Source organism: Oceanobacillus sp. E9, assembly GCF_001741975.1.
In the GTDB taxonomy this organism is placed as follows: Bacteria; Bacillota; Bacilli; order Bacillales; family Amphibacillaceae; genus Oceanobacillus; species Oceanobacillus kimchii.
Genome location: NZ_LSNA01000008.1, coordinates 403,005 through 460,675, shown reverse-complemented (window position 1 = coordinate 460,675; position 57,671 = coordinate 403,005). Strand labels below are relative to the sequence as shown.

58 protein-coding genes and 2 pseudogenes (1 of these 60 only partly in view) are annotated in these 57,671 nt (G+C 34.4%); 40 read left to right on the top strand and 20 right to left on the bottom strand.

What is annotated here, in order from left to right:
- The 6 genes from rsiW to glmS all read left to right on the top strand — a co-directional run.
- Positions 1-46, top strand: partial view of an anti-sigma-W factor RsiW gene (gene rsiW, locus AQ616_RS16025; protein WP_069686253.1) — the end only. It extends 596 nt beyond the left edge of the window; the window shows 46 of its 642 coding nt (coding positions 597-642); the start codon falls outside the window, past its left edge; its stop codon occupies positions 44-46.
- A gap of 421 nt (positions 47-467) precedes the next feature.
- Positions 468-1,289 carry a diadenylate cyclase CdaA gene (gene cdaA / locus AQ616_RS16020; RefSeq protein ID WP_017795260.1) on the top strand — a complete coding sequence of 274 codons (822 nt, stop codon included), beginning with the start codon at positions 468-470 and terminating at the stop codon, positions 1,287-1,289.
- Positions 1,282-2,598 carry a CdaR family protein gene (locus AQ616_RS16015; RefSeq protein ID WP_069686252.1) on the top strand — a complete coding sequence of 439 codons (1,317 nt, stop codon included), beginning with the start codon at positions 1,282-1,284 and terminating at the stop codon, positions 2,596-2,598. Before cdaA ends, AQ616_RS16015 begins: the two co-directional genes overlap by 8 nt.
- 37 nt (positions 2,599-2,635) lie before the next feature.
- Complete coding sequence (gene glmM / locus AQ616_RS16010; protein WP_017795262.1) at positions 2,636-3,976, top strand: phosphoglucosamine mutase; 1,341 nt, start codon at positions 2,636-2,638, stop codon at positions 3,974-3,976.
- Positions 3,977-4,134: 158 nt separating this feature from the next.
- On the top strand, positions 4,135-5,931 hold the full coding sequence (locus AQ616_RS16005) for a S9 family peptidase (protein ID WP_069686251.1): 1,797 nt from the start codon (positions 4,135-4,137) through the stop codon (positions 5,929-5,931).
- Positions 5,932-6,850: 919 nt separating this feature from the next.
- Positions 6,851-8,653: a glutamine--fructose-6-phosphate transaminase (isomerizing) gene (glmS, locus tag AQ616_RS16000; RefSeq protein ID WP_069686250.1), complete on the top strand. Its 1,803-nt coding sequence runs from the start codon at positions 6,851-6,853 to the stop codon at positions 8,651-8,653.
- 1,496 nt (positions 8,654-10,149) lie between these two features.
- Here the strand turns inward: glmS and AQ616_RS15995 are convergent.
- Positions 10,150-11,367 carry an MFS transporter gene (locus AQ616_RS15995; protein ID WP_069686249.1) on the bottom strand — a complete coding sequence of 406 codons (1,218 nt, stop codon included), beginning with the start codon at positions 11,365-11,367 and terminating at the stop codon, positions 10,150-10,152.
- Between the two features lie 379 nt (positions 11,368-11,746).
- On the opposite strand from AQ616_RS15995, the gene AQ616_RS15990 reads away from it, so the two are divergent.
- Complete coding sequence (locus AQ616_RS15990) at positions 11,747-12,505, top strand: MerR family transcriptional regulator (RefSeq protein WP_069686248.1); 759 nt, start codon at positions 11,747-11,749, stop codon at positions 12,503-12,505.
- A 530-nt stretch (positions 12,506-13,035) separates the two neighbouring features.
- Here the strand turns inward: AQ616_RS15990 and AQ616_RS15985 are convergent.
- The 3 genes from AQ616_RS15985 to AQ616_RS15975 are packed head-to-tail and all read right to left on the bottom strand — an operon-like array spanning position 13,036 to position 15,262.
- Positions 13,036-14,286 carry an FtsW/RodA/SpoVE family cell cycle protein gene (locus tag AQ616_RS15985; protein ID WP_069686247.1) on the bottom strand — a complete coding sequence of 417 codons (1,251 nt, stop codon included), beginning with the start codon at positions 14,284-14,286 and terminating at the stop codon, positions 13,036-13,038.
- Positions 14,283-14,714 carry a PadR family transcriptional regulator gene (locus AQ616_RS15980; RefSeq protein WP_069686246.1) on the bottom strand — a complete coding sequence of 144 codons (432 nt, stop codon included), beginning with the start codon at positions 14,712-14,714 and terminating at the stop codon, positions 14,283-14,285. The genes AQ616_RS15985 and AQ616_RS15980 overlap by 4 nt, the downstream gene beginning before the upstream one ends.
- Positions 14,715-14,716: 2 nt before the next feature.
- A complete protein-coding gene (locus tag AQ616_RS15975; RefSeq protein ID WP_069686245.1) occupies positions 14,717-15,262 on the bottom strand; it encodes a sigma-70 family RNA polymerase sigma factor in 546 nt (181 codons plus the stop codon).
- 429 nt (positions 15,263-15,691) lie between these two features.
- Between AQ616_RS15975 and AQ616_RS19310 the strand changes: the two genes are divergently transcribed.
- Both AQ616_RS19310 and AQ616_RS19800 read left to right on the top strand, forming a co-directional pair.
- Entirely contained in the window at positions 15,692-15,868 is a 177-nt protein-coding gene (locus AQ616_RS19310) for a carbon storage regulator (RefSeq protein WP_084822496.1), read from the top strand.
- Positions 15,869-15,937: 69 nt separating this feature from the next.
- Positions 15,938-16,693 (top strand): annotated as a pseudogene (locus tag AQ616_RS19800) (flagellin N-terminal helical domain-containing protein); the annotation flags it as partial.
- 88 nt (positions 16,694-16,781) lie between these two features.
- Here AQ616_RS19800 and AQ616_RS15965 read toward each other — a convergent pair.
- The 5 genes from AQ616_RS15965 to AQ616_RS15945 all read right to left on the bottom strand — a co-directional run bounded on the left by AQ616_RS15965 (position 16,782) and on the right by AQ616_RS15945 (position 20,110).
- Positions 16,782-17,282, bottom strand: coding sequence for a hypothetical protein (locus tag AQ616_RS15965; RefSeq protein ID WP_069686244.1), 501 nt, complete (start codon positions 17,280-17,282; stop codon positions 16,782-16,784).
- Positions 17,283-17,355: 73 nt separating this feature from the next.
- Positions 17,356-18,609 carry an RES family NAD+ phosphorylase gene (locus AQ616_RS15960; RefSeq protein ID WP_139136381.1) on the bottom strand — a complete coding sequence of 418 codons (1,254 nt, stop codon included), beginning with the start codon at positions 18,607-18,609 and terminating at the stop codon, positions 17,356-17,358.
- Between the two features lie 142 nt (positions 18,610-18,751).
- Positions 18,752-19,195: a protein kinase family protein gene (locus AQ616_RS15955; RefSeq protein ID WP_139136380.1), complete on the bottom strand. Its 444-nt coding sequence runs from the start codon at positions 19,193-19,195 to the stop codon at positions 18,752-18,754.
- 67 nt (positions 19,196-19,262) lie between these two features.
- Positions 19,263-19,778, bottom strand: a complete 516-nt coding sequence (locus AQ616_RS15950) for a hypothetical protein (RefSeq protein WP_069686241.1) — start codon at positions 19,776-19,778, stop codon at positions 19,263-19,265.
- Positions 19,779-19,927: 149 nt separating this feature from the next.
- Complete coding sequence (locus AQ616_RS15945) at positions 19,928-20,110, bottom strand: hypothetical protein (protein WP_139136379.1); 183 nt, start codon at positions 20,108-20,110, stop codon at positions 19,928-19,930.
- A gap of 868 nt (positions 20,111-20,978) precedes the next feature.
- Between AQ616_RS15945 and AQ616_RS15935 the strand changes: the two genes are divergently transcribed.
- The 4 genes from AQ616_RS15935 (at position 20,979) to AQ616_RS15915 (ending at position 24,586) form a co-directional block, all read left to right on the top strand.
- Positions 20,979-21,782, top strand: coding sequence for an N-acyl homoserine lactonase family protein (locus tag AQ616_RS15935; RefSeq protein ID WP_069686238.1), 804 nt, complete (start codon positions 20,979-20,981; stop codon positions 21,780-21,782).
- 10 nt (positions 21,783-21,792) lie between these two features.
- Positions 21,793-22,266 (top strand): MarR family winged helix-turn-helix transcriptional regulator, encoded by a 474-nt coding sequence (locus AQ616_RS15930; RefSeq protein ID WP_069686237.1) that lies wholly within the window; start codon positions 21,793-21,795, stop codon positions 22,264-22,266.
- A 52-nt stretch (positions 22,267-22,318) separates the two neighbouring features.
- The gene (locus AQ616_RS15925) at positions 22,319-22,765 is read left to right on the top strand and encodes an SRPBCC family protein (protein WP_069686236.1); all 447 of its coding nucleotides are present in this window, start codon (positions 22,319-22,321) and stop codon (positions 22,763-22,765) included.
- Positions 22,766-23,731: 966 nt separating this feature from the next.
- Entirely contained in the window at positions 23,732-24,586 is an 855-nt protein-coding gene (locus AQ616_RS15915; protein ID WP_069686234.1) for an aldo/keto reductase, read from the top strand.
- Between the two features lie 679 nt (positions 24,587-25,265).
- Here the strand turns inward: AQ616_RS15915 and AQ616_RS15910 are convergent.
- Genes AQ616_RS15910 through AQ616_RS15900 form a run of 3 tightly spaced genes read right to left on the bottom strand, consistent with a single transcriptional unit; the run spans position 25,266 to position 27,665 of the window.
- Complete coding sequence (locus tag AQ616_RS15910; protein ID WP_069686233.1) at positions 25,266-25,997, bottom strand: ABC transporter permease; 732 nt, start codon at positions 25,995-25,997, stop codon at positions 25,266-25,268.
- Positions 25,975-26,931 carry an ABC transporter ATP-binding protein gene (locus tag AQ616_RS15905; protein WP_069686232.1) on the bottom strand — a complete coding sequence of 319 codons (957 nt, stop codon included), beginning with the start codon at positions 26,929-26,931 and terminating at the stop codon, positions 25,975-25,977. Before AQ616_RS15905 ends, AQ616_RS15910 begins: the two co-directional genes overlap by 23 nt.
- Positions 26,928-27,665, bottom strand: coding sequence for a MerR family transcriptional regulator (locus AQ616_RS15900; RefSeq protein WP_017795268.1), 738 nt, complete (start codon positions 27,663-27,665; stop codon positions 26,928-26,930). The genes AQ616_RS15905 and AQ616_RS15900 overlap by 4 nt, the downstream gene beginning before the upstream one ends.
- Before the next feature lie 492 nt (positions 27,666-28,157).
- Between AQ616_RS15900 and AQ616_RS15895 the strand changes: the two genes are divergently transcribed.
- The 7 genes from AQ616_RS15895 (at position 28,158) to AQ616_RS15870 (ending at position 34,737) form a co-directional block, all read left to right on the top strand.
- A complete protein-coding gene (locus AQ616_RS15895; RefSeq protein WP_069686231.1) occupies positions 28,158-28,757 on the top strand; it encodes a TetR/AcrR family transcriptional regulator in 600 nt (199 codons plus the stop codon).
- 30 nt (positions 28,758-28,787) lie between these two features.
- A complete protein-coding gene (locus AQ616_RS15890; protein ID WP_069686230.1) occupies positions 28,788-29,453 on the top strand; it encodes a hypothetical protein in 666 nt (221 codons plus the stop codon).
- Between the two features lie 71 nt (positions 29,454-29,524).
- Positions 29,525-30,487: a TraB/GumN family protein gene (locus AQ616_RS15885; RefSeq protein ID WP_240490513.1), complete on the top strand. Its 963-nt coding sequence runs from the start codon at positions 29,525-29,527 to the stop codon at positions 30,485-30,487.
- A gap of 731 nt (positions 30,488-31,218) precedes the next feature.
- Complete coding sequence (locus AQ616_RS15880) at positions 31,219-33,123, top strand: endonuclease MutS2 (protein ID WP_069686228.1); 1,905 nt, start codon at positions 31,219-31,221, stop codon at positions 33,121-33,123.
- Positions 33,124-33,236: 113 nt separating this feature from the next.
- A complete protein-coding gene (locus AQ616_RS20220; RefSeq protein ID WP_139136384.1) occupies positions 33,237-33,296 on the top strand; it encodes an erythromycin resistance leader peptide in 60 nt (19 codons plus the stop codon).
- A gap of 57 nt (positions 33,297-33,353) precedes the next feature.
- Positions 33,354-34,085, top strand: a complete 732-nt coding sequence (gene erm / locus AQ616_RS15875) for a 23S ribosomal RNA methyltransferase Erm (RefSeq protein ID WP_069686227.1) — start codon at positions 33,354-33,356, stop codon at positions 34,083-34,085.
- 205 nt (positions 34,086-34,290) lie between these two features.
- Positions 34,291-34,737 (top strand): GNAT family N-acetyltransferase, encoded by a 447-nt coding sequence (locus AQ616_RS15870; protein WP_017795274.1) that lies wholly within the window; start codon positions 34,291-34,293, stop codon positions 34,735-34,737.
- Positions 34,738-34,919: 182 nt separating this feature from the next.
- Here the strand turns inward: AQ616_RS15870 and AQ616_RS15865 are convergent, their stop codons facing one another.
- From AQ616_RS15865 to AQ616_RS15855, 3 genes are all read right to left on the bottom strand, one after another.
- On the bottom strand, positions 34,920-36,182 hold the full coding sequence (locus AQ616_RS15865; RefSeq protein WP_069686226.1) for a TRAP transporter large permease: 1,263 nt from the start codon (positions 36,180-36,182) through the stop codon (positions 34,920-34,922).
- Positions 36,179-36,700: a TRAP transporter small permease gene (locus AQ616_RS15860; protein WP_017795276.1), complete on the bottom strand. Its 522-nt coding sequence runs from the start codon at positions 36,698-36,700 to the stop codon at positions 36,179-36,181. Before AQ616_RS15860 ends, AQ616_RS15865 begins: the two co-directional genes overlap by 4 nt.
- 69 nt (positions 36,701-36,769) lie before the next feature.
- Positions 36,770-37,783: a TRAP transporter substrate-binding protein gene (locus AQ616_RS15855; protein ID WP_069686225.1), complete on the bottom strand. Its 1,014-nt coding sequence runs from the start codon at positions 37,781-37,783 to the stop codon at positions 36,770-36,772.
- A 542-nt stretch (positions 37,784-38,325) separates the two neighbouring features.
- Here AQ616_RS15855 and AQ616_RS19300 point away from each other — a divergent pair.
- Positions 38,326-38,745, top strand: a complete 420-nt coding sequence (locus AQ616_RS19300; protein ID WP_139136378.1) for a hypothetical protein — start codon at positions 38,326-38,328, stop codon at positions 38,743-38,745.
- 51 nt (positions 38,746-38,796) lie between these two features.
- Positions 38,797-39,102, top strand: coding sequence for a hypothetical protein (locus AQ616_RS19295; protein WP_084822494.1), 306 nt, complete (start codon positions 38,797-38,799; stop codon positions 39,100-39,102).
- Positions 39,103-39,313: 211 nt separating this feature from the next.
- On the opposite strand, the gene AQ616_RS15845 is transcribed toward AQ616_RS19295, so the two are convergent.
- Positions 39,314-40,030 (bottom strand): ferredoxin reductase domain-containing protein, encoded by a 717-nt coding sequence (locus AQ616_RS15845; protein ID WP_017795280.1) that lies wholly within the window; start codon positions 40,028-40,030, stop codon positions 39,314-39,316.
- Positions 40,031-40,210: 180 nt separating this feature from the next.
- On the opposite strand from AQ616_RS15845, the gene AQ616_RS15840 reads away from it, so the two are divergent.
- The 5 genes from AQ616_RS15840 (at position 40,211) to AQ616_RS15820 (ending at position 44,164) form a co-directional block, all read left to right on the top strand.
- A complete protein-coding gene (locus AQ616_RS15840) occupies positions 40,211-41,209 on the top strand; it encodes a LytTR family transcriptional regulator DNA-binding domain-containing protein (RefSeq protein WP_069686224.1) in 999 nt (332 codons plus the stop codon).
- 197 nt (positions 41,210-41,406) lie between these two features.
- The gene (locus tag AQ616_RS15835) at positions 41,407-42,261 is read left to right on the top strand and encodes an ABC transporter ATP-binding protein (RefSeq protein ID WP_017795282.1); all 855 of its coding nucleotides are present in this window, start codon (positions 41,407-41,409) and stop codon (positions 42,259-42,261) included.
- Positions 42,258-43,004 (top strand): ABC transporter permease, encoded by a 747-nt coding sequence (locus tag AQ616_RS15830; RefSeq protein WP_069686223.1) that lies wholly within the window; start codon positions 42,258-42,260, stop codon positions 43,002-43,004. Before AQ616_RS15835 ends, AQ616_RS15830 begins: the two co-directional genes overlap by 4 nt.
- 112 nt (positions 43,005-43,116) lie before the next feature.
- Positions 43,117-43,590, top strand: a complete 474-nt coding sequence (locus tag AQ616_RS15825; protein ID WP_069686222.1) for a GNAT family N-acetyltransferase — start codon at positions 43,117-43,119, stop codon at positions 43,588-43,590.
- Positions 43,591-43,759: 169 nt separating this feature from the next.
- Positions 43,760-44,164: a DinB family protein gene (locus tag AQ616_RS15820; RefSeq protein WP_346421889.1), complete on the top strand. Its 405-nt coding sequence runs from the start codon at positions 43,760-43,762 to the stop codon at positions 44,162-44,164.
- 40 nt (positions 44,165-44,204) lie between these two features.
- Here the strand turns inward: AQ616_RS15820 and AQ616_RS15815 are convergent, their stop codons facing one another.
- The 3 genes from AQ616_RS15815 to AQ616_RS15805 all read right to left on the bottom strand — a co-directional run bounded on the left by AQ616_RS15815 (position 44,205) and on the right by AQ616_RS15805 (position 46,459).
- Positions 44,205-44,414 carry a hypothetical protein gene (locus AQ616_RS15815; protein WP_069686221.1) on the bottom strand — a complete coding sequence of 70 codons (210 nt, stop codon included), beginning with the start codon at positions 44,412-44,414 and terminating at the stop codon, positions 44,205-44,207.
- Positions 44,415-44,537: 123 nt separating this feature from the next.
- Positions 44,538-45,197: a DUF6320 domain-containing protein gene (locus tag AQ616_RS15810; RefSeq protein WP_017795287.1), complete on the bottom strand. Its 660-nt coding sequence runs from the start codon at positions 45,195-45,197 to the stop codon at positions 44,538-44,540.
- A gap of 5 nt (positions 45,198-45,202) precedes the next feature.
- Positions 45,203-46,459 carry a condensation domain-containing protein gene (locus tag AQ616_RS15805; RefSeq protein WP_069686220.1) on the bottom strand — a complete coding sequence of 419 codons (1,257 nt, stop codon included), beginning with the start codon at positions 46,457-46,459 and terminating at the stop codon, positions 45,203-45,205.
- Positions 46,460-46,654: 195 nt separating this feature from the next.
- Between AQ616_RS15805 and AQ616_RS15800 the strand changes: the two genes are divergently transcribed.
- The 3 genes from AQ616_RS15800 to AQ616_RS19665 all read left to right on the top strand — a co-directional run bounded on the left by AQ616_RS15800 (position 46,655) and on the right by AQ616_RS19665 (position 47,420).
- Positions 46,655-46,921: a hypothetical protein gene (locus tag AQ616_RS15800; protein WP_017795288.1), complete on the top strand. Its 267-nt coding sequence runs from the start codon at positions 46,655-46,657 to the stop codon at positions 46,919-46,921.
- 144 nt (positions 46,922-47,065) lie between these two features.
- Complete coding sequence (locus AQ616_RS20110; protein ID WP_017795289.1) at positions 47,066-47,188, top strand: hypothetical protein; 123 nt, start codon at positions 47,066-47,068, stop codon at positions 47,186-47,188.
- A gap of 94 nt (positions 47,189-47,282) precedes the next feature.
- The gene (locus AQ616_RS19665; RefSeq protein ID WP_168156655.1) at positions 47,283-47,420 is read left to right on the top strand and encodes a hypothetical protein; all 138 of its coding nucleotides are present in this window, start codon (positions 47,283-47,285) and stop codon (positions 47,418-47,420) included.
- 535 nt (positions 47,421-47,955) lie between these two features.
- Here AQ616_RS19665 and AQ616_RS15785 read toward each other — a convergent pair.
- Positions 47,956-48,627 carry a hypothetical protein gene (locus tag AQ616_RS15785; protein WP_069686218.1) on the bottom strand — a complete coding sequence of 224 codons (672 nt, stop codon included), beginning with the start codon at positions 48,625-48,627 and terminating at the stop codon, positions 47,956-47,958.
- 283 nt (positions 48,628-48,910) lie between these two features.
- Here AQ616_RS15785 and AQ616_RS15780 point away from each other — a divergent pair, with 283 nt between their 5' ends.
- From AQ616_RS15780 to AQ616_RS19660, 10 genes and pseudogenes are all read left to right on the top strand, one after another.
- A complete protein-coding gene (locus AQ616_RS15780) occupies positions 48,911-49,384 on the top strand; it encodes a DJ-1/PfpI family protein (RefSeq protein ID WP_168156654.1) in 474 nt (157 codons plus the stop codon).
- A 331-nt stretch (positions 49,385-49,715) separates the two neighbouring features.
- Positions 49,716-50,375, top strand: a complete 660-nt coding sequence (locus tag AQ616_RS15775) for a lysozyme inhibitor LprI family protein (RefSeq protein WP_017795292.1) — start codon at positions 49,716-49,718, stop codon at positions 50,373-50,375.
- A gap of 61 nt (positions 50,376-50,436) precedes the next feature.
- Positions 50,437-51,030, top strand: coding sequence for a DJ-1/PfpI family protein (locus AQ616_RS15770; protein WP_017795293.1), 594 nt, complete (start codon positions 50,437-50,439; stop codon positions 51,028-51,030).
- A 333-nt stretch (positions 51,031-51,363) separates the two neighbouring features.
- Positions 51,364-52,374: an aminoglycoside phosphotransferase family protein gene (locus AQ616_RS15765; protein WP_069686217.1), complete on the top strand. Its 1,011-nt coding sequence runs from the start codon at positions 51,364-51,366 to the stop codon at positions 52,372-52,374.
- A gap of 263 nt (positions 52,375-52,637) precedes the next feature.
- Positions 52,638-53,693, top strand: a complete 1,056-nt coding sequence (locus tag AQ616_RS15760) for an iron-siderophore ABC transporter substrate-binding protein (RefSeq protein ID WP_069686216.1) — start codon at positions 52,638-52,640, stop codon at positions 53,691-53,693.
- A 1-nt stretch (position 53,694) separates the two neighbouring features.
- On the top strand, positions 53,695-54,729 hold the full coding sequence (locus tag AQ616_RS15755; protein ID WP_069686215.1) for a FecCD family ABC transporter permease: 1,035 nt from the start codon (positions 53,695-53,697) through the stop codon (positions 54,727-54,729).
- Positions 54,726-55,757 carry a FecCD family ABC transporter permease gene (locus AQ616_RS15750; RefSeq protein WP_069686214.1) on the top strand — a complete coding sequence of 344 codons (1,032 nt, stop codon included), beginning with the start codon at positions 54,726-54,728 and terminating at the stop codon, positions 55,755-55,757. The genes AQ616_RS15755 and AQ616_RS15750 overlap by 4 nt, the downstream gene beginning before the upstream one ends.
- Positions 55,757-56,560, top strand: a complete 804-nt coding sequence (locus tag AQ616_RS15745; RefSeq protein ID WP_069686213.1) for an ABC transporter ATP-binding protein — start codon at positions 55,757-55,759, stop codon at positions 56,558-56,560. The genes AQ616_RS15750 and AQ616_RS15745 overlap by 1 nt, the downstream gene beginning before the upstream one ends.
- Before the next feature lie 122 nt (positions 56,561-56,682).
- Positions 56,683-57,156 carry a glutathione peroxidase gene (locus tag AQ616_RS15740; RefSeq protein WP_069686212.1) on the top strand — a complete coding sequence of 158 codons (474 nt, stop codon included), beginning with the start codon at positions 56,683-56,685 and terminating at the stop codon, positions 57,154-57,156.
- A 282-nt stretch (positions 57,157-57,438) separates the two neighbouring features.
- Positions 57,439-57,645: pseudogene (locus AQ616_RS19660) on the top strand (P-loop NTPase family protein); the annotation flags it as partial.
- Positions 57,646-57,671 lie beyond the last annotated feature (26 nt).

Here is a 57,671-nt window from a genome sequence, read left to right as displayed (position 1 = left end):
TTGGTATAATATTAAAAACTTCTTCAAAGGCGTATTCTCTTTTTAATTATATAATTAGAGTAAATAGTATCTGAGTATCAATATGGTATTTGGATACTATTTATTTGATTATGTATATTGAAGTTTAAATCTTTAATAGGATAGTTTGTGTGAAATCCGAATGTTGTATTGTTAGATTTTCATTGCAGTCGGTCGCTTTTTAGAGGCATCAGCATTAAACTTTTGAGGAAAAGAAATAAAACTTGGGGATTGTTAGGTCGACTCTTATGTAAATAAAATATTAGATAAATCTATTACTACCCCCATTAATAAAAAAGCAAGCTCGAAATCACTTACGCAAGGGTCTAAATCATCTGTTTTATGTTATAATTATTAACGTTCGATACATGAAATTTGTAAATAAGGAAAAGAATGTAAAGTAGGCTTTTTTGACATAGATAAATTAAACTGGCAAAGGATGTGTGGGCATGCTTGATGGGGGATTTGACATATTAAATCTGTTACGTATTGGCGTAGATATAGCTCTCGTCTGGTATGTATTATATAAATTAATAATGCTAATCAGAGGCACAAAAGCAATTCAATTATTGAAAGGGATTGCCGTAGTGATTATTGTATGGGGAGTAAGTATACTTCTTAATCTCCAAACAATCCAGTTTTTCACAAATCAAATTATTAGTTGGGGACTTATCGTAATTATAATACTTTTCCAGCCAGAATTAAGGCGAGCGCTCGAGCAACTTGGCAGAGGAAATTTATTTGTTCGAAGTGCTAAGTCACAAGAAGAAATAATTCAAAATGATATAAATGCCATTTTACAATCCTGTAACTATATGGCAAAACGAAGAATAGGGGCGCTTATATCGATCGAGAAAGAAACTGGAATTGGTGATTATGCTGAGACAGGAATCCCTATAAATGGTAAGCTTTCTCATCAATTACTTACAAATATTTTTACTCCAAATACGCCATTACATGACGGAGCAGTAATTATAAAAGAAGGAGAAATTTCCGCCGCGGCTTGCTACTTGCCATTATCGGAAAGCCCTTTTATTTCAAAGGAGCTAGGAACAAGACACCGTGCAGCAATGGGGATTAGTGAAGTAACCGATGCATTAACGATTGTTGTTTCAGAGGAAACAGGGGCAATTTCGTTCACGAAGAACGGGGAGCTACATCGAGAAGTTGATCAAGAAAAGTTAGGAGATATGTTGGCTACACATATGTCGATAGCTCCTAAATCCTCTGAGAAGAAATCGTGGAAACGGAGGACCGATAAAGATGGATAATTGGTTTCGTAGTAAATGGTTTGTCCGCTTGTTTTCATTAGCTTTTGCGATATTCTTATACGCATTTGTAAATGTTTCTGATAATAATGATCCAGGAAATACAGATTCAACATACTCTGGTCTTGGGGAACAATCGGAATTATTAAGTGATGTGCCGGTAGAAATCGAAATTGACCGAGAACAGTATGTAGTTAGTGGTGTTCCTGAGAGTGTTCAAGTTAGTTTGCAAGGTACTTCCGGCAGCGTTACGCCGTTAGTTCTTCAGCGTAACTTTGAGGTGTTTGTAGACCTTGAAGGATTAGGGGAAGGAACCCATGTTGTTGAACTAGAGCATACCATTAATAAAAATGATGTGAAAGTGTATATTGAACCGAAAACGATTGAGGTCACGATAGAAGAACGAGCCTCAGAAGAATTTACGGTAGTTGCAGATTTTATTAATGAAGATAAAATGGCGAATGGTTTTGAAATGACCGATGCGAGGATAGAACCTTCTACTGTTACAATTACGAGTTCTCGAAGTGTGATTGATGCGATTGGTACTGTCAAAGTTTATGTTAATCTCGAAGGTGTGGATGGTTCCATTAATAGTCGAGAGCTTCCGGTAAATGTATATGATTTACAAGGAAACGAGCTTGATGTCCGTCTAGATCCAGAGAATGTTCAAGTCTCCGTAGATGTTAATAATCCGAGTAAGTCGGTACCATTATCTGTTGCGACAACTGGAGAATTACCAGAAGGATATTCATTAAATTCAATTTCTGCTAATGTAGAAGAAGTCGAAATTTATTCAACAAGTAATCGTCTAGAAGAAATTTCTGAAATAACTACGGAAGAAGTCGACTTATCAGAAATAAACGAATCCGGTACCATAGAAGTACCATTACAATTACCAGAAGGAGTTTATGCTCCAGAGATGGAAATGGTGGAAGTAACTGTCGATGTTGAAACGTCGAGAGTATTTGAAAATATACCGATAGAGGATGAAGGTCTCAGCAGTGGATTGGCTTTTAATTTCCTCGATCCTTCCTCAGGGGAATTAAATATAACTACATCTGGTGATGCGGCAATTATAAATGAGTTATCAATAGAGGATTTTCGGGCATTTATTGAATTGACAGATCTAAATCCAGGTGCACATCAATTGCCTATAACGATTGAGGCTCCTAATGATGGAATTAATGTCTCCACTGAAGTTGAAGAGGTAAGTGTAGAGATTAGTGGCCCTGAACAAGCTAATCAATCTGAACAACCTGAGCAAGACGAAGAACAAGCTCAAGATCAAGCTCAAGCTCAAGATCAAGACTAACTAATGTATGTATTGGTAACTAAAGGAGAGGTATTTAATGGGTAAATTTTTTGGAACAGATGGCGTGAGAGGAGTAGCAAACGAAGGTCTCACACCTGAACTTGCATTCAAGCTTGGACGTTTTGGTGGATACGTACTTACCAAAAATAGTGAAAGACCCCGTATATTAATTGGACGAGACACACGTGTTTCTGGACATATGCTAGAAGGCGCTCTTTTAGCTGGTCTGTTATCCATTGGTGCGGAGGTAATGCGATTAGGAGTTATTTCTACTCCAGGTGTTGCGTATTTGACGAAGGCAACTAGTGCTCAAGCGGGTGTAATGATTTCTGCTTCTCATAATCCAGTAGAAGATAATGGGATTAAATTCTTTGGTCCAGATGGCTTTAAATTAACAGACGCACAAGAAAATGAAATTGAGTCGCTAATGGAAGGTGAGGACAATTTACCTCGACCTACAGGAGCAGATATCGGGGTTGTCAATGATTACTTTGAAGGTGGTCAGAAGTATTTATCTTATCTGAAAGATACGATTGATAATGACTTCGAGGGAATTCATATTGCGATTGATTGTGCTCATGGAGCAACGTCTAGTCTGGCAACGCATCTTTTTGCTGACCTAGAAGCAGATATTTACTCGATTGGTTCATCTCCAGATGGATTAAATATAAATGATGGTTATGGATCTACGCATCCAGAGAAACTACAAGAATTCGTTTTAGAAAAAAATGCAGATATTGGTCTTGCTTTTGATGGAGATGGAGATCGTCTTATCGCAGTTGATGAAAAGGGTAATTTAGTTGATGGCGATAAAATTATGTATATCTGTGCTAAGTATATGCATGAGATAGGGATGCTACGTAAGGATACAGTTGTATCTACAGTAATGAGTAACCTTGGTTTTTACAAAGCATTAGAAAATGTCGGTCTAAATAGTAATAAAACTTCTGTCGGTGACAGATACGTAATGGAAGAAATGCGCCAAAACGGATATAACTTGGGCGGTGAACAATCTGGTCATATAATTTTCCTAGACTATATTACTACTGGCGACGGTATGTTATCGGCCATTCAGCTTGTCAATGTGATGCGCGAAACAGGAAAGCCTTTATCCGAACTTGCTGACGAAATGGTTGTTTTCCCTCAAGTATTAAAGAATGTTCGTGTAATGGATAAAAATCAAGCCTTAAGTAGCTCGGTTTTATTAGATGAAGTAGACGCAGTAGAAAAAGAACTTGGTGAAGATGGTCGCGTGTTAGTAAGACCTTCTGGTACAGAACCATTAGTAAGAGTAATGGTTGAAGCCAAAACAAAAGAAGAATGTGAACAATATGCTGACCGTATTGTTTCGGTAATTGAACAGCACTTAGGAGCATAGAGGAAAAAGACAGCGGAATGGTTCGCTGTCTTTTTGTATGCGAAAAAGTCTCCTACTGTAGACGGAGTAGAAAAGCACCTTTAGACTGTTACGAAGAACACCCTTCGTGATAAAATTAGAAGTATAAAAATAATCAGATAAAAAAGGGGTGTCGTGAGATGATTGAATTTCCAAAACCAACGGTAGAACAGTTTTTTCGCACATATACCATTAGCCATTTTAATGTAAGTAAAGACGAAAATAAGTTAGTCTTTGGAACAAACATAAACGGAACAATGAATTTATGGGCAATGGATTTAAAGGAAGGGAGTAAATTCCCTTATCAGTTCGCACAAAAAGGAGAGTCTTCTAATTTTACAGCTTTTGACCCAGAGAGCAGATTTGTTTTAACAGATTTTGATAGTGATGGTGATGAAAATTATCAAATTTATGCACTTCCCTATGAAGGTGGGATTCCAAAGCCATTGATTACAGGAAAGCCGGACGATAAATATTTGTTTAATCACCTAAGTGAAGATGGAAAACGCATTTATTATAATACATCTGTGGAGAATCCGTCTTTTTTTAATACACGTGTGAAAGATTTAGAAAATGATTCAGATACATTGATTTATGAAGGCGAGAAAGGCTTAACTAATTTAGTTGCTGTTTCAGAGAATGAAGAGGCATTTGTCTATATTCGTATGTTTGCGAATACGTATAACAATGTGTTTGTTCAAATAGGAGAGGAAACGGTATTTTTAACTCCAGATCCAGAAAAAGTTCATGTTTCCTTCGATCCGGTATTTACTGATGATCATACGGTGTATTTTCTTACGGACTACGATAGTAATTATCAATATGTAGCTAAATTTGATTTGAAATCGAAGAAGTTTGAAAAAGTATTGGCGTTAGAAGAAGAATCCTTAAGTACATTGAAATACCATAAAGAATCGAAAAAATTGTATATTGTTTCTGAAAAAGGTGTTGTAGATAAGTTATACCATTATGGCTTGGATGATAGGCAATTAGTTGAAATAAACACGCCTTTTGATATCGTGGAGCAATTGAAAGTAATGAAATCCGGTAATGTGTATGTCTTAGGGCGTACAGCAACACTGCCGTTGAATATCTTTGTCTCAAGTAATGGAGAAGAATGGGAGCAACTTACAACGAATCGAGTGCTTGGGATGGATGAAGCGGAATTAGTAGATCCTGAAGTAATTACTTATTCTTCATTTGATGGAATGGAAATAGAAGCATTATTTTTTAAAGCGAAATCAGAAAATGCTAATGGTTACACAGTATTTTGGCCACATGGTGGACCTCAAGCATCTGAACGTAAATTTTTCCGTGCGATGTTCCAAAGTATTCTCTACCGCGGATATAACATCTTCGCACCAAACTTCCGTGGAAGCACGGGATATGGTTCAGAGTTTGTAAAAATGGTAGAACGAGATTGGGGCTATGGACCACGATTAGACAATGTAGAAGGTATCAAATGGCTATTCGATCAAGGTATTAGTGATCCGGATCATCTATTCTTAGTAGGTGGTAGTTATGGCGGTTACATGGCTTTACTTTTACATGGTAGACATCCAGAATATTTTAAAGCAGTTATTGATATCTTTGGACCAAGTAACTTATTCTCATTTGTAGAATCTGTACCAGAGGAATGGAAACCGATTATGGACCGATGGGTAGGAGACCCTGAGCGTGATAAAGAACGATTTATTCGAGATTCTCCAGATACGTATTTAGATACAATGACGAAACCAATGTTAGTAATTCAAGGTGCGAAAGACCCGCGTGTGGTCAAAGCGGAATCTGATCAAATCGTAGAGAAGTTGAAAGCCAAAGGTAGAGATGTAGAATATTATGTATTAGAAGATGAAGGGCATGGATTTTCGAAAAAGGAAAATGAAATAAAAGTGTACACCTGGATGCTCGACTTTCTCGATAAGCATCAAGGATAAAATTAGAAGAATAAGTTGTAGCTAGAAATGTGAGATGTTTTATGACTTGTACTACAGTAATCGTGGAATAGCTCACATTTTAATAGCTGCAACTTTTAATTTATACAATGGTATATACTTAGAGTCGTTTGAAGCGGAACGATGTGGCTGTATGATGTTAATTAGAAGTGTATTGTTAATGAGGAAATTCTAAAACCCAAAAAGTCGAAGAAACGTGGACTTTTTGGTTAATAGAGCGCTTCTAAAACCCAAAATGACCTTTGAAATCAAACAAAATAGGTAATAGAACATTTTTTTAAAAGCTAAATTGATGAATACTTGATTCTTCATCCTATCTATTCACAAAAAATATCTTGAATCCAGATATCCTCATTACTTCCTTTTGGGAGATTTCTTCATTTAAACCATTTCAAGATACGTGTCGTAACCTTTCCGACATAAATTCATAAACTGGTTGCAGGAAAACAAGAAAATAGTTGACCAATTTTCTATCTTTCCGTTAGAATATAGAGAGTTCTTGTTTTTCCTAAGTAATGAAAGTCCGAAAGCAAGGACAACTAGTACAGGAAAGGAGCTTATAGAGCGTAATTTTAGGAATTATAATCACAAGCGCCAGGACTATTCTTCGGACGGATAGGAAGGATAGTTGACGAGGTGGAGGTTATCGAATTTTCGGCGGGTGCCTCCCGGCTGTCATCACAGTCGAAGCTTTATCTTTAAAACAGTAGGGTGACCTATTGCACAAAAGGATAAAGAAAGATGTCTTATCAAATATTAAAATATACGGGAAAGGGGCGGCAAGAGGCCCCTTCGCTTGAAGAGGATGTTCATAGAAGGATCTTAAAAAATCCCTCCTTTTTGAACACTCGCTTAAAGTCGGTCTTTTTGTCTGCCCCTTTAATTCAAGGAGGACATCGACATGTGCGGAATCGTCGGTTATATTGGACAAAATGATACAAAAGAAATTTTACTAACAGGATTAGAAAAGCTAGAATATCGCGGATATGACTCTGCAGGAATTGCAACGCTAAATGATAATGGCGTTCATGTAACAAAAGTAAAAGGTCGTATTGCCACATTGCGTGAGGATGTAGATGTGACAGTAGACTCTACAATGGGAATCGGGCATACACGTTGGGCAACACATGGCGTACCAAGCGTAATGAACGCTCATCCACATCAAAGTGCTTCTGAAAGATTTACTATTGTTCATAACGGTGTTATTGAAAATTATATCGATATTAAAAATGAGTACCTTACAGATGTATCTTTTGTAAGTGAAACAGATACAGAAGTAATCGTACAGCTAATCGAAAAACTTCATGAAAAACATCAAGATACAAAGAAAGCTTTTAGCGAAGCTATGAGCCTGCTTAAAGGTTCTTACGCAATTGGATTAATTGATGCGGAAGATAATGAGACGCTATACGTTTCTAAAAACAAAAGCCCATTATTGGTTGGTTTAGGAGAAGGGTTCAACCTTGTAGCAAGTGATGCAATGGCTACATTAAAAGAAACAGACCAATACTTGGAGATTTTTGATAAAGAAATCGTACTTGTAAGCCGCAACTATGTAGAAGTACAAACACTTGATGGCCAAGTGGTAGAGCGTAAGCCTTTTACTGCTGAAATAGATGCAAGTGATACAGAAAAAGGAACTTACCCCCACTTTATGCTGAAAGAAATCGATGAGCAACCAATTGTAATGCGTAAAATCATCCAAGAGTATCAAGATGACAACGGTCAGTTGAAACTTGATCAAGATATTCGTACAGCTATGAAAGATGCAGATCGAATTTATATCATTGCAGCAGGAACAAGTTACCATGCTGGATTAGTTGGTAAAGAATTTATTGAAAAACTAGCGAATATTCCTGTAGAAGTTCATGTAGCAAGTGAATTCTCATATAACATGCCGTTACTATCTGAAAAACCATTATTTGTATTTATTTCACAAAGTGGAGAAACAGCAGATAGTCGTGCCGTATTAGTAAAAATCAAGGAATTAGGACACCCAGCACTCACACTAACAAATGTGCCAGGTTCTACCCTTTCTCGTGAAGCAAATTATACTATGCATTTACATGCAGGACCTGAAATTGCTGTTGCTTCAACAAAAGCATATACAGCGCAAATCGCAGTACTCGCTATATTAGCAGTAGATACAGCAAGAGTGAAAGGTCTTGAATTAGATTTTGACCCACTTCAAGAGCTTGCAATCGTTGCAAATGCGATGGAAGTATTAACCGATCAAAAAGAAGAATTAGAACAATTAGCAAGAGATTATTTCGGAACAACACGCAATGCTTTCTTTATCGGACGTAGCACAGACTACCATGTGGCTCAAGAAGCGGCATTAAAGCTAAAAGAGATCTCTTATATCCAAGCAGAAGGTTTTGCTGGAGGGGAATTAAAACATGGTACGATCGCGCTAATTGAAGAAGGAACACCAGTTATTGCGTTAACGACACAAGAAAATGTAAATTATTCTATTCGCGGAAACGTGCAAGAAGTGGTTGCCCGTGGAGCAAACGCAATGGTCGTAAGCATGAAAGGCTTAGAGCAAGATGAGGATGCATTTGTAATCCCGCACGTGCATGAGCTACTAACACCATTAGCAAGTGTTATCCCAATGCAATTACTTGCATACTACGCTGCACTTCACCGTGACTGTGACGTTGATAAGCCAAGAAACTTGGCGAAATCGGTGACAGTTGAGTAATTGAGGTTTTATTTGTCAAATTGTTATCGCCCTGCTAAAATCCATTTGCCTATGCTAAAAAGTCGGTATCCACTGTTAAATAGTTGGTATATTAGAGGGAAGAGTGTGGAGGAAAAAAGAGCAGGCGAATATGTACTCAATCATTTTTCAATCGTAAAATTAATTATATTTCAGGCTGGATCCAATACGGGTCCAGTCTTTTTCTTTGCTCAATACCTCCTCAATCCCTTGTCCAATAAGGATTTCAATCGCTCTTCCAATACCTAAATCCGTAGGAATTCCAATCTCTATTTAGTTTGTTTCCTAAATGTAACACCATCCTACAATTGCTACATTTCCTTTCTTTTCTCTTCATTCTTCTCTCTGTTCGGTACGAACTCTTTAACATTGTCCGAATATTCGATACAAGCCAGAACTTAAAAAAGAGGGCGAAAATGGGGTTTTTGGGGAAGAACTTAATAACATAATAGAGGGAAGATAAAATCGAGAAAAGAGGGTGGAAGCCTTGGGGGATAAGGGTTGAAGGGGTGTTTGGAAAAATCCAACTATTTAACAGGGAGATATTGTTGTCTAGTCACAAAAAAGTGAGTAACTAACAATAAAAGATAGAGACTAACTAAAAAAGTTAGAAACTTCTTTTGGATGAATAAAAGTAGCTGTATTGGTAATAATTAAAATACTCCTTGTAGAATTATCATTACTATATTTCTACAAGGAGTAATAAAACTAGTTAGTGTATCCAGCACTAATTATCTATTAGCTTAAGAAGGATGTTTGTTATAAATTTGAGCTTTAGTTAAAAAAACTAAACTCTCTTTTTAATGGACTTTTTTTATTAGGTTTTTAAGATAATTAGTGTTTTTTAATACAAATTTTTAGGAGGATTAGAATGGCGAAAAGAAACAAGGGGACAACGAAGAAAAAAATAGAAAAGTGGACTTTGGAAGGTAGAGGGCAAGGCGAAATTCTATAGTTTATTTCAAGAAATTGCCGTTTCGTAAGCCTTCATATAAATTTAAAAAAATGTATGGCTTGTCATGAGTTATTACTACGCAGTACAACCATACTTGTAATAACATAAACATCTAGAAGACGATCACTTTTTGGTTGGTCGTTAGAGTGATACTGTGCAACAAGTCTTTACTTTATTTAATAGATAAGAAAAAATAAAAATTTGGCGGTATATTGTCCTTGGACAGCAACAGCCACATCCATCTCCAGCGCCCAGAAACTAGGCAGCTTCGTGCATCGCCCTACGATAAGTCATCATCGGTTGTAAATAAAGGAATCATCCCCCCTAATGTAAGGGCATGATTCCTTTATCTCAGTTGATTCGCTCCACTCGCTACGTGTGCCCTGAGGATTAGGGTCATGCCGACGTTGCCTTAGGACGAGGAGAACTTAGTCGGCGTTCCCTATAACGGGCTCCTCGAGCTTTTGTTCTAAAGCTTAAAAGAGACCACTTCTACAAAAAGTGGTCTTTTCCTGTAAGTAAATTAATGGTTAGACTTGTAATTTCTGAACGTCTGTCCTCGCCATAAAATGAAAATAGCAATAATTAATCCCACAATAGAAAAGGATAAAATGATTAATTGAATATCAAATCCTCTAGAAACGAGTAAAGTTACACTTGCATAGGCGAGCGGGTCAAACCCGTTCATGGCTAAAAAGACGATACTCATGACTCTTCCCATAATGCGGGGATCAGTATCTTCTTGTGCTGAAGCGAAAAATGGAATGGAAACAAATGTCATGGTAAATCCAATTAAGAATGCTAATGCTGTCAATATATACAAATTAGGAATTTGACTAAAAGCTATAGCTACTATTAATGTTGCAATTAAGCCTGCAATCGATGTTAATCCCCTACGGCGTATTTTGATCAAACCGATTATTGCTGTACTTACTAGCATCCCAGTTCCTAAAGCAGCATCAATGTAACTAAGATTAATGGGGGTTCCTCCATACGTTTCCACTAAAATGGGGATTGCAATGGATATCGCTCCGAAGGCAAAAAAGTTTAACGTTATTAGAATTAGGATGCCTGTAATTAAAAATCTACTTGCTTTTATATAGGAAATCCCCTCTACGAAATCTTTAAATGGTGTTTGTTTTATTGTATGGACTACAGGACTTTCTTTTATGAAAGGTGGGAACATAAAAAAGGCGGACAATAGAACAATAATAGCTGAGACTAAATAACCTGCTGCTACGCCACCGATTTCCATGACACTCCCAGAGATAATAGGTCCAATAACAAAGCCAATCTGACCCAATCCTTGAATAATAGCATTTGCTTGTTTTATTTGGTTTTTCTGAACTATTTTCGGAATTAATGATGTTCCGGCTGGTCCAGAAAATGCATCTAATGTTCCAAAAATGGAGCCCAAAAAGATCAGATACAGAAATGTTAATTGATTTGCATTGTGCAATAAAAATATGATTATTAGCAGAATTCCTTGGATTGAACTCGTACTGAACATAATAGTCGTTTTCTTGAATTTATCAGCAAGAACTCCTCCAAATGCCATCATGAGAATCCGTGGTACAGTAATGGCAATAAGAATAATACCCAATGAACTTGCAGAATTTAAATCAGAGATGACAAACCAAGTTGTTGTCATAAAAAACATACTAAATCCTATTAGCGCAAAAAAGCTACCGATAAACAGAAATATAAAAGTGCGATTCCGAAATAATGATTGTTGTTCCATATATAACATTCCTCTCAAACTTATTATAGAACCAATCATAAATTGTGACGTAATGTCGTAAGCAAGCACTTTTTTTTAAAAAAAACAGCCTATTTTTAATAGATAAGTCAGCATAAAAAAATGGTGGTATATTGTCCTTGGACAGCAACAGCCACGTCCAGCTCCAGCGCCCAGAAACTAGGCGACTTCACGCTACGATAAGTCATCATCGGTTCGTAACCTCACCGTGATTTCTTTATCTCAGTTGATTCGTTCCACACGCTACGTCTCTAAACGAGCGCCCTGTGCTTTTGTTCAATTCGTTAATTTATAGTAGTGAAATGCGTGTATTGATTGTGACGTTACGTAACAGTTTATAATTTAGTTAGGTGGTGTTTACATGGAAATGACAATTGGTCAGTTTGCGAAATTAGTAGGCTCAACGGTAAGAACACTTAGATACTACGATAAAATTGAATTACTAACCCCAAAAAAGGTAAATAAAAATGGAAGAAAAGTATATACACGATTAGATTGGGAGCTTTTTCAACAAATCATGATTTTAAAGCATTTTGGTTTATCATTAAGTGAAATAAAAGACCAGATGATTAACCAGAAATTTAAAAATCGAGAGTTGTTGAAAGTGCAGAAGCAGTTAATTAAACAGAAGCAAGCGGAATTACATGATAAGTTAGAAGTAATAACGAGAATGGAAAGACTGTACAACATTGAAGGTATTTCTGAGGAAGAATTGAATGAATTTGCTTTTATTATGCTTGATTTATTTAGGAGGGAAAAAACACAAATTCAAATATGGGAAGAATATTTTAGACACGACAAGGAAATCTTGGAAGTAATACAGTTGCTTCAAGATCCTGAATACCAGGAAAAAATGGATAGGAAAACATGGTATTTAATTCAAGCGATTAGAAATGCTATTTATTATGATGATTCTACGAGTAGAAAAAAAGTACACGATATTTTAAACGAAATGCATATCTTTTTCCCTGCGAGTAGGAAATTTTTAGATCTTGTAGATGATGATAACTTTTTAGCTAAGTACAATCATGCGTTTACTAATTATTTTCCTGAAAACATAGCTAGATATATTTATAAAGAACTGAAAACATATTATGATGAGAACGATAATAATGAGTAGCATAAGACAGTTGACTGAAAAGCAAAAGATTCTTAAAAGCCCTTGTTCCATATACTAGAGCTTACCTTTTATTAGATATGATGAATGATGTTTATAAGTTTCAAAAAATCTGTTCCAGATAATCGTTCCTTATCAACGTTAATTGTACCCTCATCGGGATCAGTTCATAAATGCGAAATTCATATTCAAGGATTATTAACAAATTTGGTTTTTAATAGTGGAAGTTGGAGTAATTCATTCTTAAAAAATCAGGTACATAATAAGATCAGACATTATCATGAGACCGTGAAGAATTGGGCTCAAAGGATAATATACTATCTATAGTTGTTGGTTAAAATGAATATTGACCTAAGAAGTTAACTTGTTCCCATCCCAAAGGAGATATTTGAGATACGATGATAGTTGTGTTTTGTGGAAAAGTGAATAGGTTTAAATAGAAATCAGCCTGTATCAAAGGTTATTTTTAATCTAAGATACAGGCTTTCGATTATGTGTTTTAATAGAGTACTTGTTAACGGTTATACACTAAATTAATTTACCATTGTAGGTTCTACAATATCTTTTCTTCGATAAACGTTCAGAATAAGGCCTAGTAGTGCAGAGTAAACTAGCAACATACTTCCTCCATAACTAATAAACGGCAGGGGTACTACTATGATTGGGACTATTCCAAGACCCATTAGAATGTTCCAACAAGCGGGAACAATAAATAATGCAGTGCCTCCGATTGCTAATAATCTGCCGAATAAATCCTTTGTTTTAAAAGCATTTAATGAAATCCGCAAAATAAATACAAAGAGGAGTAGACAAAGGATAATTCCGAATGTCCAGCCAAGAGAATAGACGAGAAATGGGAATACAAAATCTGTATGTGCTTCAGGGAGCTTTAGATCATTGTAAAGTCCCTTGCCGAACCAACCAGCCTCTGAAAGGATATCTTTCGATGGTATGAGTGTATTAGAGAGATAGCTATTAGGGAAAATAAGGATCATCGTACTAATGAAAATGATACCTATAAGCAAATTACCCACGGCTACTTTAATAGCAAATTGTTTATGAACATAAGAAAAAACATACATCGCTAATACGCAAAAAAGGTATATAATACTAAACATAAATTGTGGGACCATGATGTAGAGAAGGACTGGAGTCCAAAACAGGAATAATAGCATTCCTTGTTTTTTCCACCCCTTAAACTCATTGATTTTGGCAAAAATGCTGGCCCACGCTAAGAAAAATAAAAATAAGGATATAGCTGGACCATCAATCGTAATACCCCCGAAAGAAATCCATCTTTTTGCTCCGTTAAGCTCAATGCCAACTAAAAAAGTTGTGAAAAATAGGATTAAGCCACCTCCATAAAAATACATCCACAAATTTTTCAGTTTCCTGTAATCAAAGAATAGAAATCCTATGAGAGCAAGAATAGCAAGAACGAGCCAGACTACTTGTTTTTTCATAAAAGAAATGCTAGGTACTGAAAAACCACCAATCAGTGGAAGAAAACTAATGCCTACAAGAATGACAAATAAAACAATAAGGAGCCAATCCATTCTCGGTTTATGAAGATGATTCATGTTTTTACCAACGGTAGAGGGATCTCCCATTTCCTGCATTGCCTTTTTATCCGCATCCTTTATAGATAATCCTCTCTCTTGAAAGGATTGGCTTAGCTGTTCCATATGATCATTAAGCTCCTTTTTGATCATACTGTGAGCTTCCTTTGATTTTACTTTAGAGATAACTTTACTTAAATATTCCTCAAATTTAGAAGAACTCATAAAGAAGCCTCCTCAATTAAATATTTAAGTGATGAGCGTTGTTTAGAACTTCTATGTTCCCAATCAGCTACATATTTTTTTCCTTTCGTAGTTAGGGAATAGTATTTCCTGTTTTCAATCCATTTTGAAGTAATGATTTTCTTATTTTCAAGTAGATGTAAAAGGATATAAAGCTGGCCTTCATTGCTTTTGAAGCTAAGCTCATTTTTTCGAAATAGTTGGGTGGAAATATCGTACCCATGCTTTGATCCATCTTGCAGTGATTCTAATATATTTTTAAGGGTTTCTACTTTCCAATAGTGAAGTTCTAGGTGAGATTGTTTCCTACGGATCGTTTCTTTCACCGCATTTTTTCTCTCCTCGGAAAAAGAAAGACCTGCAAAATCTTTTTTTATAGAATTCTTTAAGTTATAGAATGGATCGCCCATGGTTAAACCTCCTTTTTCATCTTGTTCTTTAATAATTCTCTGGCATGTTTTAATCTAGTTTTTAATGTATTACTATTTATACCCGTAATCTTGCTGATATTTGCTAAAGAAAGCTCCTCGTAGTAATGTAAAAAAACAACTTCCCTGTATTTTACTGGTAAATCCATAACAGCACTCGTTAAACTGTTTGCTATGTTTTTTGAGATTATTTCCTCTTCAACATGTTTTGACTTGGATGGGATATAGTCCCAAATTTTATCGCTAAATTTTATTTTGCGATAATGCCAACTACGCAAGTAATCCTTACAATGATTAATGGCAATTCGATAAAGCCACGTTTTTATTGATGACTTATTATTAAACTGACCTAATTTTTCATAGCACTTAATAAATATCTCTTGCGTTAAATCCTCAGCTATCGTTCGATTCTTTACATATGAAAAAACAAGATGCAGTACATCATCGCTGTAGTTATCCATTAATTGGCCGATAATTTGTTCAGTATTTTCTATGCTATTAACATTTATTGCTATTTCTTCATCACCCATCTAAGTTTCACCTCTTTCTCCATTTTAGACGAAGCAAGCATCATTTTGGTTTGGAAAAGTTTAAGGGAAAGTAAAGGAAATAATTATGTTTATATTGGAATTGAAATTTTAAAGATAATGTTTTCTATATAAGGAACTACAGCTAAATCATCGTAGGTGTTATGTCTTTCATATTATTATTAGTTCCATTCTTTTTTCAGTAAAGTAACTAAAGTATCCCTATCATTAGGAGTTTTTTTCTAATTACAATTATTGTAACCTTTTTCGGGAATTTCCTATACCAATCATGGGATACGGAACTCACCAGGTATCGGTTATTTAATTGCTATCACTCTGGTTAATAAAATGAATAGATGGGATGTTTTAAATACTCTTTAATAAAACTTGAAATCATTTATAAACAGCTAGTCAGAAAACGCTTAAAATAAGATGAACAGCAGCTATTCAGGAGAAAAAATATTTTTAACAGATGAAAATGGGTTGAAGATAGAAATTGAAGTAGTAAAAAGAGAAGAGAAGCTAAGCAATTTCACTCAACTCCGAATCAATGCTCCAAGACATATTAATATCGTCAGAGGAGAAATCATGGATAGTCACTCTGAATAAGAGTTTCTATATATATAGTGAGGAAAAAGGATGTTCCTTACTTAAAAAAACACACGGAGGTAGATAATTATGATTATCAATCACAACATTTCAGCTCTTAATGCGCACCGTCAATTAGGAGCAAACCAAAGCGGAGTTCAAGGATCTTTAGAAAAGCTTTCTTCTGGACTTCAAATCAACAAAGCTGGAGATGACGCTGCAGGTTTAGCAATCTCTGAAAAAATGCGTGGACAAATTCGTGGTCTAGAAATGGCTACTAAAAACGCTCAAGATGGTATTTCATTAATCCAAACTGCTGAAGGAGCATTGAATGAAACTCATTCTATCCTTCAACGTATGCGAGAACTATCTGTACAAAGTTCAAGTGATACTAACACTAAAGAAGACCGTGCAGAACTTCAAAAAGAAGTAGATCAATTAGCAGAAGAAATCACTCGTATTTCATCTGATACTGAATTTAACACTCAGACTCTATTAGATGGTGATTTCTCAGCTACATTCCAAATTGGAGCTAACTCAGGACAAAACATTAGCATTTCAGTTGGCAAGATGTCTTCAGATGCTCTTAAAGTAGGCACACAATTTACATCTACTAATAATGGAACTGATCCCGCAACAATTTCTGATGGGACAACTACTGCTACATGGGAAGCTGCAATAAATGTTGGGGATACATTAGATAACGGCGATACAGCAACTGAAGATGATGTACAAGCTGCTGGTTACTATGCTGCTGGAGAATTAGTTTTAGCTGCTGATGAAGCTACAGTGACAAAAGGTATTGATATCTCTTCTCGTGATGAAGCAGACAAAGCTATTACTACATACCACAAAAGTTACCGATTAACACACGAAATTAATCTCATTTGGCGTTAAATAAAGTTTTAAGCATGGGTTCTTTCTTAAATTTATTTCACCTGTAGGAGTCTTTCATAACTCTTATTTTTTCTTTGTGATTTTCTTTTGCTTTTTTTATAGTGTACTCAATTGCATAAGGTGAATCATTCAATAAATTTGGATATTTTCTATTTAAGTAAGACTTGATCGTTACTATTTCTTCTTCTGAAGGTATTATTGGCGCTTTTGGTATAGGTAGAGGGCTTAATTCAGATTTTTTATGGTGACTTAAAGCTTCAGTAATATCTCTAAAAGCATATTCTAACTGAACCCTATTTTGTTCAGTTAGAGAATCAGAACCAAAGTCATAAATACCATTACTATTAAAAGTGACTCGATTAAATAAGATTCTAAGAAACTTTTTTGGTTTTCTATCTTCGATACTATAAATTATTTCCATTTCTAATACTGTTTTACCTGTTAATTTCTTTTCGATTTTCTTTCCATCTTTAATTCTACTTCTAGGAATTTCATAAACATTGTTATTGTATACATATAAACACTTTACAGAAGGCATTTTGAATTCAACTCCTATTATTTTATTAATTAATATCTAATCTTCCAATAAGCTATTCTATAAATAAGCCAGATTAGAATAGATCAGTTAAATCAAACGGTTCTTCTTTCTTTTCAATAAAAACTGTAGTCCTTTTTAGGCCAAATCCCAAATTGGATAGAAAATCATTATTATCTACATTCGCATTTTCATGAATCTTAATCATACTAATCTCTTCATCCTTAATAACATTGAATAAACATAAGTTCAAACCAGATGTATCTTTAACACTTTTATAAAGTATACCCTTGAAGTTGTTGTATGCTAAACATTGAGCTAAGAAATTCGGGAAAATATATTCATATGAAGAGCTAAATCCATTATCCTCATTCTCCATTGCAGCGAAAATATCAATATCAGTTTGGGTTGAATTAAACACCTTTAAACTTTCTGTCACTTCAAATTCAGCAATGTCTACTATATCATTATTAGAAGGTGAAATTTCCGATAAAATAGTAGATTCCTTATCACCTAAGTATAAATTTGATACACCATGAGGATTAAAACGTCCTTGATTAGGCACTCCTACAGGTGGATTCCATAACTCTTCTTCTACAAAAGGGACAACTCTTTGTAATCTATTTCTTGTTCTGCCTCGATAGTAAATATCTCCAGGGTTAATTGTTACAACACCAGGAATAGTATTATTTTTTATTTGTTCAAATATTTCCTTTCCAACATTATGTAATAAGCCTAACATTGGATATTCTTCAAGGAAATCAATAAAATCAATTGTATCTTCCCCCGATATATTAAAGGTATTAATAATAAATTTCTTTTTTTCACCATACCATTCATCTAATTCTTCCTTTGATACATAGGGGTCGTCAGGAGAAGGACTGTTACCACAATTGCAGCTTATATATTCATAAATTTTTGGGATTAAATGTGTTGGAATGCAATAACTATCTACTAATTCATTAACTGTACTTAGACTTTGTGCATCCCCATATCCTTGTTCATAAGGAATGATAGTAGAGTTACAGTACTGGCATTCACAAATTTGAAGATTAATCTTTTGTGCTAGAAACTTTAGTGAATCCTCAATGAAACTTACTTCATCATCTACAACATAATCATTCTCTGAAAGACTTTCTTCACAAACAGGACATATTTTAAGTTCTTCGTCATACTCGATTGCAGGAGTTGCACCCGGAATATAATCTTCTTCTAGATAACTAAAAGTCCTGAAAAGTTCTGCCTCACAACAATTTTGACAACCGCCCATTTTACAACATCCTTTTATATATATTAAATACTTAACAGAGGTGAGACTTTTATGTCTCAAATACTTTTTATCTTCTTTTACTATCTTACATTTTTTGCTTTCTTAACATGAAAGAGTTATACCATAATCATAAAGTAAATCTATAAAGTGTTCTTCACAATCTTTTAACACACTTTGGTCTCCGTTTGATAAGTGATATATATCATATAAATCCAAAATCAATTAACATTAAGTGTTTCTTTTCTTTATCCCAATAAAAATGATCCAACTTCATGTCCCAATCATATCTATTTCTATGCAATGCCTGATTAACAGCATCTAGATATTGACATTTAATTAAACAGAGATCTTTATTAGATATATTTTTATGCTCTAGTAATTTAGATAATCTTTCTCCACTTACCTTATCCATTACTAGGTAGTCCTCTTCTTTATAACAATACAACCTTGGAAAATAGTTAATCCCATCTAAGTCTAATAGAGCACCGATATCTGAGTCTCTTCTACTTTTATCAGTGAGTTGCTTGAAAATCAAATTAAAATTATATAGTTCATAAACTATAGAACGATTTCCCGTAGTATCTATCTTGGGGTTTAATTCGGTAATATACCCATTATTAAATATAGATTGCACAGATGTTGGCAAATTAAAGAAGTGCTTTGTTTTTATCAATAAAATAACTCCCTTTAAATTTAGAAACAAAAAGTTATTTCTAACTAACTAATGTTTTAAAGAATATTTCAATATTACCTAATAATTCATAATTGAAATCATACGTAATTTCATCTCTATTTGAATATGATTCATTTAAGAACTTTGTTAAATTCTCCATTAAAGGGTTATCATCAACATAGACAATACCTTTATGTCCATCAAAACTTTTGATAAAGAAGTGTCCATCTTCACATCTGAATAAAATGTGAAGATTACCTTGAGAACGAAACTTATATTCATTTTTTGATACTATGCGATATTCATTATTTACTAAAATCTCCGATGTCTCATATTGATCATTGTCTATTACACTTAGTGTTGCAATTAAATGACTGTATTCAAAATTACAAATTGGACATTCTAAAAAATTACCATCTTCCACCTTGTTCCTTAAATTGTATAAGTAATCTTTTAAACTAGTTTCTAAATTAGGGTTTGGGCCATCTTTTACGAACAAATAAGCACGTTCTAGTAATAATAATAATTCATCAAGTTCTCTCTCATTTAAATGCATTTATAATATCCTCCTTTTTGTATCACTTTGCAGTTTATTTATACAATATGTATTAGTAATCATACATTTTATAGGTAAATTATACCAGTATACACATTGTCTGTCTATTTAAGCTAAAAATTACAATCTTAATGTCTCTATTATATAAATCAATAAAAAAAAGTATAATTACTTGTTATACTTTTTTTGAAAGCCCCGGTTTTAGCTTCTTTCTTTACCACTTCCCACTCTCTCTTTAAGTAGATACTTCCCATATCACTAAATTCTTCTATTAAATTTAATAATTCTATTTGTCCATCAAGACCATACTTTTCAAAATATATTTCATCCATTAGGTTCATAATTCTCATTTGATCTTCCTCTGGTGATTGAGATGAAGTTTTATCATTTTTATACTTTTTTTCAAGATAATCCTGATGAGGAGGATTTTAGCATATTTGAAGAATCCTATGGAAGTATATTTGTTCCAGTAGTCATTTGCACTTTTTCTCAGCTCTAAAGGGGACAACGCCTATTTACACGGAAGAAGATAGTTTAATTGAAAAAATACAAAATGATGAAAGGAAAATATCTGGAATTTATAAAACGGATGGTCCGTTTTTATTTACTAACCCTAATTATAGCTTTATTTTCTAACATGATAGAATGGTTTCCAACGTTCATTGAGGAGATATGTTTAGTTGTTGGAACAATATCGTTTATAGTACTTCTTTTTGCTTTAAAACCATAACTTTCATATAGAAAAAAATATAAAGATGCAATTAAAAATCATTACGATGTGTATTAAAAAATCAATTATTGTCTCATGATTTACCAATATTGGACTAAGTTGGCATTTCAATGGTTGAATTGAGATATAGTAGTGAGTGGTAATATTCTAATTACTCTTAAATAGGATATTAATCAATATACGACCAGGCTGGATTCAACAGTAATTCAGTCTTTTTTATTTATCCAATACTCCTTGATTTTTTTGTTCGTCATTAGTTTCAATAATCTTTCTCTAGCCCCTTTATTCTATTCTGTTGTTTTCCTCATCACATAAAGTCTGCAGTCTTTTCTGCATTTATGAAGAAAGTATTTTACCAGTGATCCTCCTTAATAATGTGGAAACACTTATCACTTGAAATTAAATGATGTGTCATCTAATATTAAGTTTAATAGATGACATGTCATTTAATTTACTAGGAGGTTCATTAAGTGAAAGTACATATATTGCATACGGGTAAAGTTCTTATTGACCGTGCTTTAGCTTATAAAGAGCGAAGTCCTCATCCAGCTCCATATACAGGATGGTTGAGGGGAAAAAAGAATAAAATGTGGGTGCCTGTGTCCTCTTATTTGATTGAGCATCCAAAAGGTTTAATCTTGGTGGATACTGGCTGGCACGAAGAAATGAGACTGAATCAAAAAAAACATCTTGGTAATTTTGCTTATTCTATGTATAAAGGAGAACTCTTGGAAGGCGATTCAATAGCTGAACAGCTTCATAGTTTAGGAGTTAAAAGTAAGGATTTAGACTTTGTTATTCTATCGCATATGCATTCCGACCATGTTAGTGGTTTAAAACATGTACAGAATGCCAAGAAAATTCTTACCAGTGAAATTGAATGGAATTCTGCTCAAAAAAAGTTAGGTTACATAAAATCTATGTGGGATAATATTTCAATTGATACTTTTAAACTAACGGATATACCATATGGACCTTATAAAAAAGGATACGATTTATTTGGAGACAGAACGTTATATTTAGTTTATACACCTGGTCATAGTGACGGGATGATTTCTATATTAGTTAAAATGAAAAATGGGTGGTTGTTGTTAGCAAGCGATGTGGGTTATTCAGAAAGGTCCTGGAAGGAAATGATATTACCAGGAATAACAACGAATAGAAAGGCAGCCTACCATTCTTTGAAATGGTTGAAAGGGTTTTCGGAAAAAAAAGACTGCGTTGGCATAGTTACAAATCATGATCCAGAAATAAAATCCACAATTATAGAGTAAGGAGAAAAAAATGGAAGAAAATTTAAAGGAAGCCGAAAAATTTAGATATATCATCTTAGCAGTACAGAGACGAGGGAACAAACTTTTGAAGGAGTATCTCAAAGAAATAGGAGTTACACCTTCTCAGTCGGAAGTAATAAGTATCTTAAAAAATGAAGAATATATTACCTTAAAGGATCTAGGTCGATTGTTAATATGTGAGGAAGGAAGCCCTTCAAGATTAGTTGAAAGAATGGTCAAAGATCAACTTATAGAACGAGTTAGAGATAAAAATGATTCTCGATTTGTAAGACTAGTACTTACATCTTTAGGGCATGAAAAATATTCGTTGATAATTAGGGCAGAAGCTAAAATGTATACTTTGCTTGAACAGATTTATACGATAGATGAATTACAGGTATTGAACCAAATTTTAGGTAAACTATTAATAGATACCTCATTCGAACGGACACTTGAAGAACGAGGCTATAGTATGAATGAATGATTGATTGATATCTTCTATACTCATGCCTTAATTCAAAGAAGGAGGAAGTTTAATGGTTAGATTTAGTAATACATTGACGATTGCATCCGATGCAAAAGAGATATTTCAATATCTTGCAAACATAGAAAATTACACTGTGTGGAATTATGCAGTTAAGGAAATATCAAAAGTAGACTTCAAAGAAGGTAAAGTTGGTTCCAAATATCAGTTATTAAGAAATATGGGGTTACAATCATTTGAAGAAATAGAAATTATTGAGTGTCTACCGAATGAAAACTTGACATTTGAAGCATCTGGAAATATCTTTTCTTATACGATGATGTATGAATTAGAACAGCAAAGCCAAGGAACATTGTTAATCAATAAGGTAGAAATGAAGTCATCAGCCAAGAATAGAATAATGATTAAAATGATGCAAAACAACATAAAGAAATCCGTTAATAAGAACTTACATGTATTGAAAAATATTCTTGAAAAGAGGGGAGTTGTATTAGTCTAAATTACGTATGCCTTTTTTTATTGTACTCTTGGTACAAAGATTATCTAAAGGGAGAGAAAGGAAATAAGTTAACATACACATGTAACCCATTGATTTTAAACATTATTTAATCTGACTTTTATTAACTTCAATATATATTCATATCGGATTTAATAACGTTCCAGTATCCCAATCATATTCAATATATATCTGTAGGACTTCCCCTAACTTCAGCCGCCTTGCTAAAAAGTAGGGTTCCGTGCTAAACAATTCTTCTCTCACTTTTAAATAGTGTGTATCCAAACTTCCAAGGAAGCGGGAAGAGCAGGGGAAAGTCTATTATGTAATCAATTATCTTCCTGTAACTCTCTCGGTCCCCACGTAACTTTGTTCTTCCCTGATGGAACTAAGTTGGGATCCGGAGTAGAAAAAAGAGGGCGGAGAGAAGAACAGAAAAACGTAATGTTCCGATGGTTTTTCAATAACAAATCAATCGGTTTTGACAATAAAAAATCAATATCAATTCGGGCTGGATCCAATAGTGATTCAGCCTTTTTGTTTTCGCCAAAATTGGTGAAATGTCCTCCAATCCTTTGCCAATACGTGTTTCGGGCGGTGTCCAATATCTTTCCAATTGTTATCCTAACTGTATCTATCCAACAGAATTTCTTCATCTTTATTCGCCTTTTTATTCCGTCCATTATGTCCCAAAACTGCTACACTTCCATTCTTTTCTCTTTATTCTTTCGTCTATTACGGGGAAGAACTTAGTTCCATTGCCTTGTGGCATAGAAGAGCGGGTGAGACCGTTGGGGGATAAGGGATTGAGGAGGATTTGGTGAGAAACCAAGAAATTAACAAAGGCATAGCAATCAACTCCGGTTGGTGTAGGATTTTTATAATTCGGGTATTGTAATTAAGGACATCATGGAAATATCTATTTCCATTCTTAACTTACATTGCAAAATTTTTAAAGGAGATGAGATTTTGACTTTAAATAATAACGGTTTTACTCTAAATGATGGTGCAAAGCTTCCTTTTGTGGGATTAGGCACGATCGGTATTAATGGAGATCAGGGCACATTTGAAATTTTAAACGCTTTAAATATAGGATATCGCTTAATCGATACCTCAACAAACTATGATAATGAAGGGATTGTCGGTGAAGCTGTGCGCCGGTCCGCACTGCCCAGAGAAGAAATTTTAATTAGTACGAAATTGCCCGGTTCTTACCATGAATATGACAAGGCATTTATCTTTATTCAAGAATCTCTACGTCGCACTGGATTAAGATATTTTGACAAGTATTTAATTCATTGGCCGAATCCTAAGGACGGCAAGTATGTAGAAGCTTGGAAGGCTTTAGTGGATGCTCAAAAACAAGGGTTAATCAGAACCATTGGCGTTTCAAACTTTGAACCAGAACATCTGGACGACATTATCGAAGCAACAGGTGTGACCCCTGCTACAAACCAGGTGGAGCGTCATCCGTATTTTAATAATAACCGTATGGTGGAAGAAAATAAAAAACGGGGCATTCTTACTGAATCCTGGAGCCCTTTTGGTCGAGGTTATCTGAATGACGTGCTGAATAATGCCACAATTAAAGAAATTGCGGATAAGTACGATAAAACCCCGGCACAGATTATTTTAAATTGGAATTATCAAGCCGACGTATTTTCTATACCAAAATCAAGTAATCCAGTGCATCAAAAAGATAATTTCAATAGTACCAACTTTGAATTAGCACCTGAGGATATTGAAACAATTGATTCATTGGATAAAGGAGAAGCCGGCCGTGTAGAAGGGCAGGACCCAAACGAATATCACGAATATGTATAGACAGGACACTATATAAACATCGTATAGTATTCGTTTCATAAAACCAATGTCGTTTTTTTGATACGATATTCGGTTGGAAACTCTGAATTAGATATTTTTGAACAATAGATAAAAGGAGGGTCTGTTTATAGCAGATCCTCTTTTTATTTTTTAAATAATTCCCTGCCTTTTTCTTCTACCCCACGCTAAAAATTCGGTACCTACTGCTAAATAGTTGGTACATTGGAAGAAAGAGCAGGGAAACAAGAATAGGCAGACAATTATTTAAGGTTAATCAAAATCAAAATCTCAATACGAATCCAGGCTGGAACCAATACGGGTCCAGTCTTTTTCTTTTGCTCAATATCTGTCCAGTTCATTGTCTGATAAGGGTTCTGCGTGTTCCGTTGTTTGTCATATTGTTTCTATACAGTTCGTAAGAAAACGGGATAGAAGAATGAGAGTGCTGAGGAAAGATATTTTTTAGTCTCATTTCTCATGTTTTTTCTTATTTCTGTTCCAGTTCAGGGAACATCTATTTAACATTGTCCGAATATTCAGAGGTGGACCGTTGGAGGAGAAAGGATGGAGGGGGATTTGGTGAGAAACCAAGAAAGTAACAGAGACATACTAATACACAGAAATAGAAAAAGGAGAAAGGACTTCTCTACAAGTCCCTTTCCCCCTTATTTTCATACCGTTACTTCCGATTCAAAATAAATATAGCTCCACCGAACCCTAAAATGCACCATACTATTAAATTAATATAATTTCCCATCGTTGCATCAAAGGTAGAAGCAGCCAGTGAAGCGCGCATCACTTCTGCCATCGAATAAATTGGTAACACTTCATGAAGTGACTGAAGCCAGTTAGGTAGCCGTTCCATTGGAAAATTTACCGGTGAAAACATAAGTGCTCCAAATACAACAATTTGGGAAATACCCATCGATGCTGTAGGTGACAACAGATAGGAAAATCCATATCCAACACCAATTGAAGTTAATGCAATCATTAGTAATGCCGGGACTACCGTCCAGGAGATATCATATCCCGGAGTGAACATGAGTTGTGCAACAATAGAAGAAACGATTATTCCCGGCAAGGTAATCAATAACCATATGGTTGTATCTGCCCCAAGGATAACAGAGCGACTAACAGGCCAGGTACGCATGTACTCCATATATCCGTCTGTCTTTGCAGTACCAATTTGTTGAGGCAGGATAACCATTCCTGCAATAATCAAAACAATCGTCGGGGCTCCTGTTGCTAAAAATAGAATCGTTTCCGTATCCGGGTTTGGTATAAGATAGGAAAACCCTATAACAATTCCAGTGGATATCAGTATTTGTAATAAAGTCATAAATATAAAAAAACCGGCATTTCTAAGAAGCTGCATTTGAAAAACATACTTATAATGGCTGACCGTATTCATTACGAAACTGCCCCCTTTTAGAAGTTAATTCGATATAAACATCCTCAATTGTAGTTGGAGACAGGGAATAGTCTATAACAAGGCCTTTATCTGTCAGATTCTTTGCCCAATCAATCGTAGATGATACTTTTGATAGGTCTAAAGAGAAAATAAGACGGGATCCGTTCTGATGCGGGGAAAGTGACCAGTCAGGAACCTCAATATTTATAAATTCGTTTTCCAGACTAAGTTCAATTCGCATCCGGTCTTCTACTAAACTTTTTACTTCTGAAGGATTCCCTTGTGTCAATATTTTTCCTTTATCCATAATAGCCACCCGATCCACTGCCTTTTCCGCTTCCAGAACATTGTGCGTTACTAAAATAACGGCGCTCCCGTTTTTCGTCAATTCACGTATTACCTGCCAAAGGTAACTTCTGCGAACCGGATCAACATCATTAGTTGGCTCATCAAGAATAACTAACTCACCTGGGGCGATCACCGCCATACAAAACGCTGTCAGCCTTCGCACTCCACCCGACAGTTTTTCGCCTTCTGTATTCGCCCAAGCCCCCATATCCAATGCTTCAAAGAGCGCTTCGACCCGCTTTGGTTCAAACTTTTTCCCCATCCGCATTTTCCCTATCAGCGTCACTGCCTGCTTTGGAGTAAGTAAGCCCAGTGACACTTGGGATTGCGGCTGTATGGAACAAAGGGATCTGGCATGAGCAGATGATTGTGTTACTGATTTCCCCAGTAAATGAATGTCCCCATGATCAGGTGTTAACAGTCCTAATATTTGATTAACCAGCGTTGTTTTTCCCGCACCATTATGTCCAAGAAGCCCAAATATTTCTCCTTTATTAATCGTAAATGTGATATTGTCATTAGCAACATTTTTGGATTCTCCTTTACCATGAAAAACCTTCGTAACACCTTTTATATCGAGAATCATTCTTTTAATTCCTCCTTTGCAATAAAAACACTTTCAATGAATTGAATAACTTTTTTGTTCATTGGGTAAAAAACAATGCCTTCCTTTAAATTTTGCAGTGCTTCCCACATATCTCCAAGTAATTTTTCATCATTTCCATAAAATTCCTTTGCTTGATTTAACCAGCTTTCCACCATCTGTTGTGCTTTTTCTGAAGCTGGGTCAATGTTAAGATTATTTTTGATATCATGAATGACCTTCATCCATTTCCTTATGTCTTCCTCACTTATATTTTGCACATTCATATCCATGATTTTTTTCATTTCATCGTCATTCAAGTAATCTTTATATTGCTGTAAGGCTTCTTCTGGATCCTGTTGATACAACTGAATAATACTAAAAATAATTTTCCAGTTAATTTCTCCCTCGATCTCAATGGAATACGAAACACCGAGCAGTGCTTGCTCCAGGACCTGCAGTCGTTCCTGTTCTCGTTTAACCAATTCCAGCTGCTGCTGGATCGACTCTTGCCAGGTCGAAGTGGAATTTTCCAGGATATCTTTAATTTGCTCCAGAGAAAATCCCATATATTTTAAAGCTAAAACTCGTTCCAGTCGCATAACGTCATCTTCACTGTATAAGCGGTGCCCTCCCTCCGTTTTTGATGAAGGTTTAATCAAACCAATTTCATCATAATAATCCAATGTCCTCACAGTAACTCCTGTATTTTTCGAGAGTTTTCCAATCGTGTACATCACTTCACCTCATCTTTATTTTCTTTAGTATAAATCAGCACGTTACGTGTTGTTCAATAGGTGAATGAAAAAATTTTAAAAGAAATTTACGTTTACCTGTAAGGTGAAGAAAACTCTTCAGTTAATGGGATTTAAATTTTAGTCACTGGAATACTAAATAAAATTCCCTCTTCTTAAATCAGGCGCTTGTTGAAGATCAACATTAGAAAGTGATCAAACTTTTAAAAATTGAACAAAAAAAGAATAATTTTTATCAATCTTTATTTCTAAACTACATTTAGATTTATAGAAAAAAAGCCCCTTATGTTCCTTTACTGAATTTAATTTTATTGTCAACAAACAAATGTCCAGCACCTTTTGATCACACAAATGTGGATTAGATATAAGTTGAAGATTCTAGGAAACATTAAAATACTATTAGGTGAATTTTCAATAATTTTGATTGACCGTTCAATTTTTTAATTGTATAATCAACATTAAGGAGGGTGTAATATGGATACGAAACAATATTTAATTGCCGATGCAAGAAAAGAACAAATTATAAAGGCTGCCATAGAAGTTTTAACAGAGATAGGCTACATCAAAACAAGCCTTTCTAAAATTGCTAAAAAAGCACAAATCAGTACAGGATTAATTTCTTACCACTTCTCAGGTAAAGATGATTTAATGAATAATACTTTAGCTTTTCTGGTTCAAGAAGAACGAGCTTTTATTAAAGATAAAGTAGACAATAAGCAAACTTATATGGAGAAGTTACTCGCTTTTATTGAAGCAAGTTTAGTACATCAAGTCATTTATAAGGCAAATACAACAGCTTTACTCGAGATTGTTTTCAATGCACGTACACCAGATAATATTCCTTACTATTTAGTAAAAACGGACGCTGATGATGAATTGCATGAATTGTTGAAAGAAATTCTTCATAAAGGACAGGAATTGAAAGAGTTTGGCGATTTTGACTCTCAGGTCATGGCAACAATGATTCGGGGATCTATATCAGGGTCGGTATCGTTGCCACAATATGAAATTGAGCTCGATCTTGAAGATTATAGTGAAAAGGTGATGGAGAATATTCTCAAGATGGTGAAATAATGGTCCTAAGGAAAGGAGAATAAATGTCACATGTTCCAATCCGTTCGTCAGCGTAAACGTCGTAGAGGTATGAAGAAAGTAAAAGCAGGGGATGGACATCTTTTAAAAAATTATCGATTATGGCACATATTTACTCATTCATTATTTCATATAACGATCACGAGTGAAAATAATGAGAAAACCTACTACGCACTCAAATCAAGGTATTTTGCAGAAGACTCTAGTGTTGATTTATACCTCAATAGAAAACATATTGCCTACTCTACACTTCCAGCAACTATTCCAATAAAAGATGGAATTATTGAGGTGAAAAGCGGAGGAAGCGGGATTAATAGTATTCAGTATATAACTGATAAAAAAGCAACATTTTCTGTTTCCCCGGATAAACGATCGATTCGAGGGGTAAGAATGTGGTTGCATAAAAGCTACCCGATGGTTAGTTCTCTTATGGCAGGGGTAGCAATCGTCATTCTATTAATGTCAATCGCTCTAAGTTTACCTCAACTTATCGAGTCCATTTCTAAAATTCCATGGGTTGCTGAAAATATTGGTACGTTTCAGTCTCCATTTACATTATCTATTTGGATGAATGTAGCAATTGGTATCGCAGGGGCCATAGCTGCGACAGAAAGAGCACTTATGCTCCGTAGTCATTGGCTAATTGACATGGAGACAGCCGGCTGGGGTGAAAACTGAACTCGTAGTACAAAAAGAATAGTTTGAAGAGGAACTTAATATAAAAAGGAAGGGTTTATACTATGCCTAAAATGAAATTCTTACTATATTCTGTATTTCTTATGATCGTGCTAACGGGGTGTGTTACTAATGACGAATCCCCTAATGAACATGAAAAAATGAACGAAGAAACAGAAGAATACACAAGTGATACTACCTATAACTATGATGGAGATGGAGGTTTTTTATGGAAAATTGATCATGAAGAAACCACTGCATACATCCATGGTAGCATCCATTTAGGTCACGTAGATTACTACCCACTTTCTAATGAAATTGAAGAAGCCTATGCAAGTTCTGATATCATTCTTCCGGAAATTAATATGTTTGAAGTAGATATAACAGAAGAAGAATTAAATGAAATGGCTATATTTGACGATGGTAAAACGCTTGATGAAGTATTGTCAGAAGATGTATATAATCATCTTTCAGATATTTTTAAGAAAAATGGCGTAGAATTGGAGTCGTTAAATAAGTACGAACCTTGGTATATAGAGACCTTACTCTCTGGATTTGTTCAGGAAGAAAGTGATTTGTCTGCAGAGTATGGAGTTGATTTATACTTTCTACAACGGGCCATAGAAGATAATAAAGAAATCATTGAGTTAGAGACGGTTGAAAGTCAATATGATATGCTAACTGGTTTTAGTCTCGATACGCAAACAGATAGACTTGAAATATTTATTGAGACGTACGAAGAACAAGCGGAAGGATTAAACAACTTAGGATATCATTGGATTAACAGCAACACGGAAGAAGGTAAAGAAGGCGTTAAAGAGTCGCTTTCAACCGGATTCGAGAGTTCTGATGATGAATTTCAACAAGAGATGAATGACAATCGTAATATAGATATGGCAAATAAGATTGATGATTTATTACAAAGTAATAGTGGTCAAACCTATTTCGCAATTATTGGTGCTGCGCACACTGTAATTGAACCAAGTGTGCCGAGCATTCTTAAAGAGAAAGGGTACGATATAGAGCGAATATATTAGGAAATAATTCTTAGGTATCATTCGTCATTAAATGATGGATAAATAAAATTGCAGCTTTCCTTAAGTAAAGGGAAGTTCTTTTTTTGGTTCATAATTCTAGGAAAAGAATTGACAAAGTAAAATCTTTTCCAATTTTTGATGAGAGTGAGCACTTAACAAACTTGACCTAATTCTTTACATTTGAAGTTCTTGGTTGAGGGGAATTACTAATTAGATTACGGATTATGTAAATAACAAATATATTTTATAATTAGAGTGTAAATTACACATCAACTAAGTTAGAGATTTTATTTTCACTTTACTTTTTTATTAAGACATAGTATGATTAGAAACACAAAATTAGATTTCAATGAAAATGACTATATATTAAGAAGAGGTGCTTTTTGTGAGTGCGGTAGGTATTAAATAGGTAAAATTTAATGGAATAAACACGATAGCAGAAGGGAATTATTTTCATAATGTCCTTATATTTTGTTATGTCTTTATTCCAAATCCTATGAAGATACCTACAGTACCACTTTATAAAGCATGTAATGGTTAGGGATGAAACTATATTATTATAGTTTATTTCATTATGTAGATTACACATGCCTTATAAACGTTATAAAAACTGCGGTATCCCCGCAGTTTTTTTGTGTTTATTTAAGTGAATAACCTATAGTTGCAATATCATTGAAATCTAAGCGTAGGTATCTTCATTCATAGTCTAAAAAGAATGAGGAGATTACAAAATGAATAATGCAACTTTTGAGAAGTTACAATACAATGAATTAAAACAAATAATTAAATCTTACTGTGTAAGTGGATTAGGTAAACAATTACTAGATAAATTAGAACCAAGTTCAAATCTAAAAGTTGTTAAAAATCGTTTGAATGAAACAACAGAAGCGCGAAAAATCATAGATGCAAAAGGGCATATCCCATTTTTAGGAGTATCTAACATTGATAGCACCATACAAAATATTGAAAAAGATATAATTCTTGATCCAAGTGAATTGATAAGTGTCTCAGACTTTTTAAGAGGATGTAGAAAAATTAAAACGTTTATGATGGAAAAAGAATTTTTTGCACCAGTACTAGCATCTTATGCTAATTCAATGACTGGATTCCAGCATATCGAAGAAGAAATTAATTTCTCAATCAAAGGGAACAGTGTTAATTCAGCTGCAAGCAGAGAATTAAAAAGAATTCGAAGCAAAATTGAAATAGCGGAGGAAAAGATAAAAGACCGCTTAAATAAATTTTTAAATAATGATACAAACAAGAAGTATATTCAAGAGGCCTTTATTAGTAAAAAAGATGATCGTTATACGATTCCTATTAAGGCATCTTATAAAAATCAAGTTTCAGGTACCATAATTGATGTTTCTTCTAAAGGTTCCACCGTGTTTATAGAACCAAATACAGTTACAAAGTTAGGTGAAGAACTTGCGAGTTTAAAAGCGGAAGAGGCGATAGAAGAATATCAAATACTAGCTACCTTATCTGGAATGATTTTAGAAAATATTTATGAAATCAAGATAAACATGGAGCTTATTAGTCAATATGATATGGTATTTGCAAAAGCCAAGTTCAGTAAGGAGATTGACGGTTTAGAACCGAAACTAAACGATTATGGCTATATAAAATTAGTTGATTGTAAGCATCCGCTCTTAGTAGGAGAAGCTGTGCCACTTAATTTTGAAATAGGGCAGAATTACCGTAGTTTAATTATTACTGGCCCTAATGCTGGCGGGAAAACTATTGTGTTAAAGACAATTGGATTGCTCACTTTAGCAACCATGTCAGGCTTTCATATTGCCGCAAATAAGGATTCGGAAATAGCAGTATTTGAAAACATCTTTGCAGATATTGGAGACAATCAAAGTATAGAAAATGCGCTAAGTACATTTTCATCTCATATGAAAAACCTTTCAGAGATAATGCGGTTATCAAATAATAATACCCTTTTATTATTTGATGAAATAGGAAGTGGAACAGAACCGAATGAAGGATCAGCACTTGCAATTTCGATTTTAGAGGAATTTTATTACATGGGATGCATTACCGTAGCGACAACTCATTACGGAGAAATTAAGCGATTTTCAGAAATACACGAGGACTTTATGAACGCAGCAATGCGATTTAATAATGATACGTTGGAACCTATGTATCAATTAGTGATAGGAAAATCAGGAGAGAGTAACGCTCTTTGGATTTCTAGAAAAATGAATGTTTCAGAGAATATTTTACGAAGAGCGAGTAATTATATGCAGAACAAAGGTTATCAATTAGAACATGTCGATGAAAGTAAAATTCGGAAACCTAAAATTATAAAAGAGAAAAGTATTAAGTACAAGTATGATTACAGAAAAGGTGACCGTGTGAAGTTATTAGAACATGATGATTTTGGAATTGTATATAAAGAAATGGATAATTTCTATAATGTTGTTGTGTTTTATAAAGGAGAATTTATTGATGTAAATGTGAAGCGAATTTCTTTAGATATAACAGCGAAGGAATTATATCCAGAAGGCTATGATTTAGAGACATTGTTTGTTGATCATAAGACTCGAAAAATAGAACATGATTTAGAACGTGGTTCCAAAAAAGCACTTCGAAAAGTACAAAAAGAAATTAAAAAAAGTAGAGAATGATATAATTAACTTGTTTAAACAAGATATGGAGGGTTAAATATGTGTGCTAGCGTAGCAGTAGTAGAGTTTACTTTATCTCTTTCATAATGAAAAGAATGGAAAGGAGATAAAGTATGGGAATATTTTCTATATGTGTCTTTAAAAGAGTTCGTTATCAACCAGATCAAAAATAATTGGTTATAATGAACTCTTAAGATCAGTTTGTTATAACCAGCAAGGAGAAGGTTATAATGAATAGAAAAAATCCAAAAGACACGCAAAATTTTATTACTTCTAAAAAGTATGTAAGAGAAATATTAGGTCGTACGAATATTTGTAAACAAGATAATGTGATAGAAATCGGATTAGGAAAAGGGCATTTTACAAAAGAACTAGTTAAAATGAGTCGATCAGTGACTGGCATAGAAATCGATGAAGATTTATGCCGAATCACTCAAAATGCAGTGGGTTCTTATGAAAACATAAAGGTGGTCCATTCGAATATTTTAAATTACGCCTTCCCTAAAAATACAAGGTATACAATATTTGGTAATATCCCATTTAATATAAGTACGGATATTGTTAAAAAAATTACTTTTGAAAGTAAGGCAAAATATAGCTACCTTATCGTTGAGAAAGGTTTTGCGAAAAGATTGCAAAACATGCAACGGGCTTTAGGGTTGTTATTGATGGTGGAAATGGATGTAATTATCATTAAAAAAGTACCGAAAGCGTATTTTCATCCTAAGCCAGGCGTGGAATGTGTACTAATCCTTCTTGAACGACACGAACCATTGATTTTAAAGAAAGACTTTAAAAAGTACGAAACCTTTGTATATAGGTGGGTAAACAGAGAATACCAAACTCTTTTTACTAAAAATCAATTCAGACAAGTCTTGAAACATGCCAATGTCACGAACTTTAATAAACTCTCAAAAGAACAATTCATCTCAATTTTTAATAGTTACAAGTTGTTTCATTAAGTAAAACATTGCAACACGTCCTCTAACCTTTATAGGTAGAGGACGTGTTTAATTGTGTATTCATCATTTTTAAGTCGATACAGCAATTAGATTACCTATCTATTCATTTTGAGCCCAGATCAGTGTAAACTTATAGAGAAGTTTTTGAATACTGGAATTTAGAGAAGACAATAAAAAAATGTAATTCTAGTAGGGGGTAATTATTATGAAGGCATGTGTATTACGAGCAAGTGATTATGGAAAAATGAAAAAATTATTTTTAGACGTATTTTCTAATGAACCTTGGTTTGATAAGTGGGATGAAAAGCAATTAGACTTATATATGAAAGACCTGACAGAGAATAATAACTCGCTCTCGATAGCTATGTATGATGAGACAGAAGAGCTTATTGGTTGCTCATTAGGTTATGTTTTTAACTGGTGGGAAGGTCGAGAGTATTTTATTAAAGAATTTTTCATTTCAAGAAGAAAACAAGGTCAAGGTGAAGGCAGTACTTTTCTTGATTTAATGGATGACATACTAAGAGATAAAGATATTAAACACATATTATTATCTACTGAAAAAACAGTTCCAGCATATCATTTTTACCAGAAAAATAAGTTTTCGGTTTTGGATGATTCAGTGTTTCTAGTAAAGAAAATCCCTGAATGAAAAGATACATAGGAATGTTGAATCAATATTGTACATTTTTAATTGCCACATGCTGAGTTAGAGGAGTACGCATGTGGCAATTAGTATTAAGACAGAGATCAAAGATGAAAGTCTATCTCGTCTAATCGACGAAATATGTACTTTTCAGTTTATATTCTCTCTTTTAAATAGTTGCTTGCCTATTATTCAAAAATCCCAAGTAAAAATAGGGAAAGTTCTGGAACGAATGTTATAATAAGTAAGGTAAATATCATAACCAAAATAAACGGCGCTGTACTTTTAATTACTTCTAATAATGATACTTTACTTATCCCTGAAGCTACAAATAAATTCAAACCAAATGGTGGTGTAATCATCCCAATAGATAGGGCGACAATCATAATTATTCCAAAATGGATGGGATCAATACCTAGTTGACTTACCATTGGAAGAAATAATGGAACGAATATTAACACCGCAGCACTTGTATCCATAAACATTCCAACTAGTAACAAAATAACTATAACCAGGAATAAGAAAGCTACTTCTGTATTTGCATAATTAAGCAAAACAGATGCAAGATTAGTAGGTATTTGTTCAAAGGTCAAATACCAACTAAACACATTAGAGGCTGCAATAACAAGCATGATCATAGAAGAGGTAATAACCGATTTCTTCGTAACATCAATTAAACTTCTTAATGTTAACTCCTTATAAACAAATAATCCAATAATTAGACTATAAACAATTGCAACAGCAGCAGCTTCTGTAGGTGTGAAGATTCCAAAATAGATGCCTCCTAAAACAATAATCGGAAGCAATATTCCCCATATAGCAGAGATAAATGATTTTCCAACTGCTCCTAGACTAGCCCTTCCTTCTGACTTAAAACCTTCCTTTTTCGAGATGATATAACTGACAATAATGAGTACTAATCCTATAAAAATTCCTGGAACGATTCCAGCAAGAAACAAATTACTGATGGACACCTCAGCAGATGAACCATACACTAAAAGTGTGATACTTGGTGGGATAATAATTCCTAAGGTACCAGCAGTTGTCATTAAGCCTATTGCAAATTTTCGTGAATAGCCAGCGTCATTTAATGAAGGAATCATTATTCCACCGATCGCAGCTACCGTAGCCGGGCTTGATCCTGAAAGTGCAGCAAATAGCATGGATGACATAACACCTGCAATTGGTAATCCACCAGTTGACCAGCCGACTAACTTTTTAGCAAAATCTATTAATCTTTTCGATGTGCCTCCAGCTAACATTAAATCTCCAGCAAAGATAAAAAAAGGAATGGCCATTAGAGTAAACGAGTCTATTCCAGCAAAAATGGTTCTAGAGAATACATCAATTGAAACTCCTTCTTGCATCATGGCAATAAAACTCGATAAACCTATAGCTACAGCAATCGGTGCACCAATAATTAAAAGAAGGACGAAAATAACAATAATCATTCCTTTATTCCCCCTTCTATAATGGGAGGTTTTTTATTAGAATCATTCTTTCTCATATTGATAACATCTTGTATCAGTAATTGTAGAAAACGAATGAACATTAACAACCCGCCTACAGGAAGTGCTAAATATGGTATGGACATTGGAATACCTACAGCGGGTGTTACATTTCCAAATTCGATAACATTAGAAACCGTAACGGATCCAGACCAGATAAGAATAACGCTGAAAGTCATCCCTATAAAACTTGCTAAGACCGAACATACCCTCTTTAGTATGTACGGCAGATAGGTTACCACCGCATCTACTGTTGCATGTGCCTTCTCTCTCACTGCTATACTGCTCCCTATTAAAACAAACCAAATGATAATATATCTTGAAACCTCTTCTGACCAGACTAAAGAAATATTAAATACATATCGTAGTACAACTTGAAGAAAGACTAGTAAAGAAGCAATGAGAAGGGAAAGCACTGCCGAATACTCTTCCAAATTATTTAATAATTTATTTAGTTTCATAAAAATGCTCCTTTAGAATCTATTAAAGAAAAAAGAGAGAACGGCCTAAACCGCTCTATAATATGATGATTATTGATTGATGGCATCAAATAACTCCTCACTATCTTCTATCTTATTAAATTCATCATATACAGTTGACATTGCTTCTTTAAAAGCTTCCTTCTGCTCAGGGCTCAGTTCATTGATCTTAATATCTGTTTCGTTTAACTCTTTTAAATAAGCCTCTTCATCACTTTTTGCTTCATCCCATTGCCATTCTGTCACTTCCATTGAAACTTCATCAACCGCAGTTTTTAAATCCTCTGGCAGATCTTGATAGAAACTATTGCTTATCACAAGTGGATATGCCATGTAACCATGACTACTCAGTGTAAGATATTCCTGTACTTCATAGAACTTTTTACTAACGATATTTGACAATGGATTTTCCTGACCATCTACTGTACCAGTTTGTAAAGCCGTATAAAGCTCAGAAAAATCAATGGACACTCCACCTGCATTTACAGCTTGAAACTGCGAGATTAATAGTGGACTTTGCGATACTCTCATTTTTAGCTCATTCATGTCGTTAGGTGTTTCAATTGGATGTACGGAATTCGTCAGATGCTTAAACCCTCCATCCCAGAAACCTAATAGGTGCATGCCTTGCGATTCTAACTTCTCCCCTAGAATATCTCCTAGTTCACCATTAGTAGCCTTAAAGGCATGCTCTCTGTCCTCAAATAAAAAAGGTAGATCGAACACTTCAAATTCTTTTACAAAAGTAGGTAATACTCCTGTAAATGGAGCGTTCATATGCACAGTACCAGACTGCATCTGTTCTATTATTTCACGATCACTTCCGAGTTGGGAATCCGGGTAGATCTCTACTTTAATTCTCCCATCTGTTCTTTCTTCAATGAGTTCACCGAATTTCTCTGCTGCTTTTCCTTTCGCTGTAGATGGGCTTACAACATGAGCGAATTTAATGGTATATTCTTGATTATCGCCTTCACCAGAAGCTGATTCACCATCTCCACACCCTGCCAAAAACAAAACGATAATCAAACTGCTAACCACCCAATTAATAACGACTCTCTTCATCATGAATCCCCCCATTTTTATTTGAAATCCTAAAATTACAAACTGCTATGCAACATACTTGCCCGTAGTTATTCCAACTAAGTACTAAAACTATGAAAATCTTTTCTTCAATTTGTTGTGTTGAAATAAATTACCTTAAAGATTTGTCAATAGTTCATTTTTGTAAGCGAATACATTTTGTTGCTTTGTGTGACAAAGATGATAAATCAATCACATGCTGATTAAACTTTTTACATCCCTTCATTAAAACAGATCAATATAATTTGTAAACCTTCATCATACTTTCTTATCCCAATCATAGAGCATGCATTTTTCCACGTCTTATTAATCCAAGAAACAAATTCTCAATTTCGGAAATAAAATGAAAAATCAAAAAATAACTTCTTGTCCATAATCATGCATTACTGTACGAACATTTAGCTGAAGTCTTGAACCCCTCTTATATATTGGATATAATTTCCAGTAGTTGACTAATATTAATTTATCAATCAATTGTAAAGAGAATTTTTATGATTGCAGAGATGTATAAACGGAGAGTCACAATGAGTTACACATTGTTAGGTTTGGTAGCTATTGTTATTCTTGGTTACGCTTATATTGAACCGCCTAAAACTACAGCAGATTGGGGTGAATTTGCTGTTTTTCTTATTCCTGTTGTTATGTTAGTGACAATTGCAGTTTTGAATAGGAGACATTATAACAAAATAGTTTCAGTCGACATACCGAAATCCACCAGTTCAATATTTGATTTGGATCATCTTGTTATGAAGAAAGATGCTGCTTTTTTTCCAAGGTTATTGTGTTTTGAGAAGGATGGAAATTATGTGGGTTCCCTTGAACCAATAAACATACCTTGGTATGTATATCCTTTTGGATTCATTTATTCATCGTTGGTGGTACACATCCCGTTGACTTACGCATTTATAGATAATCAAGAAAATACATTATTTACATTTAAATAGAAAGGCTTTAAGAGAACGCTGTTAACTATATTTGATCAGCATGATCATATAATGGGTTACTATAAACAGGAGGAATTTAAAAGTCTCCTTAATATTAAAGAAGAATTATTTGATGAAAATAATGAATTCCTATTACCGGTCACTGTTTCCGGATTATCCGGAAATTTTTCATTAAATTGCGAAAATGAACAGTGGGCTTATTTTTACCACGGACGATTTCCACATGAGTATACAAAAATTTTCCGTGATGTGGACAACGATATCGTCGAAGTGTCCAATACATTATCTGAAGAAGATAAAGTGAGGCTGTTAGCAGTTATAAGTTTCCTATTCATTTCAAGAATACATAACAATTAAGTTGAATAAAATTGCTGTTCAAAGATTGTTAAAAGAATGATGAAGTGAAGTAGTGAATAGAGCTGGCGTTAAACCTTGAAAATCACAATAAATGTACAATAGAGCCAATCTTAAAGTAGTACATTCTTAAAAGAGCGATTATGATTTGCCTATGTCACAATCGCTCCCGTTAGTAGAAAAAACTATTTATTACCATAGTATGTTGTATCTCTTAAACTGGTGCATCCATTGATAAAAACTTAGACAGTGTTTGTTCATGCTTGTCGAGCATAATCTGATCCAGGTTGATCCCCTGTTCGCGCAGTAATTCTATGTTTTGCACAAGGAATTCGTCACTGCCGACGATATAGAATAGTCCCTCCTTGTCTGTAGCAAGATTTCTCACTTCTTCATAGTAGTCTTTACGATTATCGACAAACTGTGATGTGAACTTTTTGTCAGGTGCAGATTCAAAAACATTTTTGAATAAGAAATCTTTTGAAGAATCGATGTTTAGGGAATGAATTTTATTGACGTTATCCGCTCGTTCGAAATAATCAAGTACAAGTGGTCTGAATGTTGCTAGTCCTACGCCTGATGATAGTAAGTAAACATTTTTGTCTTCTCTTTTTAGCGGTACATTCGAATGCGTTTTAAATATTGCAAGTTCACTGCCCACCTCAAGATTTCTTAAAATTGCTTTATACTCAGAGCATTGCTCTCTGATGCGCGTTGTAATACCGATTGAATTTTCATATGGTAAAGTGGAAATTGACATGTGGCGAATTAAGCTGCGGTTTGGTTTATCTTCCGCATTAAAACCTTCTAATGCCAAGTGGGTATGAGCACCTTCTTCCCATGTGAAGTCTTCCGGGCAGTCGAGCAAATACGTTTTAACCTCAGGTGTTTCTTCAATAATCTTATTTATTTTAGTCCAATATATTTGCATGATATATCTCCCTTACTTAATTTTTACTTACCTTACTATTTAATATACTATAATTGATAATAATTCTCAATTAAACGGATTGATTGCTTCAGATGATTTAAGTTAAGAATAGTTGCTAATAGCTGAAGCTATCGATATACTTCAAATAAGTTTAAATACTCGAATGAAAGAGTGTGTTACATGGCATTAATAACATTAGAAAATGTATTAAAACAGGACAGAAATCGGACAGTTTTAAAGAATATTAATCTAACGATAAAAAATTCATCTCAAATTGGCATTAAAATGTCTGGTGAAGAAAGCAGAATGTTATTTGAGTTGATTTCTGGAAAACAATATCCTTCCAGCGGTAAAATTAGCCGGATCACTGAATCGTTATATGTAGAAAATAAAAGTGATGGCTTATATGATGATTTAACTGTACAGGGCTACTTGAAGTTTTTTAAACAAATTGCAGACTTTAAAGCTCCTTTAGAAGAATATATCGCAACATTTTCTCTATCGGACGTTTGGCAAACAAAAATTAAGAAATTGACTAAGGATCAGAAGAAGAGGGTTAGTTTATATCGGATGTTTTTATTTTCTCCAGAAGTCATATTAATTGAGGATCCCTTTAATGATCTAACAGATGAAGGTATCGAACTTTATCTGAAATCATTGAAACAACTGCGTACAAGTAATATCGCCACATTATTTACTTCCAATTATACGGAAGACTTACTTCTCTTAAGTAATGAGGTGTATCGCTATCATCGAATAACTGGATTAGAAAAAACGGATTTAGCCGAAGAAACGGATATGGATACACAGAAAAACAACGAGAGTGAAAGTAACCAACCTAAAAATGTATTCAAAGTTACCTGTAAATTAGAAGATAAAACTATCTTTTTTAGTCCGGATGAAATTGATTTTATTGAAAGCATTAACAGTGTGAGCAATATCCGAATAGATGATGAATATTTCCCTGCAGATTTAACGATGAATGAGTTGGAAGACAAGCTAAGCAAATTTGGCTTTTTTAGATGCCATCGTTCTTACTTAGTTAATCTTCAACGTGTGTCGGAATTAATTAGTTACTCAAAAAATAGTTATACCTTAATCTTAAAAGGAAATCCAAGTGCGAAGCTCCCTCTGTCTAGAAATCGATTGGAAGAAATGAAGCAATTAATAGAATTTTAGCGTACAGTTGAGGTTGAAATGAGATCATTTCAGCCTTATTTTGTTACAATTGGGATTTTTAGAGTACTTTTCAAGGGGTTTTTACGACTTTTCTATATTTGTTTACTAAACTGAGAATCAGACGGGTAACTTAAAGTAATATCGATAATCGAAAATCTTTAAGTCCTTCAAATTCATTTTAAGGAGAGAAAAACAAAATGGAAAAGCAAATGGTGATTCACGTTGAACATCTATCTAAAAAGTTCAAAAATGAATCTGCTTTAAAAGATCTTAATTTTTCCGTTCATATTGGAGAAATCTTTGGCTTTCTTGGTCCTTCTGGTTCAGGAAAAACAACAACTATTAAGATATTGACTGGACAATTGGTACAAACATCAGGGCAAGCTAGAGTATTAGGGAAAACTGTAAATCAGATTGATGAAAGTATTTACGAGCAAGTTGGTATTGTTACAGATAATAGTGGTCTGTACGAAAAAATGACGGTCTATAATAACCTGAAAGTATTCGCAAATATATTAAATGTGAAGAAAGAGCGTATAAACTTTCTATTAGAAAGGGTAGGCTTATTGGAGCATAAAGATAAGATTGCATCTAATTTATCGAAAGGGATGTCTCAGCGACTAGTGCTGGCAAGAGCCTTATTACACAAACCAAAAGTATTATTTTTAGATGAGCCAACGAGTGGGCTCGATCCGAGCACAGCAGAAGCGGTGCATGAATTATTGTTTGAATTAAAAAAGAGCGGTACGGCTATTTTTCTTACCACCCACAATATGGATGAAGCCACTAAACTTTGTGATCATATTGCATTATTAAATGATGGCTTAATCGTAGAACATGGGGCACCGAAAGCGATATGTTTACGTTTTAATACAAACAAACGATACCAGGTTCTGTTAAAGGGGGAAAAAGAACTTGAGTTACCTCATTCTAAAGAGACAACAGAACAGATAAATAAGTGGATGGAGAATGATGAGCTATTAACGATTCATTCTTGTGAACCAACATTAGAAAAAGTATTTTTAGAGGTCACGGGGAGGGAACTAGTATGAAGTTTTCCTTACGAAAAATAAAAGCAATTATAGCAATGAAGTTCCAGACGTTACTAAGTAATACTAGTGTTATACTTGCACCAATCTTAGCATTAGGCTTTGTGTTTATTATGAAAAGAATCATGCCAGACGTAAATGTGAATGAAGCGGGAATGAATTTTTCCACAAGCGGGTTTGTGTTAAGTTTTGGGCTTATCTTTAATATTGCTATCGCAGGTATTTCGATGAGCAGTAGCCCATTAGCAGAAGAAAAAGAAAAGAATACACTGAGAGTATTAATGACTTCATCCGTTAATGGATTAGAATATTTAATTGGAACATTGATTCCTCCATTAATTATCTTGATCGTTATGAATATAATGATGATTCCAGTTAGTGGTGCCTCGTTTGCTGACATTCAACTAGGAAGTTATTTAGTAATTTCAACTGTAGCTAGTGTCATTAGTTTGTTAATTGGGTATGTCGTAGGTATTTTCTCCAAAAATCAAACGCAAGCCTCACTAATTGGTATGCCGATTACACTAATTTTGACGTCTGTACCGGTATTGAAGTTTTTACAAGAAGATTTCGGTCAATTTTTGAATTACACGTATACAGGTGTGTTAACAAATTACTCGAATAGCATATTTACTGAAAGTGGATACCAATGGAATGTAACAGACAGTGCTGTTCTCTTTAGTTGGTTATTGGTTTCTACTATTGTTTTTGTATACGCGTATAAGAAAAATGGCATAGATGGATAATGATTTATGAAGCTGGATCGAGTGATCCGGCTTTTTTAACTATCAGAAAAGAAAACGTGTACGAATATATGTTCTTTTGATAAAATATTCTTATAAATAGGGGGAGAGTCAATTGCGTACAGTAGAATTACATTTATTTAATGATGAGTTTGAAGATGAACTAAAAAGCTTTACTTTACCAGATGATCAAGAACGTTTTACAGCTCTGCCGGAAAAAGTACTAACCGTCACTGAGGGCCAATATCGCGTGGTCATTTTGAAACACGGAACTCCAGTGGGATTCTTTTTATTACATCGTACGGAAAGGGTTCAAGCGTATTCGAATAACCCCAAATCGATATTATTAACTTCATTTTCGATCAATCATAAACATCAGGGCAAGGGTTATGCAAAGATGGGAATGCTTGAATTGGAGCGTTTCATCTTAAGTAATTTTCCCAACTGTGATGAAATTGTTTTAGCAGTTAATCATAAAAATCTTCTTGCTCAACAACTTTATAAACATGTAGGGTTTATTGATACAGGAAGGAGAAAAATAGGTGACATCGGAGAGCAGTTTATTATGGAATTAAGGATTAAAGTTTAAAATTTTGTAAATAATGAAGGAATTGCTATTAGAGATGAAATAGTTTTAATGTGAAAACTAGATATTGATAATAGCTAAAAGCTACAAAGTAATAAAAAGGGAGGAAGTTGTTTATGAGAGAAGGACAACTATTTGAACAAATGAAGTTGTGGCGTGATTGGACGGTTGAATTTCTTCGTACTATCCCAAAAGCTATGTAGATATCATTCCAGAAGGACACAATAACAGTATACGTTGGAACGCCGGACATATTTTAGTTGGTTGGGATAATACTATGTTTCCCGCAGTTAATGAACAGAGGAAAATACCTTTATCATATCACTTACTTTTCCCTAGTGGTAGTAATCCAGGTGATTGGAAAGAACAACCTCCATCAATGAATAAGTTAATAAATCACCTTGAAGAGCAGCCGTTTAGGATTGAACAAGCATGTTCAGGACATCTCAATGATCCATTGAAGGAGTCATTTTTAGGCATGAAAACACTAGGTGATATGGTGGTTTTTCATATGATTCATGAGAATCTGCATATGGGACTAATTAAGAGTATGAAACAAATATTAATAGATAAATAGAGTTCTAAAACATAATGAGCATCACAAGTTGGAAAAATACTTAATTCTTTTCACATGTAACTGGAGACCAAAATCCATCCTTTTTTATCACCACTTGTCCTTTTTCATCAAAATTATCGAAGCACTTCTCGATAATTAATTCATTTGCTTTATGGTTTTTATGTATTTGATTAAATAGTAGGAAACCCGTTATTAGAATTGCGATACTTCCGATTACTGCAATAACCATAGCTAGTCTGTTATTATCCAAGTTTACCGACTCCTTACACATCTCCATAGTATAGAATTATAGTATTAAAAGAATAATTTATATTGAAAAAATAGTATAGAGTGAGCTATAGCCATTTGCTCACTCCGACTGTATTATAAATATCTAAAAATGAAAACGGCGTACAATTTCATTTTTCATGGTTTTTTCAGAAAATAGTACCATCCCAATTAGTGTTAGCAAAGCATATAAAGCAGTAGCAGCACTTGGCCATAATACAGTAGACCATGAACTTAAGAAAAGGAGCACAGGTAGAAATCCGAGTATAACCATTGTGCTCAAGTATCCAATGTATTCGCGCCATTTCATTGGTTTTCGTAATACGATAATGGTTACAAATAAAGTGGCGATTGTAACAAGAAATGGTATTACATAATGAATTGACCATTTAGAACTTCCGGAAGCTGCGTCTAGGATGAAAAGTGTTACGGATAGCGCAATGACTTGAAGTATCACTTTAGAACCGGTATGAGCCCTAGAAAGTATAGTGTGGTTAATAGTTAGTAATCCATATAATGCAGGTCCTAGTACATATAAGAACCACAATCTCTCCGAGTTAATCAATAGATTAATTAGTATGCTCGTACTGATTGCGAAGATAGCAATAAACAATACGAGACGCTGTGCAAAACGTCGTCTTTTTACCTTCGTTTCATATACAGGATAGTATTCGTTATCTCCTGCTTTTTCAGAAAGCTTATTCTTACATAACGGACAGTATTGTTGTTTGGTATAGATATCGCAGTTACTGCAATAATGCTGCATTGTTTTCACCTACTGTCATTGGAGTATACCTCAACTTCCATATTGTATGTTTGCGAAAGTTCCCGAAAGAAAGTACGGATAATATCTGCTTCTTTTATAATACGTGAAAAACTAATGACAAGCTCGTCATCAAATGCAATCATTGCGCTATTGATTGGGCTTTTCTTTGTTGGATATAAAATCAATTCCATGTGAGAGATATGGGATTGCATCGATTCAGGGAGTTGGACTCGTCCAACATTCGTCATCGTCATTGTTTTTGTACGCTCACTAAAACTTTTGTACCCATAACGTATAGCGTGGTACTTCAATGGGAGCGGAATAAATCGTGCTGTGAGTCTAGTCTGCCATTTCACTCGATCATTGATACTATGTTGTAAGTTTTCTTTTTGGACTTTCTCACGTAATTGCTTCGAAACCTCTAAGATAATTTCTTCCATTGTTGTGTGATCGTTAACCGCCATACCAACATGAACAACTCCAAAGAAATTACGGAGTGTATTAGAAGGAAAGAACTTTCGTAGGTTTACTGGAATAGCAATCTTTATTTCTTCCTGGTAAGCACGGAATTTTAATCTTTCTTTATAAATTGATGCAATAAGGAGAGATGAAATAAAAGCAGTAATTGTTGTTCCATGTTTTTTTGCAAGCTGATGAATACTTGCTGCGCTCATTTTTCCATGAATAACAACTGTTTGATCGATCGCTCCTCCGCGGATTTGATAAGATGAAGTCTCTTTGAGTTTTTCTGGTTTCTCTTTTGTTACGTAGTTTTGATAACTGTCGTCACGTTCGTAATAGCTTGGGCGGTCATTGATATCAATTAGACTACTCTCATAGCTCACATCTTTTCCTACATGAACAAGGTAGTAATAAATGAGTGCATTCACAAATTCTAAAGCTCCTGTTCCGTCTGTGACAGAATGAAAAAACTCTACTGCTATTCTTTTTTTATAATATGTGACACGAAGTAAAAACCCACTTGTTTCGATTGGGTCAATCGGTGCACATGGATATTGATTCTCCGGCTGAACAAAAAGCTTCTCATTATTTTCCACAAGGAAATCCCAGAATACACCTTTATTTAGCTTTACTGCAAACATCGGAAGACGATAAATAACGTCGTCTAATGCAAGCTGAAGTTTGTCTGGGTCTATTGTTTCTTTCATGACCGTAGCTAATCGAAAGACGGACGAATTTGACTGTTCAGATACAGCATGAAACATTTTTCCGGCATTATCAAGTTTGTACCATTCATCCATTTTTTGAACCTCTCTTGCTCTGTTGCTCATATTTTTTAAAAATATTGTTAGTCTTTATTTTAACAGATTTTATAGTATATTTTTGTCATTAGCTATTAATTAATGCAAGTATAATTATCAGTTGGTTAATTCTTATAATATAGATTTACCATTTTGGGATAAACTAATAGAAGCTATTTTCTTAGGAGTGATCACATGTTACTGACTGGAAACATTATTTCTGGGCAATTTGATGAAGTCATGAATGAATTCTCTATACAGAGAGTAAAACATTTCACTACAGAATCGACTATTAAAGAAAGCCAATTAAAAAGTCTTTATGATTATTTGAAAAAACACGAGGGCGACATGGGTGGTCAAATCATTACTTTATATGATCAATTGCCTATAAGGTTAAACCAGGAGGAAATTAGCCTCTTTATAAGTGACCTTGAAGAAGTTCAGTTAATGTATCGTCAATGAGTGTATATGAATGCCGGTAATTATTGCTCTACACCCTTTTAATTACTTTACTCCCAGCACTAACAAATGAATAGATGATGTATTAAAAAGATAGAAAAAGAAGGATTTCAATGAGGTGTTGTTTTATAGAAGGAGTGTTCAATATTGGAAAAGACAGAAAAAAGAAATCAAGGTCTGACGTTGGTAAGTGTAGTTGCTGGTGGAATAGCGGGATGGACAGTGAATGTTGGTTTAAGCATTTTTAATAATACGGATACGACACATTAGTATGGTATATCAATTTTCTTGGGTATAATTGTTGGCTTACTATGGGATATTTCAGATAAGCGAAATGGAGAATAAGATATTGGTTTTCTGAAGTATGTTAATCGTTATGTTTATTAGCTCTCACACAACTGCTTATGCTGAAACAACAAATCATGTTGATACAGATTTAAGCGATACACTTATGTATGCATTTATAAACAGTTTGAAGGGACCTACTGATAAAGCTATATAAAAGAAATTTACAAAGATGATAAGTTTGCTATGAATGAGAGACTATCCTGGTCTCCTTTCCAGACAGATATATTAGAAGTTAAGCACTTTATTTTAGTGTATATAAAGTTTGTATTGAAAAATGATTACTATTAATTGTATAAGGGTAATACTACTCTCTCCTTTTCCTAAAGTTAGAGGATAATTTTATCGCTATTAACTGTGGAATTAGATTTAAAATAGTTACTAAAATTACTAGCTGGTATGGCCAAAAAGGCTTAAAATAGCCAGTCCAATAATCGTTATCGGCTAACAGGCTAGTAAAGTATAACGAAAACAATAGAGATAGAAAATTTCCGGAAACGATAATAAATGAATTACGAAAAAATTTGCTAATGAAAGCAAGAATAGCAGTAGAAACAATCATAATCAGATATCCAAACATTAGATTATTCACAAAATCTATGTACATAGAAAAATAAACAAAAGGAAAACAGTATAAGCACAGTATGATAATTCCAGTAATTGGCCTTAAAATAAACTCACCTTTTAAATTCTTACAACTTTCTTTCTTTACCATCAGATTCAATCTTGATATTGAGCATTTTCATATTCCCAGTATCCATTGCTTCTTCTAACCTGGAAGCGTCAATTGTTGAATAAATTTCTACGTGTTTGCTTTCATTTTTATGTAATTTTAGATTGTATGGAGCACCATTGTTAACGATTTTAATCATGTCATGTTTTTCATCATTGTATTTATCAATAAAAGAAAGTAATAATTCTACATCGCTGTTGCTATGATTGGTTAACATAAGGTTACATTCAGCCACTAAGGTAGTATCTCCATTCTTTCGAATATCACATTCACTAAACTCTTGTTTATAAGATATTGCATATACTCCTGTAGCAAGTGTTTTTTGGTATGCATCAGCAAGATATTGAGGAATGAAGGTTGCTAATAATATCCCTATAAGAACAGTACGTTTTTTAAATTGATTTAATGATTTTACAGCTAGAGTAAGACTAGTAAACAGTAAAATTAAAGCTATAATGCCAAGATAATTTAGACCATCCCATGAATTGATAGCAATATTGAATATAAAGACATTACTCTCAGGAAAATTTTCATGAAAGAAAGGGAAACTTAACACTACGTAGATAGTAAAAATAACCAAAGTAATATGAAATTGCTTTTTGTTTTTAAAGATAATTTCACTACCCTTCATCGCTTATGTAGATCTTTTCACCTAATATTATCACAGTATTAATTGTTTTAAAATTTATATTTGATTTAATGTTTTGTGTTTTGTGTTAAAATATTTATTAGAGTTTATGCCAAGGAGTTACTAAATGAAGAAACGTAAAGTAGGTATTTTATTGTATGATTATGTAGATATTTTAGATTTTGCGGGTCCGGCAGAAGTATTGTCACTAACGACTAATTTAAAAGCTGAATAAACCTTGACTCTATATAGAAAGAAACTTTTACCAACTAGGCCATTCGATGTATTGACCCTAACAGAAACTGGAGAAAGCACAAATACTCACTCAGGAGTAAAGATTGAGCCCCAATTCGGTATTAATAATTGTCCCAAGCTAGATATTTTAATAATCCCGGGCGGTCCTTTAAAAGCCGTAGAATCTACAGTGGAAAACAAAAATATAATTAATTGGATTATTAATCAAAAAAATATTGAATATATATGCTCTGTATGTACGGGAGCATTTATATTAGGTAAAACAGGATTGTTAAGCAATAAAGAAGCAACCACTCACCATTTAGCTTTAAAGTTATTACAAGAAAGATACCCTGATATTATAGTTTTAGCTAATAAGAAAGTTGTTCATGATGAAAATATTATAACAGCTGCAGGAGTATCTTCAGGAATTAATATGGCTCTTTATCTTGTTTCGCAAACTTTAGGAGAATCAATTGCAGAAAGAACTGCTAAAGTAATCGAATTTAAACACAACTTTCAATAGAGATGAAATTTAACAAACAAGAAGTGGGACATCAAGATATTATAATGGTGTTCTTTTTTTCTGTCTTACTTATATTGGAGGTGTTTGCTATTTTATAGTTCTACTTGTATTTCCCTTATTAATTTGTCTCATATCTTTTTATGTAGGGATAACTACGATGAACAGATTAAGTAAATATATAGGATTTATTTTAGGGATAGCTTCCCTATTATGGTTGATTTTCTATATTTTTGTTTCCCAAGATTATTTGGTGGTTAGATGCAATATAGATTTGACCAAATATTCAGAGTGAGCTCATCAATATGGATAAAATGAGAAAGGATATGTTGTCATGAATTCAAAATATACAAGCTTATTAGGAATAGTGTTGATTACTATAGCAATAACTGCAGGTTGTAATACTTCTGCAGAAGAATCAAACGGCACAGATAATACCGAACAAAATCATAGCTCGAATCAAGCTTCTCCAGATTCAAACCATACGTCTTCCCCAACGGATGCATTGGAAGAGGAGACAGATAGAGATACTTCTGATTCAGATACCATTGTTCAGAAAAATAATCCTAATACAGCTGGAAAAATTGAAGAGAAAAGTGATGAGGAAACTGGAAATTCTACTAATAATATACAAAGTTTGAAAGAGGAATATCTTGAAAAACTATATAAAACCAAAAAAGAGACAGATAAAATTCGTAAAGAATCAGAAGATGATATTACTTATGCTTTAAAAAAAGTAGAAGGTGACAGATACGATGTTTGGGATGGTTTATTAAATGAAATTTACGGTATTTTAGAAGTTCAGTTATCAACAAAAGAAATGGAAGCTTTAAGAGTAGAACAACGAGAGTGGTTAGAATACAGGGATAATACTGCGAAGGAGGCATCGCTAGTATATGAAAATGGCACTATGGAGCAGTTGGAGTATGTAACTGTTCAAAACAATTTAACGGAGGAAAGATGCTTTCAATTAGTGGAAGAATATATGAAATAACCTGTTCGTTAACTTACACTTTTAATTTGCTGAATATACATAATAATTTGGGAGGTATAAGATGTCACAGCGAACAGTTGGTATATTATTATTTAATGAAGTAGAAGTTTTAGATTTTGCAGGACCATTTGAAGTTTTTTCTATTACAACATTACATAATTCGAATGATAAGTTGTTCAATGTGAGTACTATCTCAGAAAATGGAGAACTAGTTACTGCAAGAAATGGTTTGAAAGTTTATCCAGACTATAGTTTTGTCAATCATCCTTCCTTTGATATCGTAATAATTCCTGGAGGATATGGTGCTGAAGAAATTGAAATTAGCAATCCTAACGTAATTAATTGGATTAAAAATCAACAAGCAAAAGTAGAATTTATGACTTCGGTCTGTACTGGTGCGCTGCTACTTGCAAAAGCAGGAATTCTAGATGGGAAAAGAGCAACTACACATTGGATGGATTTAGATAGACTAGAGAAGGAATATTCATCTGTATTAGTCCAACGTGATACTAAGTTTATTGATGAGGGTTCCATTATTACTTCTGGAGGGATTTCAGCAGGAATTAATATGTCTTTTCATTTGATTTCTAGGTTACATGGAATTGAAGTTGCGAAAGAGACAGCCAAACGAATGGAATATGATATTAATTTATAAGTGAATGAATTTTATAATTGGTAATTTTTATTTGAAAACAGGAAATTCTAGTGGTGTTTGGATAAAATATTAAGGTTAAGACAAAAACTTGAATTTGATTGGAATGAGGATTGCTACTCCTATAAGAATTGCGCGGGCTGAAGATCCACTTGAAAAGTGTACTTCTTTTCAAGTTAGCTAAAAACCGGTGCCTGCGGAAAGCGCAAATGTAATGAAAATCAAAACATCGAACATTTGGATTTCACAAAATATCTAGTATGAGATTGACTCAAGTGAATCTATTTTGAATAAGTGAATCATTTAAAAGATGCTTTTTCATGTGGAGGACTTTATATGACTTCAAAAATAATTTTTGGTTCAAAGAGATTAGGAGAAGTAAAAAACTCTCAGTTACAGTCAATGCTTGATAAGTATGATTTAGGTAAACTCCTAACGTCGAGTAAAACAGAACATGGAGCTATGGGACAAACAATGTTTGTTACATCAACAAAAGGAAATTTTGTATTAAAAGGCAACCCTCTCTATCCCGGTCAGCTGGTCGAGGAGAATTTTTTTATTGATAATATAGATAATAGAACAAATGTGAAAGTTCCAAAACTCTATATAATTGATGATTCCAATGACATCTTTGGATGGAATTACGCCATTATCCAACGCCTTGAAGGAAAGCATTTAAATTCAAAAGAATTAGAAGATAACCTTCATGTAGAGGAGAAACTTAAAATAGCTGAGTTAATTGGCCAAACGTTATCTTCAATGCATAATTGGAAGGTGAATACGTTTGGTGAACTAGATACTGTAAGCTTGAAGATAGCACCTTTTGAGGATAGTTATACGAAGTGGCTATTTAGCAGAATAATGTACTGGTTAGAAGATGCGAAGAGATTCTCGAAAATAACGCATGAAGATATGGAATGGGTAAGATCCTTACTAACTGAATCCAAGGAAGATTTTAATCATTTTTGCTCGCCAACATTTGTGATGGGAGATTTTAAACCTGGAAACTTCTTAATTAATAAGGACCGTAGCGGTTGGGAGGTAAGCGGCGTATTTGATTTTACAAATGCTTATTTTGCTGATCCTATTTCAGATTTGATAAAGATGATTACATATTATATTGATAAAAATGAAATAGTGCCAGCTAAGCACTTAATAGATGTTTATTTTAACAGTTTAGCTGGAAAAGAGAATGGAAAAAAACGTCTAAAAGTGCATATGCTTCATCAAAGAGTGCTTGATTGGGGAAATGCAAAAGCGACGAAGATGGTTACTTGGGATGATGAGCTTTCTTTTTCAATATGGGTAAAAAAATATACAGATTTGGCAGAAACTCTATTAGAGTAATTCTTTTGTATTACTTTAAAGGAGTTTTTTTGGTGTATTAGTAAAATTTGTTTACTGTAGATAGAGCTTGCGCCTTTGTTCTTATATGCCTAAATTACTACTTCCTAAGGTAGGTTAATAGTAATAGATATTATATTTTGATTATTGACAATAACATAGGATTAAAGTATATTAATTGATAATGATTATCATTATTACAATAAGGTTTATCGGTCAAAAACCCTTAGACCAAAAACTAAATAATAGATAGGAAGGGTTTACATATGCTTAAAAAGAAACCATTTTTACTAGTATTAATGTTTACTATTATTGCTACTTTAGTATTAGTAGGTTGTTCGGGCCAATCCTCAACAGAGGAGACAGATGAGCCAGAAGAAGAATCTAATGATTCAGCAGAAACAGAAGATCAATACCCAATCACAATTGAACATGCTTTAGGCGAGACCGTTATTGAAAGTAAACCAGAAAGAATTACAACGATTCAGTGGGGAAACCATGATGACGCTTTAGCTCTTGGGGTAGTTCCAGCAGGATTTTCTGCTGCAAACTATGGTGTTCAAGATGATAGTGGAATGTTACCTTGGACTGCAGAAAAAGTACAAGAACTGGGTGAAGAAGCCCCGAATCTTTTTCAAGATACGGATGGTTTAGATTTCGAAGCAATTGCTGATAGTAATCCAGACGTTATTCTTGCAGCATACTCAGGTATAACGCAAGAAGATTATGATACATTAACTCAAATTGCTCCGGTTGTTGCCTATCCAAATGCTCCTTGGTTGACTACATGGAGAGAGCAGTTAGAAATGAATTCTACTGCTATGGGAATGAAAGAAGAAGGCGAACAATTAATTGCAGATGTAGAGAACCAAATTGATGAAAAGGTTAGTGAATATCCTGAACTTGAAGGAAAATCAGCTGCTTTTCTAAGTGTAAATGCGGAAGATTTATCTAGTTTCTTTGTCTACACACCTGCAGATCCACGTGGTGGATTCCTTTCTGAGCTAGGGATGGAATATCCTGAAAGTATTACAAATGAAATACAGGATTCAGATAGTTTCTATATAGAACCAAGTGCTGAAAATGCAGATATGCTTAATGATGTTGATATTTTAGTAACCTATGGTAATGAATATACACTTGAAGCGCTACAAGCAGATCCAATTTTCGGGAAAGTGCCAGCAATTGAAAGAGGTTCTGTCGTAGTTATTGGAGATAATACGCCACTTGCAGCATCAGGAACTCCAAGCGTACTGTCTATTCAATACACTATTGATGAATACTTAACTTTACTCTCAGAAGCTGCTAATAAAGTCGAATAAAATGAATAATCTATCCGTTTCAGAAAATAAGCAGTTGCATTTACCGAAGAATTTAATAAAAGTACTTTTGCTTTCAATTGTATTGCTTGGTATAAGTATATTAGCTTCGCTTGCTTTTGGGTCTCGTGTTGTTGGGTGGAATGATTTAATGGATGGCTTGTTCCATCCGGAAGTACAGACCCACGGAGCAAATGTTGTTCGCCAAAGAATTGCGAGAACTGTATTTAGTTTAATGTGTGGTGCTGCACTTGGAGTTTCTGGAGCACTAATGCAATCAGTTACTCGTAATCCAATTGCAGATCCTAGTATATTAGGAGTTAACACAGGTGCAGCGTTATTCGTCGTGTGTGGAATTGCCTTTTTTAATATTGGTAGTGCTAGTCATTATATTTGGTTTGCATTAGTAGGAGCAATTTTAACTGCCATTTTTGTATTCGGAATTGGTTCGATGGGGAGTGGCGGTGCCACGCCCCTTAAACTCGTTTTAGCGGGTGCAGCGACGAGTGCAGCGTTATCTTCACTCGTAATGGCAGTTATGATTCCTCGTTCCAGCGTTATGGATGAATTTAGATTTTGGCAGGTAGGTAGTGTAGGAGCTGGAGATTGGAACTCTGTCTCTCTGTTTATTCCTTTTCTTCTTGTGGGGATAATCATAGCGATTGCTACTTCACCAGCTCTAAATGCATTAGCATTAGGTGATGAAGCAGCTACTGGGCTAGGTGTACGTACAGGAACACTAAGACTTATTGCAGCTTTTGGAGGCGTGATATTGTGTGGTGTAGCAACAGCACTAGCAGGTCCTATCGGTTTTATCGGTTTGTTAGCAACACATGTAATCCGACTCGTGATTGGCCCTGATTTACGCTATGTTATCCCTCTATCTGCTTTAGCAGGTGCCGTTATTTTAACGATATCTGATGTATTCGGTCGAGTTATCGGAAGTCCTGGTGAGCTTGAAGTTGGTGTGGTTACGGCCTTTATCGGAGCTCCTATATTAATCTTAATAACTATGAAAGCGAAAATGCGTGCTTTATGATGAATAAATCAATGAATCTTATTATGATAGGTAGAATAAAAAGACGTCGTCGTTTTATCCTTGTCACTTCTTTACTGGCAATCACTGCTTTTGTGCTAAGTTGTACTATGCTTATGCTAGGTAATACAATCTATCCTATTTCGGATGTCATAAGTGTATTGCTTGGTGAGGAGGTCCAAGGTGCTTCATTTGCTGTAGGAACGATTCGTCTTCCAAGAATGGTAGCGGGTGTTTTTGCGGGGTTTGCTTTTGGGGTTGCTGGATATGTATTTCAAACGATGCTTCGTAATCCACTAGCAAATCCAAATGTTATCGGAATAACAGCTGGTTCCAGCGCTGCAGCTGTTTTCTGTATCATTGTACTTCAAGCAAGTACTACAGTTGTTTCTATTGCTTCTATTATTGGTGGACTTGCTACAGTAATTGTTATCTTTTTATTAGCAAGAGGTACTTCTTTTTCAATTGGTAGATTAATCTTAGTAGGAATTGGCATTCAGGCTATGCTAAATGCAGTAATATCTTACTTATTAATGATTGGTCAGGAAAATGATATTCCTACAGCAATGAGATGGCTTAATGGTAGTTTAAATGGTGCTAAGATGGAGGATGTTTATCCTCTTATCATTGCTGTTATTATTTTCGCGCCAATTATCGTAGCGCTTGGAAAGCGATTGGATATGCTAGAACTTGGCGAGCAAACTGCCATTTCACTTGGAGTCAACACGGATAAAACGCGAGTTATACTAATTATTACCTCCGTACTGATTCTTGCGTTAGCTACCGCTACAACAGGACCTATCGCATTTATTGCTTTTCTGTCTGGGCCTATTGCCAAAAGGTTAGTTGGTGCAGGTTTTTCCAGTATTATTCCAGCAGGACTTGTTGGCATCATTTTAGTTTTGGCATCAGATCTTGTAGGACAATTTGCATTCGCTGCTAGGTACCCTGTAGGTGTAATCACAGGTATTATCGGAGCACCATACTTGATTTATTTGCTAATCCGAATGAATCGAAAGGGAGATTTATAATGAAACCGACACATGATTTTCATACAGAGGGAATTACTGCTGGATACGATAATAAAGCTATCTTACACGATGTAGATATTTCCATTCCAAGTAATAAAATCAGCATTATTATTGGAGCGAACGGTTGTGGGAAATCTACTCTGCTTAAGACAATGGCAAGGCTTATCAAGCCTTCCTCTGGTCAAGTTATCTTAGGGGGAAAATCAATTCAAAAAATTCCCCCGAAACAGGTAGCTAAAGTATTAGGATTATTACCACAGTCACCAATTGTTCCTGAGGGAATAACAGTTGCAGACTTGGTGGGAAGAGGAAGGTTTCCGCATCAAACATTTCTAAAAGGCTGGACAAAAAAAGATTATGAAGCGGTTAGTGAAGCAATGGAAATTATGAATATTACTGAGTTTGCCGATCGACATATTGATGAGCTTTCAGGTGGTCAAAGACAGCGTGTATGGATTGCCATGTCTTTAGCGCAACAAACAGATATCTTACTTCTAGATGAACCAACTACCTTTTTAGATATCACGTATCAGGTGGAGATTTTAGATTTACTAACGAAATTAAATCGAAAATACGGTACAACCATTGTGATGGTATTGCATGATATAAATTTATCAGCACGGTATGCAGACCATATCTTTGCGATAAAAGAAGGCAAACTTATAGAAGAAGGGAATCCAACGGAAGTTCTAACAAGTGAGCTCGTGAAAACTGTGTTTGATTTAGATTGCATTGTTATTCCAGATCCTATTTCACAAACTCCATTAGTGATTCCAAAAGGTCGGTATCATGTAAAAGCTTAAGGTTTATTGTGATATAGTTAAAAGTAATTATTTGTCTTATTGCATCTTATGAGAATGTAAGCTTGATAGTTTATAAATTCGTGAAGTTACTTTATTCTAAGTAGTAGGAGGTGCATGACATTATGTCTATATACAAGTATCAAGTTGAAAAAAGTAATGGAGAAGAAATTTCATTATCTCAGTATCGTGACAATGTCTTATTAATTGTTAATACAGCAACCAAATGCGGGTTTGCGAATCAATTTGAAGGATTAGAAGAATTGCACCAAGAATATCAAGATCAGGGACTGCGTGTTCTTGGATTTCCAAGTAATCAGTTCAATGAACAAGAACCGGTCGATGATGACAATATGGAAGAAGCGTGTAAGATTAATTTTGGTGTTACATTTCCATTGTTTAAAAAGATTGATGTAAAAGGTCCTAATGCTGCTCCATTATTTAAGTATTTAACAGAGGAACAAAAAGGATTGTTAGGCAGTAACGTGAAATGGAATTTTACAAAGTTTCTTGTAGATCGAAATGGTAACGTAGTGAAGAGGTTCGCTCCTAAAGATAAACCAGCAAAAATAGAAAATGATATCAAAGCGCTTTTATAAGCTTAGGTGATTTTGGGGCTGAAATTTAAAAAGATAAAAAAATAAAAAAATAAAATCAGCAGTCTTTAAGACTGCTGATTTTTTGCGTTGCATAAATAATAAATTGAATATTACTCATCAGACAAGTCGTGCTTATTCCTTTGGGTGATGAAAGTCGACATCGGTTTGCTTTCAGCTCATTGCGTTTCCTTTACCTCAAAAGAAACAGGAAGTTCAATGCCCATTGTCGAACCACCCATAAAAACAAGGGAACAGTTTGTGCATGGCTAAACAGATGCTTGGGTGAAGGGTGATGCAAGTATTACGCCCGTTGATGCACTTTTTGAGAAACCTAACCAGGAGGAACTAGTGGAAAGAGAATCTTGGATTATTGATGGTAATTACGGTGGTACGATGGAAATCAGATTACATGCTGTGGATACCATTATTTTTCTACATATATCAAGGTATATTTGTTTGTTCCGAGCGATAAAAAGAAGTATTAAATTTAGCGAGTCTTAAACAACTATCAGATA

Coding starts and splice junctions, on each gene's coding strand:
- cdaA (WP_017795260.1), top strand. CDS start 468: ATGCTTGATGGGGGATTTGACATATTAAATCTGTTACGTATTGGCGTA.
- AQ616_RS16015 (WP_069686252.1), top strand. CDS start 1,282: ATGGATAATTGGTTTCGTAGTAAATGGTTTGTCCGCTTGTTTTCATTA.
- glmM (WP_017795262.1), top strand. CDS start 2,636: ATGGGTAAATTTTTTGGAACAGATGGCGTGAGAGGAGTAGCAAACGAA.
- AQ616_RS16005 (WP_069686251.1), top strand. CDS start 4,135: ATGATTGAATTTCCAAAACCAACGGTAGAACAGTTTTTTCGCACATAT.
- glmS (WP_069686250.1), top strand. CDS start 6,851: ATGTGCGGAATCGTCGGTTATATTGGACAAAATGATACAAAAGAAATT.
- AQ616_RS15995 (WP_069686249.1), bottom strand. CDS start 11,367: ATGGAACAACAATCATTATTTCGGAATCGCACTTTTATATTTCTGTTT.
- AQ616_RS15990 (WP_069686248.1), top strand. CDS start 11,747: ATGGAAATGACAATTGGTCAGTTTGCGAAATTAGTAGGCTCAACGGTA.
- AQ616_RS15985 (WP_069686247.1), bottom strand. CDS start 14,286: ATGAGTTCTTCTAAATTTGAGGAATATTTAAGTAAAGTTATCTCTAAA.
- AQ616_RS15980 (WP_069686246.1), bottom strand. CDS start 14,714: ATGGGCGATCCATTCTATAACTTAAAGAATTCTATAAAAAAAGATTTT.
- AQ616_RS15975 (WP_069686245.1), bottom strand. CDS start 15,262: ATGGGTGATGAAGAAATAGCAATAAATGTTAATAGCATAGAAAATACT.
- AQ616_RS19310 (WP_084822496.1), top strand. CDS start 15,692: ATGAACAGCAGCTATTCAGGAGAAAAAATATTTTTAACAGATGAAAAT.
- AQ616_RS15965 (WP_069686244.1), bottom strand. CDS start 17,282: ATGCCTTCTGTAAAGTGTTTATATGTATACAATAACAATGTTTATGAA.
- AQ616_RS15950 (WP_069686241.1), bottom strand. CDS start 19,778: ATGCATTTAAATGAGAGAGAACTTGATGAATTATTATTATTACTAGAA.
- AQ616_RS15945 (WP_139136379.1), bottom strand. CDS start 20,110: ATGGATGAAATATATTTTGAAAAGTATGGTCTTGATGGACAAATAGAA.
- AQ616_RS15930 (WP_069686237.1), top strand. CDS start 21,793: ATGGAAGAAAATTTAAAGGAAGCCGAAAAATTTAGATATATCATCTTA.
- AQ616_RS15925 (WP_069686236.1), top strand. CDS start 22,319: ATGGTTAGATTTAGTAATACATTGACGATTGCATCCGATGCAAAAGAG.
- AQ616_RS15910 (WP_069686233.1), bottom strand. CDS start 25,997: ATGAATACGGTCAGCCATTATAAGTATGTTTTTCAAATGCAGCTTCTT.
- AQ616_RS15905 (WP_069686232.1), bottom strand. CDS start 26,931: ATGATTCTCGATATAAAAGGTGTTACGAAGGTTTTTCATGGTAAAGGA.
- AQ616_RS15900 (WP_017795268.1), bottom strand. CDS start 27,665: ATGTACACGATTGGAAAACTCTCGAAAAATACAGGAGTTACTGTGAGG.
- AQ616_RS15895 (WP_069686231.1), top strand. CDS start 28,158: ATGGATACGAAACAATATTTAATTGCCGATGCAAGAAAAGAACAAATT.
- AQ616_RS15890 (WP_069686230.1), top strand. CDS start 28,788: ATGTTCCAATCCGTTCGTCAGCGTAAACGTCGTAGAGGTATGAAGAAA.
- AQ616_RS15885 (WP_240490513.1), top strand. CDS start 29,525: ATGAAATTCTTACTATATTCTGTATTTCTTATGATCGTGCTAACGGGG.
- AQ616_RS15880 (WP_069686228.1), top strand. CDS start 31,219: ATGAATAATGCAACTTTTGAGAAGTTACAATACAATGAATTAAAACAA.
- erm (WP_069686227.1), top strand. CDS start 33,354: ATGAATAGAAAAAATCCAAAAGACACGCAAAATTTTATTACTTCTAAA.
- AQ616_RS15870 (WP_017795274.1), top strand. CDS start 34,291: ATGAAGGCATGTGTATTACGAGCAAGTGATTATGGAAAAATGAAAAAA.
- AQ616_RS15865 (WP_069686226.1), bottom strand. CDS start 36,182: ATGATTATTGTTATTTTCGTCCTTCTTTTAATTATTGGTGCACCGATT.
- AQ616_RS15860 (WP_017795276.1), bottom strand. CDS start 36,700: ATGAAACTAAATAAATTATTAAATAATTTGGAAGAGTATTCGGCAGTG.
- AQ616_RS15855 (WP_069686225.1), bottom strand. CDS start 37,783: ATGAAGAGAGTCGTTATTAATTGGGTGGTTAGCAGTTTGATTATCGTT.
- AQ616_RS19300 (WP_139136378.1), top strand. CDS start 38,326: ATGAGTTACACATTGTTAGGTTTGGTAGCTATTGTTATTCTTGGTTAC.
- AQ616_RS19295 (WP_084822494.1), top strand. CDS start 38,797: ATGGGTTACTATAAACAGGAGGAATTTAAAAGTCTCCTTAATATTAAA.
- AQ616_RS15845 (WP_017795280.1), bottom strand. CDS start 40,030: ATGCAAATATATTGGACTAAAATAAATAAGATTATTGAAGAAACACCT.
- AQ616_RS15840 (WP_069686224.1), top strand. CDS start 40,211: ATGGCATTAATAACATTAGAAAATGTATTAAAACAGGACAGAAATCGG.
- AQ616_RS15835 (WP_017795282.1), top strand. CDS start 41,407: ATGGAAAAGCAAATGGTGATTCACGTTGAACATCTATCTAAAAAGTTC.
- AQ616_RS15830 (WP_069686223.1), top strand. CDS start 42,258: ATGAAGTTTTCCTTACGAAAAATAAAAGCAATTATAGCAATGAAGTTC.
- AQ616_RS15810 (WP_017795287.1), bottom strand. CDS start 45,197: ATGCAGCATTATTGCAGTAACTGCGATATCTATACCAAACAACAATAC.
- AQ616_RS15805 (WP_069686220.1), bottom strand. CDS start 46,459: ATGGATGAATGGTACAAACTTGATAATGCCGGAAAAATGTTTCATGCT.
- AQ616_RS15800 (WP_017795288.1), top strand. CDS start 46,655: ATGTTACTGACTGGAAACATTATTTCTGGGCAATTTGATGAAGTCATG.
- AQ616_RS19665 (WP_168156655.1), top strand. CDS start 47,283: ATGTTAATCGTTATGTTTATTAGCTCTCACACAACTGCTTATGCTGAA.
- AQ616_RS15785 (WP_069686218.1), bottom strand. CDS start 48,627: ATGAAGGGTAGTGAAATTATCTTTAAAAACAAAAAGCAATTTCATATT.
- AQ616_RS15775 (WP_017795292.1), top strand. CDS start 49,716: ATGAATTCAAAATATACAAGCTTATTAGGAATAGTGTTGATTACTATA.
- AQ616_RS15770 (WP_017795293.1), top strand. CDS start 50,437: ATGTCACAGCGAACAGTTGGTATATTATTATTTAATGAAGTAGAAGTT.
- AQ616_RS15765 (WP_069686217.1), top strand. CDS start 51,364: ATGACTTCAAAAATAATTTTTGGTTCAAAGAGATTAGGAGAAGTAAAA.
- AQ616_RS15760 (WP_069686216.1), top strand. CDS start 52,638: ATGCTTAAAAAGAAACCATTTTTACTAGTATTAATGTTTACTATTATT.
- AQ616_RS15755 (WP_069686215.1), top strand. CDS start 53,695: ATGAATAATCTATCCGTTTCAGAAAATAAGCAGTTGCATTTACCGAAG.
- AQ616_RS15750 (WP_069686214.1), top strand. CDS start 54,726: ATGATGAATAAATCAATGAATCTTATTATGATAGGTAGAATAAAAAGA.
- AQ616_RS15745 (WP_069686213.1), top strand. CDS start 55,757: ATGAAACCGACACATGATTTTCATACAGAGGGAATTACTGCTGGATAC.
- AQ616_RS15740 (WP_069686212.1), top strand. CDS start 56,683: ATGTCTATATACAAGTATCAAGTTGAAAAAAGTAATGGAGAAGAAATT.